At 64.8% G+C, this 53,305-nt stretch carries 53 protein-coding genes and 3 pseudogenes; 23 read left to right on the forward strand and 33 right to left on the reverse strand.

Annotation, left to right across the window (positions count from 1 at the left end):
- From G6R20_RS16665 to G6R20_RS16675, 3 genes are all read left to right on the forward strand, one after another.
- On the forward strand, window positions 1-847 hold an 847-nt coding region (locus tag G6R20_RS16665; protein WP_163377073.1), incomplete at its 5' end, for an IS256 family transposase.
- 184 nt (window positions 848-1,031) lie between these two features.
- Window positions 1,032-1,199 (forward strand): hypothetical protein, encoded by a 168-nt coding sequence (locus G6R20_RS16670; RefSeq protein ID WP_159981201.1) that lies wholly within the window; start codon window positions 1,032-1,034, stop codon window positions 1,197-1,199.
- Entirely contained in the window at window positions 1,196-1,990 is a 795-nt protein-coding gene (locus G6R20_RS16675; protein WP_240341540.1) for an SURF1 family protein, read from the forward strand. The genes G6R20_RS16670 and G6R20_RS16675 overlap by 4 nt, the downstream gene beginning before the upstream one ends.
- A 181-nt stretch (window positions 1,991-2,171) precedes the next feature.
- Here G6R20_RS16675 and G6R20_RS16680 read toward each other — a convergent pair whose 3' ends face one another.
- The 6 genes from G6R20_RS16680 to merA form a co-directional block, all read right to left on the reverse strand.
- Window positions 2,172-2,819, reverse strand: coding sequence for a vitamin K epoxide reductase family protein (locus G6R20_RS16680; RefSeq protein ID WP_017838588.1), 648 nt, complete (start codon window positions 2,817-2,819; stop codon window positions 2,172-2,174).
- On the reverse strand, window positions 2,803-3,447 hold the full coding sequence (locus tag G6R20_RS16685; protein WP_017838589.1) for a thioredoxin domain-containing protein: 645 nt from the start codon (window positions 3,445-3,447) through the stop codon (window positions 2,803-2,805). Before G6R20_RS16685 ends, G6R20_RS16680 begins: the two co-directional genes overlap by 17 nt.
- 176 nt (window positions 3,448-3,623) lie before the next feature.
- Window positions 3,624-4,880 carry a Dyp-type peroxidase gene (locus tag G6R20_RS16690; protein WP_017838590.1) on the reverse strand — a complete coding sequence of 419 codons (1,257 nt, stop codon included), beginning with the start codon at window positions 4,878-4,880 and terminating at the stop codon, window positions 3,624-3,626.
- A gap of 6 nt (window positions 4,881-4,886) precedes the next feature.
- Window positions 4,887-5,453, reverse strand: a complete 567-nt coding sequence (locus tag G6R20_RS16695) for a copper chaperone PCu(A)C (RefSeq protein WP_227022070.1) — start codon at window positions 5,451-5,453, stop codon at window positions 4,887-4,889.
- Window positions 5,454-6,066: 613 nt separating this feature from the next.
- Window positions 6,067-6,630: a signal peptidase II gene (gene lspA, locus G6R20_RS16700; RefSeq protein ID WP_240341532.1), complete on the reverse strand. Its 564-nt coding sequence runs from the start codon at window positions 6,628-6,630 to the stop codon at window positions 6,067-6,069.
- An 81-nt stretch (window positions 6,631-6,711) separates the two neighbouring features.
- On the reverse strand, window positions 6,712-8,106 hold the full coding sequence (gene merA / locus G6R20_RS16705) for a mercury(II) reductase (protein ID WP_163377075.1): 1,395 nt from the start codon (window positions 8,104-8,106) through the stop codon (window positions 6,712-6,714).
- A 92-nt stretch (window positions 8,107-8,198) separates the two neighbouring features.
- On the opposite strand from merA, the gene G6R20_RS16710 reads away from it, so the two are divergent.
- Window positions 8,199-8,588, forward strand: coding sequence for a heavy metal-responsive transcriptional regulator (locus G6R20_RS16710; protein WP_069388920.1), 390 nt, complete (start codon window positions 8,199-8,201; stop codon window positions 8,586-8,588).
- 96 nt (window positions 8,589-8,684) lie between these two features.
- Here the strand turns inward: G6R20_RS16710 and G6R20_RS16715 are convergent, their stop codons facing one another.
- The 8 genes from G6R20_RS16715 to G6R20_RS16750 form a co-directional block, all read right to left on the reverse strand.
- Window positions 8,685-9,074, reverse strand: a complete 390-nt coding sequence (locus G6R20_RS16715; RefSeq protein ID WP_240341541.1) for a CueP family metal-binding protein — start codon at window positions 9,072-9,074, stop codon at window positions 8,685-8,687.
- Entirely contained in the window at window positions 9,056-9,322 is a 267-nt protein-coding gene (locus tag G6R20_RS16720) for a hypothetical protein (RefSeq protein WP_069388921.1), read from the reverse strand. The genes G6R20_RS16715 and G6R20_RS16720 overlap by 19 nt, the downstream gene beginning before the upstream one ends.
- A 145-nt stretch (window positions 9,323-9,467) precedes the next feature.
- Entirely contained in the window at window positions 9,468-9,725 is a 258-nt protein-coding gene (locus G6R20_RS16725; RefSeq protein WP_163377076.1) for a type II toxin-antitoxin system RelE/ParE family toxin, read from the reverse strand.
- A gap of 21 nt (window positions 9,726-9,746) precedes the next feature.
- A complete protein-coding gene (locus tag G6R20_RS16730) occupies window positions 9,747-9,992 on the reverse strand; it encodes a type II toxin-antitoxin system prevent-host-death family antitoxin (protein ID WP_032375739.1) in 246 nt (81 codons plus the stop codon).
- A 102-nt stretch (window positions 9,993-10,094) separates the two neighbouring features.
- Complete coding sequence (locus G6R20_RS16735) at window positions 10,095-10,577, reverse strand: hypothetical protein (protein ID WP_240341533.1); 483 nt, start codon at window positions 10,575-10,577, stop codon at window positions 10,095-10,097.
- A 182-nt stretch (window positions 10,578-10,759) separates the two neighbouring features.
- On the reverse strand, window positions 10,760-11,245 hold the full coding sequence (locus G6R20_RS16740; RefSeq protein ID WP_163377078.1) for a hypothetical protein: 486 nt from the start codon (window positions 11,243-11,245) through the stop codon (window positions 10,760-10,762).
- 289 nt (window positions 11,246-11,534) lie between these two features.
- Window positions 11,535-12,131: a cadmium resistance transporter gene (locus G6R20_RS16745; protein WP_061917937.1), complete on the reverse strand. Its 597-nt coding sequence runs from the start codon at window positions 12,129-12,131 to the stop codon at window positions 11,535-11,537.
- Complete coding sequence (locus tag G6R20_RS16750) at window positions 12,128-12,487, reverse strand: metalloregulator ArsR/SmtB family transcription factor (protein WP_163377079.1); 360 nt, start codon at window positions 12,485-12,487, stop codon at window positions 12,128-12,130. The genes G6R20_RS16745 and G6R20_RS16750 overlap by 4 nt, the downstream gene beginning before the upstream one ends.
- A gap of 197 nt (window positions 12,488-12,684) precedes the next feature.
- Between G6R20_RS16750 and G6R20_RS16755 the strand changes: the two genes are divergently transcribed.
- Entirely contained in the window at window positions 12,685-13,299 is a 615-nt protein-coding gene (locus G6R20_RS16755; protein WP_163377080.1) for a recombinase family protein, read from the forward strand.
- Window positions 13,300-13,742: 443 nt separating this feature from the next.
- Here G6R20_RS16755 and G6R20_RS16760 read toward each other — a convergent pair whose 3' ends face one another.
- The 4 genes from G6R20_RS16760 to G6R20_RS16775 all read right to left on the reverse strand — a co-directional run bounded on the left by G6R20_RS16760 (window position 13,743) and on the right by G6R20_RS16775 (window position 18,244).
- Complete coding sequence (locus tag G6R20_RS16760; RefSeq protein ID WP_163377081.1) at window positions 13,743-14,597, reverse strand: cytochrome c biogenesis CcdA family protein; 855 nt, start codon at window positions 14,595-14,597, stop codon at window positions 13,743-13,745.
- Entirely contained in the window at window positions 14,597-15,169 is a 573-nt protein-coding gene (locus tag G6R20_RS16765; RefSeq protein WP_163377082.1) for a TlpA disulfide reductase family protein, read from the reverse strand. The genes G6R20_RS16760 and G6R20_RS16765 overlap by 1 nt, the downstream gene beginning before the upstream one ends.
- A gap of 415 nt (window positions 15,170-15,584) precedes the next feature.
- Window positions 15,585-16,592 (reverse strand): c-type cytochrome biogenesis protein CcsB, encoded by a 1,008-nt coding sequence (gene ccsB, locus G6R20_RS16770; protein ID WP_163377083.1) that lies wholly within the window; start codon window positions 16,590-16,592, stop codon window positions 15,585-15,587.
- Window positions 16,589-18,244, reverse strand: coding sequence for a cytochrome c biogenesis protein ResB (locus tag G6R20_RS16775; protein ID WP_163377084.1), 1,656 nt, complete (start codon window positions 18,242-18,244; stop codon window positions 16,589-16,591). The genes ccsB (G6R20_RS16770) and G6R20_RS16775 overlap by 4 nt, the downstream gene beginning before the upstream one ends.
- 318 nt (window positions 18,245-18,562) lie before the next feature.
- On the opposite strand from G6R20_RS16775, the gene G6R20_RS16780 reads away from it, so the two are divergent.
- The gene (locus G6R20_RS16780; RefSeq protein WP_069389154.1) at window positions 18,563-19,261 is read left to right on the forward strand and encodes a response regulator transcription factor; all 699 of its coding nucleotides are present in this window, start codon (window positions 18,563-18,565) and stop codon (window positions 19,259-19,261) included.
- The gene (locus G6R20_RS16785; protein ID WP_069389155.1) at window positions 19,258-20,415 is read left to right on the forward strand and encodes an ATP-binding protein; all 1,158 of its coding nucleotides are present in this window, start codon (window positions 19,258-19,260) and stop codon (window positions 20,413-20,415) included. Before G6R20_RS16780 ends, G6R20_RS16785 begins: the two co-directional genes overlap by 4 nt.
- A gap of 1 nt (window position 20,416) precedes the next feature.
- Here G6R20_RS16785 and G6R20_RS16790 read toward each other — a convergent pair whose 3' ends face one another.
- The gene (locus tag G6R20_RS16790; RefSeq protein WP_163377085.1) at window positions 20,417-21,043 is read right to left on the reverse strand and encodes a M23 family metallopeptidase; all 627 of its coding nucleotides are present in this window, start codon (window positions 21,041-21,043) and stop codon (window positions 20,417-20,419) included.
- 586 nt (window positions 21,044-21,629) lie between these two features.
- On the opposite strand from G6R20_RS16790, the gene G6R20_RS16795 reads away from it, so the two are divergent.
- The 3 genes from G6R20_RS16795 (at window position 21,630) to lnt (ending at window position 24,278) form a co-directional block, all read left to right on the forward strand.
- Window positions 21,630-22,124 (forward strand): hypothetical protein, encoded by a 495-nt coding sequence (locus G6R20_RS16795; RefSeq protein ID WP_223210127.1) that lies wholly within the window; start codon window positions 21,630-21,632, stop codon window positions 22,122-22,124.
- Window positions 22,121-22,486, forward strand: a complete 366-nt coding sequence (locus tag G6R20_RS16800; protein WP_017836387.1) for a cytochrome b5 domain-containing protein — start codon at window positions 22,121-22,123, stop codon at window positions 22,484-22,486. The genes G6R20_RS16795 and G6R20_RS16800 overlap by 4 nt, the downstream gene beginning before the upstream one ends.
- Before the next feature lie 313 nt (window positions 22,487-22,799).
- Entirely contained in the window at window positions 22,800-24,278 is a 1,479-nt protein-coding gene (gene lnt, locus G6R20_RS16805; RefSeq protein ID WP_240341535.1) for an apolipoprotein N-acyltransferase, read from the forward strand.
- A 158-nt stretch (window positions 24,279-24,436) separates the two neighbouring features.
- Here the strand turns inward: lnt and G6R20_RS16810 are convergent, their stop codons facing one another.
- From G6R20_RS16810 to G6R20_RS16820, 3 genes are all read right to left on the reverse strand, one after another.
- Entirely contained in the window at window positions 24,437-25,396 is a 960-nt protein-coding gene (locus tag G6R20_RS16810) for an SURF1 family cytochrome oxidase biogenesis protein (RefSeq protein ID WP_081615260.1), read from the reverse strand.
- A 204-nt stretch (window positions 25,397-25,600) separates the two neighbouring features.
- Window positions 25,601-26,344, reverse strand: a complete 744-nt coding sequence (locus G6R20_RS16815; RefSeq protein ID WP_081615259.1) for a M23 family metallopeptidase — start codon at window positions 26,342-26,344, stop codon at window positions 25,601-25,603.
- A gap of 452 nt (window positions 26,345-26,796) precedes the next feature.
- A protein-coding gene (locus G6R20_RS16820; RefSeq protein WP_163377086.1) for an IS3 family transposase occupies window positions 26,797-27,962 on the reverse strand; the annotation gives its coding sequence in 2 pieces (ribosomal slippage) (window positions 26,797-27,675 and window positions 27,678-27,962; 1,164 coding nt in all).
- Window positions 27,963-28,042: 80 nt separating this feature from the next.
- Here G6R20_RS16820 and G6R20_RS16825 point away from each other — a divergent pair.
- From G6R20_RS16825 to G6R20_RS16835, 3 genes and pseudogenes are all read left to right on the forward strand, one after another.
- Window positions 28,043-30,205 (forward strand): annotated as a pseudogene (locus tag G6R20_RS16825) (phosphoketolase family protein); the annotation flags it as partial.
- Between the two features lie 76 nt (window positions 30,206-30,281).
- Window positions 30,282-33,428, forward strand: coding sequence for a beta-phosphoglucomutase family hydrolase (locus G6R20_RS16830; protein WP_240341536.1), 3,147 nt, complete (start codon window positions 30,282-30,284; stop codon window positions 33,426-33,428).
- A gap of 251 nt (window positions 33,429-33,679) precedes the next feature.
- Window positions 33,680-34,564, forward strand: a complete 885-nt coding sequence (locus tag G6R20_RS16835; RefSeq protein ID WP_018296925.1) for a fructose bisphosphate aldolase — start codon at window positions 33,680-33,682, stop codon at window positions 34,562-34,564.
- A gap of 111 nt (window positions 34,565-34,675) precedes the next feature.
- Here G6R20_RS16835 and G6R20_RS16840 read toward each other — a convergent pair whose 3' ends face one another.
- The 3 genes and pseudogenes from G6R20_RS16840 to G6R20_RS16850 form a co-directional block, all read right to left on the reverse strand.
- Entirely contained in the window at window positions 34,676-35,728 is a 1,053-nt protein-coding gene (locus G6R20_RS16840; RefSeq protein ID WP_163377088.1) for a type II glyceraldehyde-3-phosphate dehydrogenase, read from the reverse strand.
- Between the two features lie 87 nt (window positions 35,729-35,815).
- Window positions 35,816-36,478, reverse strand: a complete 663-nt coding sequence (locus tag G6R20_RS16845) for a DUF305 domain-containing protein (RefSeq protein WP_006840777.1) — start codon at window positions 36,476-36,478, stop codon at window positions 35,816-35,818.
- A gap of 52 nt (window positions 36,479-36,530) precedes the next feature.
- Window positions 36,531-37,400, reverse strand: a pseudogene (locus G6R20_RS16850) (HAD-IC family P-type ATPase); the annotation flags it as partial.
- Window positions 37,401-37,800: 400 nt separating this feature from the next.
- Here G6R20_RS16850 and G6R20_RS16855 point away from each other — a divergent pair.
- On the forward strand, window positions 37,801-38,145 hold the full coding sequence (locus G6R20_RS16855) for an NADH-quinone oxidoreductase subunit A (RefSeq protein ID WP_007626392.1): 345 nt from the start codon (window positions 37,801-37,803) through the stop codon (window positions 38,143-38,145).
- A gap of 95 nt (window positions 38,146-38,240) precedes the next feature.
- Here the strand turns inward: G6R20_RS16855 and G6R20_RS16860 are convergent, their stop codons facing one another.
- On the reverse strand, window positions 38,241-38,690 hold the full coding sequence (locus G6R20_RS16860) for a hypothetical protein (protein ID WP_240341542.1): 450 nt from the start codon (window positions 38,688-38,690) through the stop codon (window positions 38,241-38,243).
- 21 nt (window positions 38,691-38,711) lie between these two features.
- On the opposite strand from G6R20_RS16860, the gene G6R20_RS16865 reads away from it, so the two are divergent.
- Genes G6R20_RS16865 through G6R20_RS16895 form a run of 7 tightly spaced genes read left to right on the forward strand, consistent with a single transcriptional unit; the run spans window position 38,712 to window position 46,086 of the window.
- Window positions 38,712-39,419: a hypothetical protein gene (locus G6R20_RS16865; RefSeq protein WP_223210110.1), complete on the forward strand. Its 708-nt coding sequence runs from the start codon at window positions 38,712-38,714 to the stop codon at window positions 39,417-39,419.
- Window positions 39,412-40,347 (forward strand): complex I subunit 1 family protein, encoded by a 936-nt coding sequence (locus G6R20_RS16870; protein ID WP_017836399.1) that lies wholly within the window; start codon window positions 39,412-39,414, stop codon window positions 40,345-40,347. The genes G6R20_RS16865 and G6R20_RS16870 overlap by 8 nt, the downstream gene beginning before the upstream one ends.
- Window positions 40,348-40,350: 3 nt before the next feature.
- On the forward strand, window positions 40,351-40,914 hold the full coding sequence (locus G6R20_RS16875) for an NADH-quinone oxidoreductase subunit J (protein WP_064257203.1): 564 nt from the start codon (window positions 40,351-40,353) through the stop codon (window positions 40,912-40,914).
- Window positions 40,911-41,213, forward strand: a complete 303-nt coding sequence (locus tag G6R20_RS16880; protein WP_017836397.1) for an NADH-quinone oxidoreductase subunit K — start codon at window positions 40,911-40,913, stop codon at window positions 41,211-41,213. The genes G6R20_RS16875 and G6R20_RS16880 overlap by 4 nt, the downstream gene beginning before the upstream one ends.
- Window positions 41,210-43,156, forward strand: a complete 1,947-nt coding sequence (locus G6R20_RS16885) for a proton-conducting transporter membrane subunit (protein WP_163377090.1) — start codon at window positions 41,210-41,212, stop codon at window positions 43,154-43,156. Before G6R20_RS16880 ends, G6R20_RS16885 begins: the two co-directional genes overlap by 4 nt.
- A gap of 2 nt (window positions 43,157-43,158) precedes the next feature.
- The gene (locus G6R20_RS16890; RefSeq protein WP_163377094.1) at window positions 43,159-44,649 is read left to right on the forward strand and encodes an NADH-quinone oxidoreductase subunit M; all 1,491 of its coding nucleotides are present in this window, start codon (window positions 43,159-43,161) and stop codon (window positions 44,647-44,649) included.
- Window positions 44,650-44,670: 21 nt separating this feature from the next.
- Entirely contained in the window at window positions 44,671-46,086 is a 1,416-nt protein-coding gene (locus G6R20_RS16895; protein ID WP_043565818.1) for an NADH-quinone oxidoreductase subunit N, read from the forward strand.
- A gap of 174 nt (window positions 46,087-46,260) precedes the next feature.
- On the opposite strand, the gene G6R20_RS16900 is transcribed toward G6R20_RS16895, so the two are convergent.
- Window positions 46,261-46,665, reverse strand: coding sequence for a four-helix bundle copper-binding protein (locus G6R20_RS16900; RefSeq protein WP_069389151.1), 405 nt, complete (start codon window positions 46,663-46,665; stop codon window positions 46,261-46,263).
- 170 nt (window positions 46,666-46,835) lie between these two features.
- Between G6R20_RS16900 and G6R20_RS16905 the strand changes: the two genes are divergently transcribed.
- Both G6R20_RS16905 and G6R20_RS16910 read left to right on the forward strand, forming a co-directional pair.
- On the forward strand, window positions 46,836-47,270 hold the full coding sequence (locus G6R20_RS16905) for a metalloregulator ArsR/SmtB family transcription factor (RefSeq protein WP_163377091.1): 435 nt from the start codon (window positions 46,836-46,838) through the stop codon (window positions 47,268-47,270).
- Window positions 47,267-48,472 (forward strand): MFS transporter, encoded by a 1,206-nt coding sequence (locus G6R20_RS16910; protein ID WP_163377092.1) that lies wholly within the window; start codon window positions 47,267-47,269, stop codon window positions 48,470-48,472. The genes G6R20_RS16905 and G6R20_RS16910 overlap by 4 nt, the downstream gene beginning before the upstream one ends.
- Window positions 48,473-48,606: 134 nt before the next feature.
- On the opposite strand, the gene G6R20_RS16915 is transcribed toward G6R20_RS16910, so the two are convergent.
- The 6 genes and pseudogenes from G6R20_RS16915 to G6R20_RS16940 all read right to left on the reverse strand — a co-directional run.
- Window positions 48,607-49,623 (reverse strand): hypothetical protein, encoded by a 1,017-nt coding sequence (locus G6R20_RS16915; RefSeq protein ID WP_240341538.1) that lies wholly within the window; start codon window positions 49,621-49,623, stop codon window positions 48,607-48,609.
- Window positions 49,620-50,327: a GNAT family N-acetyltransferase gene (locus G6R20_RS16920; protein ID WP_240341539.1), complete on the reverse strand. Its 708-nt coding sequence runs from the start codon at window positions 50,325-50,327 to the stop codon at window positions 49,620-49,622. Before G6R20_RS16920 ends, G6R20_RS16915 begins: the two co-directional genes overlap by 4 nt.
- 110 nt (window positions 50,328-50,437) lie before the next feature.
- Window positions 50,438-50,638 (reverse strand): annotated as a pseudogene (locus tag G6R20_RS16925) (ATP-binding protein); the annotation flags it as partial.
- Complete coding sequence (locus G6R20_RS16930; RefSeq protein ID WP_007626376.1) at window positions 50,637-51,146, reverse strand: DUF2771 family protein; 510 nt, start codon at window positions 51,144-51,146, stop codon at window positions 50,637-50,639. The gene G6R20_RS16930 and the pseudogene G6R20_RS16925, both read right to left, overlap by 2 nt.
- 239 nt (window positions 51,147-51,385) lie before the next feature.
- Window positions 51,386-52,390, reverse strand: coding sequence for a c-type cytochrome biogenesis protein CcsB (gene ccsB, locus G6R20_RS16935; RefSeq protein WP_017836393.1), 1,005 nt, complete (start codon window positions 52,388-52,390; stop codon window positions 51,386-51,388).
- A partial coding sequence (locus G6R20_RS16940; RefSeq protein ID WP_205475929.1) for a cytochrome c biogenesis protein ResB occupies window positions 52,387-53,305 on the reverse strand: 919 nt, incomplete at its 5' end. The genes G6R20_RS16940 and ccsB (G6R20_RS16935), both read right to left, overlap by 4 nt.

The raw sequence follows: 53,305 nt of genomic DNA on the forward strand, positions 1-53,305 counted from the left end.
ACGCATGGCCCAGGACCTGGACGAGCAGGTCGCGGCGTTCCGGCACCGCCGCCTGGACGAGGCCGGGCCGTTCACCTTCGTCACCGCCGAYGCGTTGACGATCAAGGTCCGCGAGAACAAGCAGGTCGTCAAGGCTTCCGTGCTGCTGGCCACCGGCGTCAACGGCGACGGCCACCGCGAGGTGCTGGGCATACAGGTCGCCACCAGTGAGACCACGGCCTCGTGGAACACCTTCTTCGCCGACCTGGTTGCCCGCGGCCTGGGCGGGGTGCGGCTGGTGACCTCCGATGCCCACGCCGGGCTCATCGAGGCGATCGCGGCGAACCTGCCCGGCGCCGCGTGGCAACGCTGCCGCACCCACTACTCGGCGAACCTCATGGCCGTGTGCCCCAAGTCCATGTGGCCGGCCGTGAAGGCGATGCTGCACAGCGTCTACGACCAGCCCACCGCGGAGGCGGTCAACGCGCAATTCGACCGGCTGCTGGAGTACGCCGAGCACCGGCTGCCCGAGGTCGCCGACCACCTCGGCGACGCCCGCGAAGACCTGCTCGCCTTCACCGCATTTCCCGACGACGTGTGGCGACAGATCTGGTCCAACAACCCCACCGAGCGGCTCAACCGCGAGATCCGCCGCCGCACCGACGTCGTGGGCATCTTCCCCAACCGGGATGCCATCGTCCGCCTCATCGGCGCCGTCCTGGCCGAGCAGACCGACGAATGGGCCGAAGGCCGCCGATACCTCGGCCTAGAAGTGCTCAGCCGCTGCCGGCTCACCCTGACCACCAACACCGACACCAGCCAGGCGACGGAGGTGAGCACCGATGAACTGATGCAACTACCCGCCTGACCACCAACGAAGGATCAAAAACGAGTTACACCACTACCAGGGGCTTGACCAATGAGGTGCGCGCCCCCCGGTCAGCCCAGTTTTCCGACAGGCCCGTGCAGCCGGCTCCCGTCGCCGTGGTGATGCGCAGGGTGATCGGACAGCCGGCACGATTACTGTTTGGCAGGTGAAACGGTTCTCTCGCATGCTCAAGCCGGGATGGTTGATCACCCTTCTGTTCATCAGCCTCTTCGCCTACCTGTGCTTCACGATGCTTGCCCCCTGGCAGTTGAACAAGTACGAGGATCTCAAGGCACGCAATGCCAGCTCGTTGAGAGCAGCGTGGCAGGGCCGGTTCCGTTGGACGAAGTGATCCGGCGGGAGGGATCTCTCGGTGATTCCGAATGGCATCTGGTTACTGCGCGCGGAAGTTACCTGCCCATGGAGGATGTCCTGTTGCGGATGCAGTCCGTCGACGGTGAACTCGTGTACCAGGCACTTCGTGCATTCCGCACCGACAGTGGTGACTCCCTGCTCGTCAACCGCGGATGGGTCCGCGTCGGCGACGACAACGCGGTCCCAGACTTCCCGTCCGCGCCGACGGGCCAGCTGACCATCATCGCCCGCCTCAGGATCCCGATGGATGCTCCCGCCCAACCCATCGTTCTGCACGATTGGAACATGGTGCGCAACATCGACCCCCCCGTCATCGGGGACCTCCTCGGCACCGACCTGTCGCCCTATTATCTCCAGCTCGCCGGTGGGCAGCCCGGGTCTTTGGAACCGATGCCACTGCCGTCCACCGAGTCAGGTCCGTACTTGTCGTACGGCCTGCAGTGGATGGCCTTCGGGGTCCTCGCTCCCATCGGCCTGGGCTACTTCGTGTGGAGCGAGATACGTCAGCGCCGTCGTCTGGACGACGAGGACAACGATGCCGCCGCGGCGCGGCCACGCAAGGGCGGGAACCGGGCAGCAGGTCCCGGGCAGGACACCACAGCGTCGCAGGCCCCGTCGGGCCCTCCCGCGGCCACGGTTGGAGACGATGGTCCATCGGACGAGGCCGCGGACTCAGACCGGCTCGTAGCGGCGGCCATGCGTGATCGCTACGGTGACCGGTTCGCATCCGAGTATCGACGCAGCTCGCGTGGAGGCAACCGCGCCTGATCGTCTGCGACAGCAGTCGATAGCTGTACGAGGAGTTGGACAGCGGGCGGGGGACCGGGTCCGAGAGCCATCCGGCGTGCGCTGCTTTGATCTGGGAGCGCCTGCGCAGACTGCGGTGTGCCGCCCCCGAGTGAGCCGAGGACTGACTCGCGGAACGCGATCTGCTGTTCGGCGAGCGTTTCTAGACGAGGGTGGTCCAGTAGTCCCAGAAACGGTGCGTGATGAGCAGCAGGACAAGTAGGTACCAGGCGGTAAGTATCGCGCCCCGGTATTCGGTAACTACGGCGATGAGGCGCGCAAGACCCGCCGAATCGCTGCGGCGTAGTGGCTGAAGATTGCACAGGGTGCAGTACCAGAAGATCGGTATGGTCACCGCCCAGACGATCATGCAGTACGGGCACAGGGCACCGATGCTGTACAAGCTTTGGTAGATGAGCCAGTGGATGAACACCACCGCGAAGGTGACGCCTACTTGGATGCTGGCCCACAGCCAGCGCTGAAATGCTCCCCCCGCCAGGAGCGCAGCACCCAGGGCCGTGGTGGCGGCGAATCCGGCGATGCCGATGATCGGATTGGGGATGCCAAAGGCCTCGGCCTGCGCGGTGGTCATCACCGACCCGCAGGACAGGACAGGGTTGATGCTGCAGGACGGGACGTAGCCCGGGTTCTCGATCAGCGCGATCTTCTCCACCAGCAGCACTACCGCCGCGACCAGGCCGATGAGCCCACCAACGATCAGCACCACCGCGAGCCTGCGGTGGGGGTACTGATCCGGGCCGGCGTTGGTGGAGTGTGCGACCGGGGTGGCTGAGCTATTCGAGGGCAGCATTGATGCTGTTCTCGAGATCGGTGACGCTGGTCGGCTCGAGGCGCTCCCCGTCCAGGAAGAAGGTCGGCGTGCCACTGACCCCGAGGCTCTGACCGTCCTGCTTGCTCTGCTCGATGCGCTCGAGGGTGGCCGGGTCGTTGTATGCGCTCTCGAAGCGCTCCATATCTAACCCCAGTTCCTCGGCATAGCCGAAAAATGTGTCCATTTGCGGGGTTTGTTGGTGGCCCCACTGCTCGGGAGTGTCAAACAACTTGCGGTACATGGCCTCGAACCGGCCTTGCTCGGCGGCGGCCTCGGCGGCCAGGGCCGCCGCCATAGAGTTGTCGTGCAGGGGCATGTGGCGCACCACGAACGTCACCCGGTCTCCGTACTGCTCGCGGAGGTCCTCAATTGTCGGATAGAGCGCGATGCAGGCTTCGCATTCGAAATCGAGGAACTCAACGAAGACGGCGTCACCGCCCTCAGACAGTCGGGGACTGTCCTCACGCACCAACACTCCGGTGCCCGGACTGTCATCAGGACGTGCCTGCTCGGAGCCGGAATCGTTCCCGGCAGCCAGTAAGGCCACCACCAGGACGACCAGCGCAGCCGTGATCAGCGCTAGCGAGAGCTTCAGATTCTTACTCAACAGATTGTCCGCTTTCTAACTCATGCGTGCCCCGACGTGATCACTGGATGATAATCGGGCAGCCGTTGCTTCGGCGGTGAGGCGGGCAACCGGAGCGCGATCGACCCACGAGACGAAGGCGGCCCAGACCCGAATCGAGCGGGACGGCGACCGTAACTCCCGGTGGTTGCGTGCGGCTATCCCTCCAATGCGCTCTCGCCGACGTAGCCGCCCTCGTGGCACCCCGGTGGGATCGCGAAAACGGCGGAGCCGATCGGGACCGTCCAGGTGTTGAGCATGTCCTGCTCTGCCAGTCGCTGCTGGATCGGCACGAACTGACGTACCGGGTCGGCCTGGTAGGACGCGAACAACAGACCAGAATTGCTGATCTGGCCGGAATCCGGGACATCGTCATAGTTGTACGGTCGTCGCAGAATCGTCTCGGCCCGGACCCGCGGCCGAGCCCGGGCCATGTGTGACTCGGTGGGGATGACGGTCAACCCGGTCTGGTCAATCGCCTCGAAGTCAGCGGGATCGTGTTCAGTGGCACCGGTCAATGGCGCGCCCGAGTCGAGTTTCCGTCCGATCGTGAGCTCACGGGAGCTCCGTTCGATCTCCTCCCAGGTGTCCATCGTCATCCGGATACGACGCAGCACCAGGGAGGTACCGCCCCGCATCCATCGCCGGTCGGCGCCATCGGAGTACAACAACTGGTCGTAGTCGGCATCGGCCGGCGCGGGATTGGCGGTGCCGTCAATCTGCCCGAAGAGGTTGCGTTGTGTCTGCCCGGACGGGTCGGTGCCCACGGCACGACGGAACCCTCGCTGCGCCCACCGCTGAAGAACCGCGTCGCGAACACCCGAGGACAGAATCCGGGCCGAGTGGGCGACGGTGAGCGGATCGTCGGCACAGACCTGCAGCAGCAGATCGCCGCCGGACCACCGGTCCTCGAGCCGGTCGATCTGCGGGAAGTCCGGTAGCGGCTGCAACCACTCCGGGGTGCGGTCTCCAAGACCGATCTTGCCGAGCAGCTCCGGGCCGAAGCCGATGGTCACCGTTAACCGGGACGGTCCTTCAGCCAACTCGTGCTGCAGGTCGGCCAGACCGCCGCGCCCCTGCGTGAGCCGGGCCGCGTCCTGCGTCCAAGCTCGCAGTACGCCGATGAGGTCGGTGCGGCGAACACCGTCTCGCAGATCGAATGCCATATACGCCGCATGCGCCTGCGGCGCCGTGGTGATGCCGGACTGACGGTCACCATGGAAAGGCTCGGTGGCCGCGCCGACGGCCCGGGAGTTGGCTATCGCGTCGCGATCAGGGGTCCGCGCGGTCGCGGTGCGCCCACCAACTCCCCACCCCGCAGCTCCTCCGGCGACAGCGGCACCACCGGTGAGAGCCGCACCGCCGACCAGGAAGGATCTGCGATTCAACGCCGAGCGGCCGTTACTGTCACCCATTGCCGGTCACTCTCCGCCCTGGTACTGCTCATTGCCCCCCTCGAACGACCGCGCGGAGGCGACGATCTCGCTCGTATCGCCGTTCTCCAATGTGAGGGTCACGGCGACATCCTGACCCGTGCGGATCGATTCGTGCACGCCCATCAGCATGATGTGGTTCCCGCCAGGCTCGAACACAAGCTCTCCACCTGCCGGGATGACAAAGCCGCCCTCTCGCTCCTGCATCATCGAGCCACCCGCCGCCCCCGAGACGGTCTCATGCAACTCGGCCTCACCGGAGACCACGGAGGCCACCTCGACCAAGCGGACATCCTCATCGGATTGATTCCGCACGATCCCAAACACCGGTGCCATCGCGCCACCGTCGCCGTGCGCATTCGGGTCAGCAGAACCGGGGTCACCAGTGGCGGCCTCGCCGTGTTCAGTGCCCCCATTGACATCAGTGGCCTTGACCCACGCATCCTCCACCACAAGGGGCGCCGCGCCGACGGTCGAGGCTGCGGTCGTCTCCGTCCCGGTCTCGGTGTTCTCCGAGGTGCACCCGGCCAGGCCCAGGGCGACCGCGGCGATCACCGCGACGAAGGGAGTCCTACGCATAGCTCACTCACATCCATGTAACTCCACGCACCTGAACCGCGACCGCCCCTGTTGTCCAAACGGAGCGTCGCACCGGCGTGGATTATTTACGGCGCGTTTCGGGCTGCAACGGCTAGCCAGGACTCTATAATGCCGCGCTTTGGTCCAACCCACCGGCCGTGGGTGGGTTGTAGAAACGACAGAGCCGGCCACCGCACCGGCCGGGTGCGGCCACGTCGGCACCTGAGCAGTCAGGTACGGCCGAACTAGAGGCGAGCGCAACTGCATCGACTGGCTGCCGACCAAGCGGGCTCGGGATCGGCGGAAATGCAGCGGGGATAGCGCTGCCGCCCTGAGCGTGGGTCAGCCACTGTGAGCATCTGTCGCAGAATCTCGGTGTAACTCGGACTCGTCTCGCGGTCGGCACGCAAGACCTGACGTCACCAGCTCCCACCTCAACCACTCGACTGATCCGGGCGCGCCGCGCAGGCCGCGCAGGCCGCGCAGGTCGCGCAGGTCGGCGAAAGCGGTGCTCTGATGGAGGCGCTAGGAGCGCACCCCGAACGCGGCCACGAGACCGAACCACAAGGCCGATGCTGCCGCGGCCACCTCAGTTGTCATGAGGTCCCCTGACTTGCCGGGCCGCAACTTCTGGCGTCTCCCACACCTCGATCCTGTCGCGGCCGGTAAGGGTGGCCACGATCAGCACCACAGCGCCACCGGTGATGAAGACATCGGCGAGGTTGAAAGTAGGGAACCATCCGGTGTGCAGGTAGTCAGTCACCACCCCGTCGGGGGCGCGATCGATGAAGTTGGCCACAGCTCCGCCCAAGACCAGGGCCAACGCCAGTCGTACTGTGCGCGTTGCTGTGCCGGTGGCCCGCCAGGTGAAGAGCGCCAGCGCACCGATGATGAGTCCAGTGATGCCGAGAACGACGCCGGCGGGAAGGCCAGCGCCGAGGCTGAACGCCACCCCGGAGTTGAAACCCAGGCGCAGCTGCATTGGTCCCAGATTCACCGTGTGGCCGTCGGCCAGTGCTCCGCCCGCCCAAGCCTTAGCTCCGAGGTCCGCCGCGGCCAGCAGCATGACGGAGACGACCAGAACAGTTCGCGCCAGGGCACCTTGTTCGCTTTGTCGGGGTGGTTCAGTAACGGGATTGACGTCCTTCGACATGGCATCATCCTCCTCGACTCGAAACCGAGACGGCAGGAAACCTCGAACGCGACCGACCAAGCCCCCACGTGGAGGCGGTGTTCAGGCGCAGCAGGAGGTGGGTAGTTCGGTGTGGAAGGTGCCTGCGACCAGGCGCAGGGCTTCGGAAGTGGTCAAATAGGGAGCCCAGGTGTCGGCGATCTGGCGGGTAGTCATCCCGGCTGTGATGGCGTAGGTGGCCGCGAGCATGATTTCTCCGGCGCGGTCTCCGATGGCGCTGAGTCCGAGGATCCTCCCGGTTTCTACTTCGGCGACCATCTTGATCGCCCCGCGGGTGTCCTGGTCGATCAAGGCGCGCGGCAGGTCCTCGAAGCTCATCACCCGGGATTGGCATCGGTGCCCGGCGGCCCGGGCTGCGGCTTCGGTGAGCCCGGCGGTGGCCAGTTGGGGGCGGGAGAAGATCACCGTCGGCAGTCCGGTGTAGTCGACGACCTCGGCTGAGCCCTGCGGATCGGTCCGAAGAGCGTTGACGGCGGCGGCCTTCCCAGTGGCAGCAGCGACGTAGACGAACTGGGGTGCCGAGGTGACGTCACCGGCGGCGAAGACCCGCCGGTTGGTCGTGCGTTGATGCTCGTCGACAAGGATGAATCCGTCCGGGTCGGCGGTGATGCCTGCGGCTGGCAGGTTGAGGCGGTCTGTGGAAGGGAGACGCCCGGTGGCCACCAGTAGACGCTCTGCGCAGAGGTTGCGGCCCGAAGCGGTGCGGACTCTGACCTGTGCGTTCTGCCGGTCGACAGAGGTGGCGTGCTCCTCGACCACCGTGATCCCGTCCTGGGCCAGGGCCTGGCGAAGGATGGCGACCATTTCCGGCTCGGCAGCAGGGGTGATCCTGCCGATGATGGTCACCCGGGTGCCCAGATGGGCGAAGAGTTGGGCCTGTTCGATACCGACGTAGCCACCGCCGATGACGATCATGGAGTCGGGAAGTTCAGTTAATTCCATGGCGGCGGTCGAGGTCAGATACCCCACCTCGTCCAGCCCGGTTACCTCCTTCGGTAGTGCCGGTTCTGCTCCGGTGGCCAGTACCACCGAACCGGCCGCCACCGGATCCCCATCCATCACCAGAGTGTCGGGATCGAGGAAGGAAGCCTCCCCACGACGGATTTCGAAGCCATGGGCGTTCGCGACGTCGGCGTATTTGGTCTCTCGCAGTCGAGTGACCAGCTGGTCCTTCTGCATGACCAGCGCTCCCAGATCAACGTCCCGGGCGAGGGTGGGGACCCCTGGGAAGGGATTGGTCAGTGCGGCCTGGCGGGTGCCGGCAGCGGCCAGCAGCGCCTTGGACGGGACGCACCCGATGTTTACGCAGGTGCCGCCGATGGTGCCGCGCTCGATCATCAGCACCGTCCTGCCGGCCTGCCGCGCGGTGATAGCGGCCGCCATGGCTGCCCCGCCGGAGCCCACTACCGCCAAATCGAATTCGAAACCCGGTTCCATCAGATGGCCCCTCTCTTTCTTCGCTCATTAGGATGGACCTTCCAGCGCACTGGAAGGTCAAACCAGGCGGTTTCGAAGGAACGGTAATTTCAATGAGGATCGGCGAACTGGCTGCCACGGCGGGCACCACTCCGAAAACCCTTCGCTACTACGAATCCGTGGGCCTGCTCCCGCCCCCACAACGAACCCTCAACGGCTACCGTGACTATCCCGAGCACGCGATCTCCCGGATCGATTTCATCCGGCGAGGCCAGAGCGCGGGACTATCGCTTGCCCGCATCGGTGAGATCCTCCGGATTCGCGATGACGGACAGGCACCTTGCGCTCACGTCGACACGCTCCTGGTGACTCGACTGGACGAGATCGACCAGCAGATAGCCGACCTCTTGCAGCTGCGTCAGACAGTCACCCAGCTCCAGACCGCCAGCCGCACAGTGGACCCTGCGACCTGCCAAGCCGAAACGATCTGCCGCTACCTCTGACTGGCGGAGCTGTGGCCCATTCGGGACGCACCTGGCTTCCCTGCCGGCCGGTGGCCACGACCCGGCAGGGGGTGTTGATGCGGGCAGTGGGGGTTGTCAGGTGAGTCTCATGGTGGTCAGGCAGGTGAGGTCCAGGTCCCCGGTGGCGATCGGAACAGTGGCCGATTTGTCGTCGCAATCAATGGTGAGCGTGGCAGTGATGTCTCGCGGTAGCCAGAATCCGAGGAAGCCGTTGTCATAGGTGGTGCGTGGTTCGTCGATGAGGGTGTCTCCGGTGGCGGTATCGGTGACGGTGACCTGCACCTGGTGCGGATGGGCGGGGCCGGGCAGGTGCGGCAGTATCTCTGGGGCCGCCCACCAGGCATATAGCCCGGATGCCGCGGGTAGCGTGGTCAGGTCTCCGAGCGGGTGGGTGGTGGAACTCAGAGCCGCGATCGTGGCCGCCGGGCCGAGGGGGTCAGGGGCGGTCATGCCAGTAAGCCTGATAATCCGTCGGTGGCGTCGAGGTAGCCGACATCGCGCAAGGCCGCCTCGAGAATCCGGACATATGGAAGGCGCAGTTCAGCAGCCATGCCGTTGAGGGTCGTTCGGGCCGGCAGGCCGCGCAGGCCGTGGGTGCGCCACAGGTGCAGATTCTGGCGGGTGATCCCGATTCGGCGGGCCAGCTCGGCCTCACTGACGCCGTAGGCGCGCTTGTGGGCGTCGATGAGCTCGACCAGGTGAGGAGTCTCCATAGCTCCGAGTGTCCAGGTGCGCCACAGGTATCGTCAAGGGATAGTTAACGCTTGCGACAAGTTCCACTTTACATAACGACAATTATCGGCGCCGGCGGCGTAGTACGCCCCCACGTAGTCGGCATCGGTTCGGCAGGGGATGAGGTCACTTGTAGACGTCACCGCGGTGGCCGATGCGCAGCACGAGCACGACGAGGGCGTCGTCTTCGACGTCGTAGATGATGCGGTAGTCGCCGACGCGGATCCGGAGCTCGCCGTCGCCTCCGGCGAGCTGTACCGCGCCGGGCGGTCGTGGTGTCACAGCCAGGGCTTCAATGGCGCGGACGATTCGCTTTTGCTCAGTGGGGTGAACTTTGCGGAGGGCTTTGGCAGCCGAGGGCTTATAGGTGATCGAATAGGGCATCAGCGGGTGGTAGGCGCAGGTCTACAGGCCCAGTTCCGCCATGAGGTCCTCGTGGGAGATGCTGCCGTCCTCGCGGCGGGCGTCGGCCGCGCCGCGAACGTCGGCCTGATCCTCCAGGGCCTGCAGTGCACGGTCGAAGAACTCCGGCGAGACGACCACGGCGCGTCGACGGCTTCCCCGGCTGAGGATTTCCACCGGCGCCCGCTGTGCGGCGTCGAGTACCTCACTCTGATGGGCGCGGAAGTTGCTGAGCGTCGTGGTGACCATGACACCAAGAGTACATCTTGTACAATTCGCGGTCGAGTGGTCCCCGGGTGCTGCGGGCGGTGCGGCCGCCGGCGTCCGGTGCGGGCAGATTATCGCCAGGCCTTACTCTCCCTCCATCACCGGCTCGGGCTGCTGACCGTGTCTCCGCCGCCAGACGTCGCCTGCTTCGTCGGCGAACTGGAGATCCGCCCGCACTTCACTGGCTTCGGGGGCGCTGTGCATTACCTCCGCGGTTCCGTCTCGTGGGATCACTTGTGGATACCTATCGACCATTTGCTGCTGAGCGCCCTGCATCAGCGCCGAGAATCCTGGAGCAGAGCTCAGATGGCTACTGAATTGACCCGCATATGCGCCGAGGTTCGATGGAATGCCCATGGCACCTTGTCCATACATGGACTGGGCGCGGGAGCCGATAGCGTCGAGCGTGCCTCCGAGAGCTTGTGACATTCCGTCTCTGAAGATCTGCTCCAGCGAGATCGTTTCCTTCGCTGGGCGGCAAGCGCCCTCCAGACGGTTGCCCTGACTGTCGACTCCGTAGACATCGACTACGAGATCGGTAATCGGGCCTGAACTCGCATTGTTCACGGCAACCGTCCACAGGCCTCGCCCGATCGGCACGGGTTTTACTGACACGGTGACCGCTCGGATTCGACCACCGCTATTACCGGTCTCCGTGGCGCCGGCCGAGTAGTAAGTGTTGTTGTCTCGGCCGACGATGACGTTCTTCTGGGTCGAGGTGAAAGTGTGCGCGGAAGCAGACGGGCCGCCTACCGCCTCCGCGCCTGAGGAGGGTGGGGCGGCCCCTGAGGGCTGCGGGCCGCGACTCCCTGGACTCGGAGATCCCCTCCGGCCGCCACGTCTTCGGTGATGACACCACTTCCGCCGTCGACCGCCACATCGACTACCTCGATGTCTCCACTGACCGATGCTCGCCGAATCGCCACGCCGACGGTGCCGGGTAGATCGGGAGCCTCCTCCTCAACGGCCGTCAGGAGCGACTCCGCAAGCGCGAGCAGTTCCTCGTCGCTGTCGGCACCGACTTGAGTGAGTTTCTTTGCCAGCAGCTGGCGGCGAAGTTCCTCCTCAGGTTCCTGCTCCAATCCTTCGACCTCAGCGCCAACCGAACGGTATTTGCTCATGATCCGGCTCTTTAGCGCCGAGTAGGCGTCGCCAATCGCCCTCTTCGTGACTTCACGCGCCCCCTCAGTTGCGCCTACTGCAATCGCCGCAGCGATCAACGTCACGGGTTCCATCTGCCACCTCCGACTAAGGGGGACCGCGCCATGCTGGACCGCCTCAAACGAATCTAACGTCCACCTCCGACAGCCGACTCACCTTCGTCGGCGAAAGTACTCGTCCCTCTGGGGTACACCCGTGCGGGACGCTTTAGGGCAAGTCGTTTCTGCTGTGGACTTGATCGCTCTGTGGCGGTCTTCTGTGGCTACTTCTTGGCGGCGGCGTACTAAATCGGGCGTTCTGCCCGGAGGGATTAAGGCGAGTCGGGCGGCTCTCGGGTGTGCGGTGGGGTTTGCGTCGGTTCTGTCAGAGTCCGAATGCTCCGCCGCTGATCAGGATGAACGCGCCCAGGCCGATCAGGACTGTCGGGAACAGGATGTGTTCCCAGCGCTCTAGGACTTCGGCGATCGGTCGGCGGGTGGCGACGAACTTGGCCAGGCCCACCAGTCCTGCCACCAGCACTAGGAACACGATGCAGTAGGCGACTACGGCTCCCGGGCCCACGTTGAGAAAGACGGGGACGTAGACGCCGATGTTGTCGCCGCCGTTGGCGAAGGTTACGCCGGCCACGGTCCACACGGCGACGTTCTTGCCCTCGATCTTTGCGTCGTCGTCATCATCRTCCCCGCGCCAGGCCTGCCACGCGGCCCACAGTCCCAAGCCGAGTGGGATCAGCCCGAAGTAAGGGATGGCCTGCGGGGGCAGGAAGGCTCCCGCGCCCAGGGAGACGAGCACTGCGGCGCCGAGGATGCCGATGAAGCCGAGGTACTGGCCGACCAGGATGCGTGCGGTGGTGCCGCGTTGGCCGGCGCCGCGGGCGAAGAACAGCGACAGRACGATRATGTCGTCGATATTGGTGGCAATGAACAGGCCGATCGCCTGCAGGGCCGARGACAGGATCACGCCTGCACCTCCGTGGCGYGACAACCCGGCACTGAGCAGYCGGGCTCCAAGCAKGGGGCGTTTTCGTTGACCGCGAGGGTGACCTCSACCAAGGAGGACAGCGACCGCGCCAAGTGCGGRTCTGCGATCTCGTACCGGGTCTGGCGACCTTCGGGCACGGCGACAACGATYCCGCAGTCGCGCAGGCATGCCAGATGGTTCGACACGTTCGACCGTGTCAGCTCCAAGTCCCGGGCCAGCTCCGCCGGGTAGGTCGGCTGCTGTAGCAAGGTCAGCAGTATCCGGGACCGCGTCGGGTCGGCCATCGCCCGCCCTAACCGGTTCATCACATCCATACGGGAAACAATAGTCAGCACTTGCTGAACTATACAGCGTCTGCTGAACTGTTGGGACAACGCATTAAAAACCTAAAGGTTAATGAGACATCAGGTGGGCCCTGAAAACACGAGAGCGTTCATGGGCCGATGGGCACCTTTTTCGTCTCGTGAAGTCGTCTCACTGCAAAGTGTCGCAGAGTAGTGCTCGGTAGGGGTTTGTGAGTCATAATCAGGTCATGAGGCTCTTGGGGTACACCCGTGTGAGTACCGCGAGTCAGGACGCGCAGTTGCAGTTGGACGCACTCGTGGATTCCGGTGTGCAGAAGCGGGACGTGTTTGCGGATGTGACGTCGGGGAGCCGGACCGCGATTGAACGGCCGGGGATGAAGCGGCTGTTGGACTACGTCGAGTCCGGTGACACCGTCGTGGTGTGGCGCATTGATCGGCTCGGCCGATCACTGATCGACGTCCTCAACACTGTGAATTTTCTGCGTGATCGAGAGGTGAAGATCCAGTCACTGTCAGACGGAATCGATCCGGAGACAACCTCGGGCCGATTGATGCTGGGCATGCTTGCCACGCTGGCCGAGTACGAGCGGGAGCTGATTACCGAGAGAGTCAACGCTGGCATCGCCGCCGCGAAGCAGAACGGCACGAGGTTTGGTCGCCCCCCAGTCGATCCGACAGTGATCGCGGAAAAACTAGCCATTGCCCAGGATGCCCGCGTGAAGGGCCGCACCGCCGAAGAAGCCGCTCGGCTAGTCGGATGGTCTCGCGCCACGCTCTACCGCCATCAACACACTGCCCGCGCCCACGACGCGCTCGCTTCGACAGCCAGCACTACATCTTGAACGAGGGTGGACGATCGAGCTCATGCAGCCCGTGCTGCATCAGGAGAACTGACGATAGGCGTGATGCCCGCGAGGCCAGCTTGGAACCTCACCCCCCAGCGTGCTTTAGGCTGCCAAATAGCAGTAACCCCGGGGGTGTGTACCGATATTTCGCGGCATTGACCTACCCGGGGCTTTCACCACGAAGATAGCAGCAACCAGGTTCGTAAACAAGCGTGCCGCCCCCGCCGACTGAGAGTGAAACATCGATGCAGGACCCTAAGGACCTCGCGCGATGGTTCTCCGCGCCCAGGATCTCCACTTACCGGCATCACCCTGACCCTGCGGCGCTCTACGCGTGGAACGCCCAACTCTCGGCGTCGTACTTCGAGGTGACGTCACTAGAGGAACCTGCGTCACCCTCGTCGCCGGATTTCCCGGGCCACTACACGCACGCCTCTGGTTCAGATCGGCAGCGTGGTGTCCGAGACTGCGAAGTCGCGGAGCCAGTACACGAACTGAGTCCAGATGCCACTGAGCAGTAGCAAGCCCACGATGATGAGCATGACGCCGCCAACGATCTGAATCTTCCGGGTGTGCCGTTGCAGCCACCCCACCGTACGAATGGCCCTCGTCGACCCGAACGCCACCACAATGAAAGGCAGTCCCAGGCCCAGGCAGTACGCCACAATAAGGAGCACTCCGCGTGCCGCATCGATTCCGGTCCCAGCAGCTACCGACAACGCTGCCGCCAGTGTAGGGCCGAGGCACGGGGTCCACCCCAAGGCGAACACTGCGCCGAGCAACGGTGCACCCGCCCAGGTGGACAGTGCTTTCGGCTGCATGCGGGTGTCCCGCTGAAGCACGGGCACGACCCCGATGAACACCAGCCCCATCAGGATCGTGACCACCCCGCCGAGCCGCTGCAATAGTTCCTGTTGGGGGGCGAGATACTGCACAGCGCCCAGCACCATCGCCGAGAGCAACACGAACACCACCGTGAAGCCTGCGACGAACAGTATCGCGGCAAGGACAACTCGCCGCCGCGATGAAACTTGTTGCCGCCTTTGCTCGAGAGTGAGCGTGCCCGATTCGGCGCGACGTTGTTCTGCCGCCTGCACTGTGGCCGCCGGGCGCTCTGCGCCGACCACGCTGGCGAGATACGCCAAGTAGCCGGGCACGAGCGGAACCACGCAGGGCGAGGCGAACGACACAAGCCCCGCAAGAAGACAGGCACCTAGCGCGAGCAGAAGTGGGCCGGAGGCCGCTGTTTGCTGAAAGGTCTCGCCTATGGATTGTGCGAGTAACACCGTGGTCATCAAGCTTCGCTCCCGGCCGGCTCCGCGAGGAGCCTTTCAATGAGCGGTTCCAACTGGTAGTCGGTGATCTCTGCTAGGAACACCGCAGCGACCCGATGCTGTTTATCGAGGATCAGTGTCGCCGGTACCACCGACGTGGGAAAACCATCCAGTGCCGCCACAGCGGCCTGGGACGGGTCCCAGATCGAGGGGTATGTGACGCCGTTGTCCTTGATGAAGTCAACAGGTTTGTCCCGATTCGGGTCACGCAGATTGACGCCGATATTGGTGAACCCTCGGGATTCGTATTTTTCCTGCAGTCGCTGTAGATCGTCGATCTCCGCCCGGCATGGCCCACACCATTGACCCCACAGATTGATCAGCACCACCTCGCCCGGGTAGTCGGCGACCGCCACGGTGACCTCGGGGTCGAGCACATTGGGCCCAGACATCGGAGCGATTTTTTCACGATCCTCGGGAGGGTCATAAAAAATCTGCAGCTTTCCGCCTGGGCTTACGAAGCTGAACGTCCCACCGGTAGCGACGGCATCAGTCCCGGTCGCGCAGCCTGCCAGCGCCAGCATGCCGACCATGACTGCCGCTACTGTGCCGATGGATCTGCGAGCAGTGCGGTTTCGACGACCTCGCACTGCTCTACGCCTTATGGAAACTCTCGCCATGCCAACATCTCTCCGCTTCGAAGACCCCCACCTCGGCTGACCATACTGACCCGATCGATGCTCACCGAACTCGGGCAGGCCGGGGTGCTCAACGCCGCCCAGATCGATGTGATGGTCACTGTCCCCCCTGGCGGACGAATCCGGTGACCGCCGGGTACAAGGCGGGTCATTCCCATAACAACAAGGGGCCCGAGCTCCCGAACTGATGCTAAACGCGCGCACCGCTCAGGAACTCGCTACCGAACTCCGCATGGCAACGTGAGCGCCTGCTGCGAGTTCTCGCGTGTGGAGTGAGGACGCAGTTGAGTCTGGGGACGGACAGCGCACGTCAGTTCAGGCCCGCGTACGAGTGCAGGCCTGAGATCACAATGTTGATGAAGAAGAGGTTGAAAAGCAGGACCAAAAACCCCGCGATGTTGATCCACGAGGCACGCTTGGGACCCCAGCCCGACGTGGCTCGCGCATGCAAGTACACGGCGTAGAGGACCCAGGACACGAACGAGGCGGTCTCCTTGGGATCCCAGCCCCAGAAGCGACCCCATGTGCTCTCGGCCCAAACCGCGCCCAGGATGACGCCCACGCTAAAGATCGGGAACGCGATAACAGCCGTCCGATATGCGAGTCGGTCGAGGGTGTCAGCGTGGGGCAGCGGGCGGGCCAGTCCGGCGCTAATGCCCTTCTCTTTGCCCTGCGGCTGCCAGACCCGGATCAGGTGGAGAACCGAGGCGACACCCGACACCAAGAAGATCGCCGAGCCCAGCGAAATAATAGAGACGTGAATAGGGAACCAGAACGACTGCAACGCTGGCACCACCGGAGCGGCCACCGAATACAGGTACGTGCCACCAAAGAACAGCAGGAGGAGTACCGGCACCAGCACGAACGGCCACGCCACCCGGAATGCCGGCTTGCGCAGGAAGAACAGCGCCGCGGCAATTCCCAGCGCACACGTCACCGAGATGAACTCGTACATGTTGCCCCACGGAAATCGCCCAATCGCGACTGCTCGCAGCACCAGCGAAGCGACGTGGAAGACGAACGCCAGCCCGACAAAGATCAGCGTGACTCGCGCCCACCCAGTGCCCCGTGCCGAGAAGGCCTCCTCGTCTCCGGTATCGGTGATCGATGTCGACTCGACCAGTCCGGGACCGCCGGCGCCGGCGAGTTGCCGCGGGGCCGTCTTGGCCACCCGAAAGCCCGCGTAGTAGATCACCGCCGCCAGCAGCGCCAGAGCGTACAAACCAAAGCCCGTCCGATAGGCCAGGTCGCTGTAGTTCGAGAGAGCTTCGTCGACAGACAGTCCCATCGCCCCCTGAGCCAGGGTTGCAGTGATCACCGGATAACGTCCTTTCTGGATGCGTCGTCGGCCGAGCCGCGACTGGAGTAAGTGCCGCCCGCATCGACGGGTCCGGGTAAGACGGACGCGACCATGGTCTCGTTGCCGAGCCCGTCGCGCAGTTTGTCGAACTCCGAGCCCCAGCCCGATCGATCGGTCTTGGCCAGGCCTCCCAGGTCGACGCGGGTGACGTTGTCGTCGTCGATACTCACGCGCGCCCAGATGCGTCGGCGCCGCACCATCAGGCTGAGCACTAGTCCGGCCACCATGACGGCGGCGGACACGCCCACCCAGATCTGCGTGGGATCCTCCGAGATCTGGATGTTGATGAACTCCTCAGCGCCGTCGAAACGGATAGTCGTGCCGTCGGCCAAGGTGGTGCTCTCGCCGGGGAATAGGTTGACGCGGGCCTCGCGGTTGAGCACCCCGGATTCGATGAGATCGGATTCGAGCGAGAAGATCGACTGCGGGCGGCCGGTGTCGAGGCCGGCGTCGCCGCGGTAGACGTCGATCGCCACCGCCGGGTCGTCCATCCGCGGGAATCGCGAGCTCAGGATGGTGCCGTCGAACTGCGCGGTCGGCGCGAACAGGCCCTGGATGGCGATCTGCTGCTCAAGGCGGTCGTCGATGTCCGGGTACATGCCGGCTGGCGGATCAAAGCGCATGATGCCGGAGGAGAGAAAAGTCAACAGGTCCGTCGGTTGCCACTGCACTGTGTCTGTACGGGTCTCGCCGTTGGGGAACGTGACCGTGAACGTGGGCGCGAAGCCGTGACCTTGGAGGTAGACACGGGTGCCGCCGATGCGCAGCGGGTGGTTGACCTGCAATGTGTAGGGCTCCCATGTGTCTGGATCGGTGGTGGTGACCTCCTCGCTGAAGCGAATGTTGGAGGTGAACATCTCCGCCTGGCCATTGGGTAGATAGTCGGTACGGAAGTCTTCGACCTTGATACAGAACGGCGCCAAGTCAGTGCCGTCTACCAGCAGACCTGCCCGGAACGAGTCGTACGCACTAGGCGTGGTGTTGCAGAAGGCCGGCGATTCCTCGTTGGCGATGATCACCCGCATGCCCTCCGCGTACACGAACTTGCCGGCCGCGAACGCGATCAGCAGGAACAGCAAGCCGAAGTGGAATACGATGTTGCCCACCTCGCGCGCATACCCGCGCTCCGCGGACAACTCGATGCTGCCCGACACGCGACCGTCCCCGTTGTTGCGACGGACCCGCCAGCCCTTGAGGCTCTTTTGGACCTGGTCCGCGGCCTGCTCCGGCGTGGCCGTGGTCCGGTACGCCGCATGATGCGGCAGGCGTGCAAGGTTACGCGGGGCAAGCGGCGGCGGGGCCTTGAGTTGTTTGACCAGATCAATCGACCGCGGTGTCAGGCAGCCCACCAGCGATATAAACAGCAACACGTACACGGCTGTGAACCACCAGCTGGAGAACACGTCGAACAGCTGGAGCTTGTCGAAGAACTCCCCCAGCCAGCCGTTGTCCGCGATGTACTGATTGACGTTTCCTTGGTTGAGGCTGCGCTGCGGCAGGAGTGCCCCCGGTATCGCCGCCACTGCCAGCAGAAATAGCAGAATCAATGCCGTGCGCATCGCGGTGAGAGTGCGCCATGAGTTGCGCAGGAACGCGGTGACCGGAGCCATCCTAGGCACTGATATGAGTCCCCTCTGCCGTTCCCGGTGCGACGAACCGGAACGAGGGGCAGCTTCGGTGGGGCGTCACCGGCTTCATAGCATCATCAGCACCGCTGTAGCACGCATAGTCACATCTGGAGATTGTCCTTCGCCGACCCCATTGATTCGGTGGGGGTTTGATGAAGGTCTGATCAAGATCAAGCATGCGATAGGCGCCAGTGGCAGACCTACGACGATGATTGAGGCCTTATGTTCACATCCGATTCTCGAGACGCCGGACCTGAAGGTGAGTCACCGACCACGCGCGCGACCACAGGGCTGCGGGCGATGGTCATCGAAGATGAGCGTGAGCTCGCCGATCTCATCGGTACCTATCTGACCCGCGAGGGCTTCGACATCACGATCGTTCACGACGGGCAGGATGCAGTCGACCTGATCCGGCAGATTGATCCCGACGTCGTCGTGCTAGACCTCGGCCTTCCGCGACTGGACGGCGTCGAAGTGTGCCGCCAGTTGCGCACCTTTTCCGATGCGTATGTCGTCATGCTCACCGCCCGCACCGAGGAGGTCGACACCCTCATCGGACTGTCCGTGGGAGCCGACGACTACATGACCAAACCGTTCAGCCCACGAGAGCTCATGGCCCGCATCCAGGTCATGCTGCGCCGTCCTCGATCGTCTACAGCCTTACGCTCCCCGTCCGCGGCCTCCGAACACAGAGAGCTGCGAAGGATTGGGGCACTGGCGATCGACGTCGAAGGCCGCGAGGTCACCGTCGACACCACCCCGGTTCAGTTGACCAGGACCGAGTTCGACCTCTTGGCGGCACTGACGCGAGACCCCGGCTTGGTGCTGTCCCGGACGCAGTTGATCAGTGCCATCTGGGGGCCTGACTGGGTCGGCGACACGCACCTGGTTGATGTCCACATCGGGCACCTGAGACGCAAGCTCGGAGACACTGCGTCCCGGGGCGCGTACATCCGCACCGTCCGCGGTGTCGGCTACCGCACCGGAGATGGTCAGTGAGCCGGATCGACCTGGGTGACAACGTGACGCGCCTCAAGCGGTGGTTCACCACTGCCACCTTCGGTACCCGGCTACTGGCGGCGCTCGCTTTTGTGATGATCGGTTTCGCAGTCAGTGCCTGGGTCGTCGCCGCAATACTTGCCCCCGGGATCTTCCACGAGCATCTGGAGCTGGCCGGACTGTCACAGAACTCCTCCGAAGCAGCCCATATGGAGGAGGCATTCAACTCGTCAATGATGCTGTCTTGGTCGATCGCACTGGCGGTATCGGTGATCTTGTCGCTGGCTGTCAGCGGCTACATCGCCCGCCGCGTTCAACGATCGATCACCCCGGTCACCCGATCAGTCCAGCAGATCTCCGGTGGACAATACGACTCACGAGTGCACGAGCCGAGAATAGGTCGTGAATTCGACGATCTTGTCGTCAGCTTCAACGAACTGGCACGACGACTAGATGCCACCGAAACCACACGCCGACGGATGCTTTCAGATCTCGCACACGAGTTGCGGACTCCCCTGGCCACGCTCGAATCCCACCTTGAGGCGATCGAAGACGGTGTCCGTGCACTCGACGACGACACGCTGCGCATTCTGCGAACCGCGACTGGTCGGCTAGGCCGGCTCGCTCACGACGTCAGCGCGGTGTCCCGAGCCGAAGAACACCTCACGCGTCTCATCCCCATCGGTACCGACACTCGCAGCATCATCGCGGCCGCGATCGACGCCCTGCGCCCCGAGTACTCGCACAAGAATGTGATGCTCCAAGCGCGTATTGATCAGGCAGTACCGATCACTGTCGACAGTGATCGAATCAACCAGGTCCTGACCAACCTTTTGCACAACGCGCTCCGCCACACCGATTCAGGTGGGATGGTCACCGTCACCAGTCGCCTACACAACGGGAACGTGGAGATCACTATCGCCGACACTGGTGAAGGCATCGCAGCGCAGCACCTCGACCACATTTTTGACCGCTTCTACCGCGTCGACACCGCACGCGACCGGGCACACGGAGGAAGCGGCATCGGACTCACCATCACCCGTGCACTCGTCGAAGCCCACGAAGGCCATATCCGCGTTCACAGTGACGGGCTCGGCCGCGGCGCCCGATTCACGATCTCCTTACCGCAGACCCCGGCTCATTCCAAGGGCTGACTCAGTTGGTCGCGATACCGTTTTGCCGGAGCCACTCGATGGGGTCGGCGCGCTCCCGTCCCTCGTTCAACCACACCTCGAAGTGCAAGTGTGAACCGGTGGAAAAGCCACGACTTCCCATGAGGGCAATCGTCTGTCCAGCCTGTATACGCTGGCCCGTGGACACGAGAACCTCTTCCATGTGTCCATAAACGGTCATCGTGCCCTCATCCGACAGCAGTCGGACCCAATTGCCGAACCCTTGCGCCGGGCCGGCATCGATGACGGTCCCGTCAGTGGCCGCCACGATCGGGGTTCCGATCGCGTTTGCGATATCGATGCCGCCGTGGAGCGAGCCCCAGTGTTGGCCGAACTCAGACGTGAGGGTCCCGACTGTCGGCATCGCTGCTGTTGGACGGCGCGCGGTCTCCTCGGCAACTTGCCGGCGAGCGTCGATTTCGGTGCCTGCCGCCAATGACGACACCATGGCGGCAGCGCTCTCCAGCGGGAGGTCGCCTTGCACCGCAACGGGCCCAGGCAGTTCAGCCGGGGGAAGGGCTATGTCTCCAGACTGGCCAGCAGGACTGATCGACTCCTCGTGCGCGATGAGGTGAATGTGCTCACCACCAGCCTCTGTGTGCTGGTCCACTAGAAAACTTATCGAGGACACGATGGCCCCGGCGGCGACCGTGACGACGACGACCTGATCGCGTAACTCGGGCCGGGCGGAGGGTTGGCGATGCGTACCGCCACCTCGAGGGCGACCAGAACTCGCCCAGATGTCGACAGTTGAAGGGTGTTCCTTGCGGTGTGCACGTCTTCGCTCCACTGCCGCCGTGTCTCCCCTGCCGCTATATCGTGATGGTTTCGTGATGTGACTTCTGCTCGAACTTAGACGAGCAGAGTCCGCCGTCGCAAGAAGTGGGGGCCTCGTCACCCGTGTCGAAGAACGACCGGGAGCGGCCCCCACCAGCGTGCATCGTGCCTAGAGTCTCCCTCTGACCACAGCCTCTGGCAGCGTTCATCAAGCTGCCTGTTGCGAGTGTCAGGGACTACGTGGGCGACATGGGAAGGCCTTCGGAAGCTGGACGTCCTGACAGGCTTCACCCAGGTTCACCCCAACTGGCCGCGCACCAAATCAGCACCGCGTCAGCGACCGTCACGTCCGGGATCTTGATCAGACCTTCATCAAACCCCGACCGAATCAAGAGGTCAGCACAGCACAATCTCCAGATGTGACAGTGCGTGCGGCATTGGGGGACAAGTGGGGCGGGTCGCCGGCCGCCTCCCACCACGAAGAAGTGGACGAGCAGCTCGAGAAAGGGAAAGTGTCGCGATCACAAGATTTACAGATTTCCGGACGATTGTTGTTGCTCGCACGAGCGGTGGCGTTAGTGACAGTCAGCGCCCTCGGACTCCTCTTCACTTCGGCAGGGGTGCTGGTCCAGGACGGCACCAGTCTGGACGTCCACAGCTCGGCCGCCATCGCCCTTCATGTCCTCACCGGCGTGCTGGCTCTGGTTCTAGGGTGGCGCGCGTGGGCTACACGGCGAGGTCGCTGGGCTGCAGTCGTCGCCCTCGTCCTGTTCGGGGCCACGTTCGCCCAAGCGAGCTTAGGGGGCAGTTCGACCTTGGCATTTCACATCGGCGTAGCACTGGTGCTCACGGTCCTGTGTACGTGGCTGGCCGCCTGGACTTTCGGTAGATCACTATACGAGGAGATCGAATGAGACTGCGCAGGACACTCACCGCCTCCGGCTCCACCGCCGCCCTGCTCCTAGCTGTGGGCTGCGCCGGGAACGACACGGGCGCGCCAGAGCAGGCAGAGCAGCTCCAGACGGGCGAGAGAGCCGAGAAACAGGTCACGATGGCCGAGGTCCAGCAGAACGATTCGACCGACTCGTGTTGGACCGTGATCGAGAACATCGTCTACGACCTCACCGCGTGGGTCGACCAACACCCGGGCGGGCCGGACCGGATCGAGCAGCTGTGCGGTACGGACGGGACGGAGAGTTTCACCGACCAGCACAGTGGAGCGTCCCAGCCACAATCGCGGCTCGCCGAGTTCCAGATCGGCCAGCTCGCCGGGTGACCCGGCAGATATGCTTCCGATCCGCTCTGTGCGTCCCGGTCGGAGGCATGTGCCGGGCCCCGCTCCGGGGCCGCGCGCGTGGACTCAGCGAGGCCGTGAACGGGTTCGATTCGCTCCCCCCGCGACCTCTGCGGAAGACGAGAGCGCACCTCGCGAGCGTGACATGACAACACGACAGAAGAACCGTGGGCCGCAATCGGTGGTACTGCCAGCAGTCGGCCTCAGGATGGGCGGGGTTACCCGAAATCAACCGCGGTCAACGCCTTCTCGGCGGTGGCTAAATAGTCACCCCGTCGGCCGTGCGCTTGGTCGAATGGTGTCGTCATTGGGCGCAGGAATACTGCTGTACACCAGTTTCCCGCCTCTATCCTTGTGGTTTCTCGCCCCGGCCGGTCTTGCCATTTTGGTTCTGTCGGTCCGAGGGATCGGCGTGCGCGGCGCGTTCGGATTGGGATACCTGGCTGGTCTCGGGTTCTTCGTACCTTTACTGCCCTGGGTGGGGGTTTATGTCGGCGCTGTCCCCTGGCTAGCATTAGCGGCGCTACAGGCCGTGGCAGTCGCTGTCTTCGCTGGGGCCACCGCACTGGTGGCGCGGCTGCCCGGGGCTGCACTGTGGATCGCGTGCTGCTGGGTGGCCACCGAAGCGGTTCGAGCGCGCCTGCCCTTCGGTGGGTTTCCCTGGGGCCGGCTGGCGTTCGGTCAGACTGATGGACCATTGCTGGCGATCGCTCAGATCGCTGGGGCGCCAGGGGTGAGCCTGTCCGTTGCACTGGTGGGCAGCGCGACGGCTGCAGTGGTCGTCGGACTTGCTCGGCGCTCCGCCTGGCGCTCGGTGTCGCTGCTCGGGTCGGTGCTTGTGACCGCCTCTGCACTCGGCTCGATGCCCGTCCCTACCGCAGCGGTCACCACCCCCTCTAAAACGGTTGCCCTAGTCCAGGGCAACGTGCCCCGACTCGGTCTGGATTTCAACGCGCAACGGCGCGCTGTACTGGACAATCATGTGGCTCGTACCGACGCTCTCGCCGCCGAGGTCGCAGCGGGGGTGAAGCCCGCACCGGATCTGGTGATCTGGCCGGAGAACGCATCAGACATCGACCCGTTTCGCAATGCCGACGCTGCAGAGCGGATCGATGCGGCCACAGAGGCGATCGGCGCTCCGATCCTTGTGGGGGCGGTGGTGTCCACTGGCTCCGGTACCACCCGAAATACAGCGCTGGTGTGGGAGCAAGGAACAGGACCTGGCGATGCGCACGACAAAAGACGCCTGGTTCCATTTGGTGAATATCTGCCAATGCGATCGATCGTGAGCAAGCTTTCGCCTTATGCCGCGCAGGCGGGCAACTTCGTGCCCGGTAACGGCGATGGTGTGGTGACCATCGATGAGACACCGCTCGCTGTGGCCACCTGTTATGAGGTCGCGTTCGATGATCTGGTGGCCGAGTCGGTTCGGTCGGGGGCGCAGTTGATCGCGATACCAACGAACAATGCAACCTTCGGCGATACCGACATGACCTATCAGCAGCTGGCGATGTCGCGGCTGCGCGCTGTCGAACACAACCGCACGGTGGTGGTAGCGGCCACCAGCGGTGTCAGCGCGATTATCGCGGCGAATGGCGATGTCCTCGAGCAGACCGAAATGTTCACTGCCGATGCCCTCGTCGCACAGGTCCCGCTCAATACCGAGTTCACACTTGCCACCCGATTACGTTCAATTCCTGAACTCATCATCACGGTCACCGCAGTATTCGCGATGCTGGTGGGGTGGATTGCTAGCCGCCGTCGGCGGGGCTGAGATCCCCGGCCATGAGTGCGCGCCGATATCGGGAGCGGACCCGTCGTCGGCCGGGCCGGCTGCAGGCGCTCAACGTGAGCATGTCGGGCAGGGCGCCGAGGGCGAGAAATTGATGAGCTCCCGCGAGGTAAGGGCGAGAGCCAGCTCGAGGATTGGACTCAGTAATCGAGCCTATTTCTCGGACGTAGACGCCGTCGGCGTTCAGCCTCAAATCTGGTGCCGTAGCGATCACGAACGGTCATCGTTACGAGGCGGTCATGGGCCACTGCCTCCGTGGCCGCATCCACCTCAGCAATATGACCGGATACGACATCAGGATCGATATCCCTGTCACCAGGTCCCACAGCACCGTCGCCTAGGCTGCCTTGCTCGTCGTTGCCCTGGCTACGTTGGCGGCGCCGCTCCCGGATTTCACTCCACAGAAAGTAGCCAAGCCCAATTGGCGCTAGAACTCCGAATGCAAGCCATTGAAGCCCATAGGACAGGTACGAACCCGCCTCGACTTCCGGTATCGGAGTTGGCTCGAGTGATCCTGGTTGACCTCCGGGGAGCTGGAGATGATAGCCAGCAAGATCGAGATCCAGAACCCGACCGATCGTCGAGGTTTCAATGGAGCGCACCATGTGACGATCGTGCAGAACTATCGGTTCGGCCGGGGTGTCGGTGGGCATTCTGAGCCTGGCGGTGATGGTCACTGGATCGGCTACCGCGGCCGGGTAGGTCGGCACCGTGTTGTTCTCGCCAACGCGAACCCATCCACGATTAATAAGCAGATCATCGCCGCCCTCGGTCCGAAATGCGGTGAGAACTTGGTAAACCTGTTCCCCGTCGACAGCTTGCTGCCGCAAGAGCACTTCGTCTTCGGGCAGATAGCGACCGGTTACTGTGACCCGATGCCACTCGGATTCGTCCAACGGCGCGTCCCGCGCCGTCAATTCCGTCAACGGCACTGGATCGGCTTCGACGCTGTGAAGAAGTTGGGAATTGCGCGTCTTCAAATCCTCGTTCTTGCCTAACTGCCATGGCGCCAACAGTGTGAAGCACGTATAGACGAACAGTGCGACGGCGATGAAGGAAATCAACCACCCCGGCGTCATCACGCGAAAGACCCTCTGCACGCCGTTCACGGTAGGCGTGATGGCAAGACGGTCGGCATCGGGGCCCTCCTGTCGGCACCAGCTCCGGCGATCATTAATCGTGCCCGCCTCCCGCCACTGTCGGCAGGGATGGTTCCGATCCGGCGAGATCAGCGTGTTGCGTGCCGAATTGTGGCATCCGGGCCTGGATCGGAAGTGTCGAGCAGCAGGTCGTTGTCTACGTCCTCAGATGACGACGCCGTTCGCGGCCAACCATGACACCGAGTCGATCCACTGGCCGGCGGGATTCTGTACGCCGAAGTGCACATGCGGACCAGTCGAGTAGCCACGGTTACCGACTTCACCGATCACCTGGCCGGCGGTGACCTGCTGGCCTTCGGTGACGTAGTTGGCATTGTTGTGGCCATACTCCAAGAGATAGCCGTCATCGGTCTTGATGCGAATCCATAACCCATAACCGGAAGCGGGGCCGGAGGCCACGACCGTGCCGGACTTGGCTGCATACAAGGGTGTGCCGATCGGCGCAGCGATGTCGGTGCCATTGTGGTTAGCGCCCCACCGCGAGCCGAAGCCAGAGGTGATCGTTCCATCAGTCGGCCTGTGAGCTTGGCTGGCGACCGAAAACGCCGAAGACGACGACTGAGCAGTATCGAATCCGAGCGCCTGGCTCAGCCCGGGGGCCTGACTTGCATACTGGCGGACCGCGTCAGCTCCGATGCCATAGCGGGCGGCAGCCTCTTCGACCATCTGTCCGACGTGCTCGGGATCAGACGATTGGGCAGCGGCCACAGGGGCGACACTAAGCGCCGCGCCACCGGCGATTGCGGCGCCAGCCAGCGTGGTGGCGGCGATCCGGCCCACTCCCCTGGATCGGTTGGCGCGATGACGCCCACCAGCAGAGATGCGGTGGCCCACACCAAGCGAGTCCATGAGATCGGCGAACGGAACGCTCTTGGAGGAGCTCGACATGATTGATTCCTTCAACTTAAGCGATGGTCGCAGCTTCATACCGACGACCACTGGAGACTCCCSAAAAGGTAACAGTTGCATATCGTCCTGTCACGGAGAGTTTCCTGAGAATCCAGAAATCAGCAGTTCATACGCCATTTGTTATTCATCTACGGCATCGCCCGACCGTTACCCCGACGTGATTTTTGGTTCGAACGCGGGCCGGCCGGAGCCACCCCGCAATCGTCCCGGGTGACTAAACCGCGATCAACGCAAGCAGGATCAAGGTCCTTACTCCTGCCCCCTCCTCGTACCCGCCGCACGTGTGATGTCGATCGCTGCTGCCGCAGACTCATCGGGACAGTCGGTCTCCACCTGCACAGTAGAAAAGAAGAAGCCGTACCGATCCTGAAGCAAGTTGGAGGCGGATTGGAGAACGATGGGCCTGATGCACGGTTAGGTGACAGGGTTAGTCACGCGGCCTGAGGGGCCTCGTGGGTCATGATGGTCTCGAATTCGATGGGGGTCAATCTGCCGAGGCGGTCCTGTCGTCTGCGGCGGTGGTAGGTCCGTTCGATCCAGTGCACGATGGCGGCGCGGAGCTCGTCTCTGCTGGCCCAGGATCGTCGGTCGAGGACGCCTGTCTGCAGCAGCGAGAAGAAGCTCTCCATGGCCGCGTTGTCCCCAACAGCACCGACCCTTCCCATCGACCCGAACATGCCATGCCGGGTGATGGCCTTCTGCATTTTCTTCGAGCGAAATTGAGATCCTCTATCGCTGTGCAGGATGCAGCCGGTCACGTCCCCTCGCCGGGCGACGGCACTGTTCAGCGCGGCCACGGCCAGGCGGGACTTCATCCTGGAGTCGATCGAATACCCAACGATCCGGCCCGCGTAGACGTCCTTGATCGCGCACAGGTACAGCTTTCCCTCGGTCGTCCAGTGCTCGGTGATGTCGGTCAGCCACAGCTCATTGGGGCCGACCGCGGTGAAGTCTCGCTCGACGAGATCGTCGTGCACGGGCGGGCCTGCCTTGCGATGCTTGCCGCGGCCTTTCTTGCTGATGGCGCTGGTCCAGCCGCCGACAGAGCAGATCCGCCAGGCGGTCCGCCGGCACATCTTCTCGCCTGCGGTCTCGGCTTCGTCGGCGAGGTAGCGGTATCCGAACTCTGGGTCTTCGCGGTGGGCGTCGAACAGGGCGTTGGCGCGGTATGCCTCGGCGAGCTCGGCATCGGTGACCGGGTTCTTGAGCCATCGGTAGTAGGGCTGACGAGCTATTCCAAGTACCCGGCAGGCCACCGTGACGGGGATGCCGTCAGCGGCGAGCTCGTTCACGAGCGGGTACCACCTTTTCCCGGCAGATTCGCCTGGGACAGGTAGGCAGCAGCGCGGCGCAGAACCTCGTTCTCCTGCTCCAGCAGGCGCACACGCCGCTTGGCCTCGCGCAGTTCCTGGGATGCCGCCGCGGTCGTGCCGGACTTAATCCCGGCCTCGACGTCGGTCTTGCGAATCCACTTCTGCAACGTCATGGGATGGATACCGAAGTCGGCGGCGATCTGCTCGAGCGTCACACCGTCTTCACGGGCCTGGGCGACGCGGACAACGTCGTCGCGGAACTCTTGGGGGTAGGGCTTGGGCACAGCAACATCCTTCCAGGCCGCCCCGGCAGGGCAAGCCAGATCAGATGTCACCTACTCGTGCACCAGCCCCGTACACCCCAGGCCCCGGCCATGGCGGTCCAGGCCCGGTGGCGGCGGGATGGCTGGAAGGGACCTACAGCGAGACCTACCCAGACGTGGGCCAGGACCTGGAGGGGATGAAACAGCTGTTTAAGCAGTCTTCCTTCCCCGGGGGTATTCCCAGCCATGTGGCTCCGGAAACCCCTGGCTCCATTCACGAAGGGGGGGAACTGGGATACGCTCTCTCACACGCCTACGGGGCAGCCTTCGACAACCCCGACCTTATTGTTGCGGCCGTGGTGGGCGACGGGGAGGCGGAAACCGGCCCGCTGGCAGCCAGCTGGCACTCCAATAAGTTCATGAATCCCGCACGCGACGGAGCCGTTTTGCCGATCCTGCACCTCAATGGCTACAAGATCGCTAGTCCCACCGTCCTGGCACGGATTGACCATGACGAGTTGGACGACTTGCTGCGCGGCTACGGGCATACTCCCTACTACGTTGAGGGTCACGATCCGGAACAGATGCACCAGGATTTCGCCCGAGCACTGGACACCTGTCTTGATGACATTCGGGAGATCCAGCACCGTGCCCGCGAAAGCGGAGAGACGGAAAGGCCCCGCTGGCCGATGATTGTGCTGCGTTCCCCCAAAGGATGGACCGGCCCGGCCGAAGTGGACGGGCAGGACGTGGAAGGGTCCTGGCGCTCCCACCAGGTTCCCTTCAGTGCGGCACGGGAAAACGATAGCCACCGGAAGATCCTGGAGGACTGGTTGCGCAGCTACCGCCCGGAGGAGCTCTTCGACGACTCCGGGGAACCGGTCGAAGAGGTCCGCATTCTGCACCCTCCCGGGGACAGACGGATGAGTGCCAACCCCCATGCCAATGGCGGCACTTTATTGCGGGACCTGCGGATACCCGATTTCCGCGACTATGCTGTCCCGGTAGAACAACCCGGGACCGGTCAGGTTGAGGCAACCCGAGTGCTCGGGCAGATGCTTCGGGACATTCTGGCTACAAATCTGCACAATTTTCGTGTCTTCGCCCCGGATGAAAACAACTCCAACCGCCTGACAGCGGTTTTGGAGGCCACGGACCGGGCCTGGAACGTCGGAACAGTCCCCGGGGATGATCATCTGGCCCGTGATGGGCGAGTCATGGAAATCCTGTCCGAGCACACCTGCCAGGGTTGGCTGGAAGGCTACCTGCTCACCGGTCGGCACGGGTTCTTCTCCTGCTATGAGGCCTTCATCCATATTGTGGACTCGATGTTTAACCAGCATGCCAAGTGGCTGGACACGACCAATGGCATCCCGTGGCGCAGGCCGATCGCCTCCTTGAACTATCTGGTGACCTCCCACGTCTGGCGGCAGGACCACAATGGTTTTTCCCATCAGGATCCCGGCTTCATCGACCATGTGCTCAACAAGAAACCCGAGGTCATCCGGGTATACCTACCACCGGACGCGAACACGCTGCTGTCGGTGGCCGACCACTGTCTGCGCAGCCGTCAGTATGTCAATGTCATCGTCGCCGGCAAACAGCCACAGCTGCAATACCTAGACATGGACGACGCCATCGTTCACTGCACCAAGGGCATCGGCATCTGGGACTGGGCCAGCACACACCCGGACACGGAACCGGATGTGGTGCTTGGTTGTGCCGGGGACGTTCCCACCATGGAGACCCTCGCCGCCGTGGACCTTTTGCTCTCCCACTTCCCGGATCTGTCCATCCGGGTGGTCAACGTCGTAGACCTCCTTCGGCTGCAACACGAGTCCGAAGGCCCGCACGGGCTGTCGGACACCGACTTCGACGCGCTGTTCACCACGGACAAGCCAGTGATCTTCGCCTACCACGGTTATCCGTGGTTGATCCACCGGCTCACCTACCGGCGGACCAACCACGGGAACTTCCATGTTCACGGCTTTAGAGAGGAAGGCACCACGACGACACCGTTCGATATGTGCGTACTCAACCGGATCGACCGGTTCCACCTGGCCATGGCGGTGATTGACAGAGTGCCGCGGCTCAAGGACGTCTCGGCCACCGTGCGCGAAAAATTCAAGAACGCCCTGATCGAACACCACCAGTACATCCGCACCCACGGCGAAGACATGCCGGAAATCAACAACTGGCAATGGACAGCTGTCCCCGGCCCCGGCCTTCGATGCGAGCAGGAAGCACGAGAGGAACCGCTCTAACATGGCACCGTCACATCCTCGGAAGACATCACCGCCCTTGTCGTCGAATCATCTCGCCACTTTGCCCTATGATGCGGTGCTGTTCGACATGGACGGGGTCGTTACCCGGACTACCAGCGTGCATGCGGCGGCCTGGAAGGAGCTCTTCGACTCCGTCCTGGCCGACTCCAGATCCGGAGTGGGAGCGGATACGCCACCGTTCGACGCAGACCGGGACTACCGGCTTTACGTGGACGGACGCAGCCGCGAAGACGGCATCCGCGCCTTCCTGACCTCCCGCGGCATCCAGCTTCCCACAGGCAGCCCGGAGGACGGACCGGATGCCTGGTCTGTCGCCGGACTGGGGGCCCGAAAAAATGACCTGTTCCTGACCGCATTAGCCCGTGACGGTGTCGATGTCTATCCCGGAACCGTAGCGCTGCTGGAACGCCTGCGCGGCGGCGGCATCCCCGTGGGCCTCGTCACAGCCAGCCGTAACGCGCAGGCTCTGTTGGAGGCCGCGGGCCTGGAGCCGGCATTTGATGTGATCGTTGACGGCCTGGTGGCCGCAGATCAAGGTTTGCCCGGCAAACCGGATCCGGCGATGTTCCTCGAGGCGGCACGTCGACTCGGCGTATCCCCGGAGCGTTCCGTGGTCATCGAGGATGCCGTGTCCGGGGTCAAGGCAGGACACGCCGGCGGTTTCGGACTGGTGGTAGGAATCGACCACGCCGGGTACCGGGAGCAACTGGACGCGGCGGGCGCCGACGTCGTCCTGGGTAGTGTCGGCCAGTTGGATCTGGGTGCATCGCGCACCGATCCCTGGCTGCTGGTCTACGAGGGATTCGACCCAGCCCACGAGGGGCATCGGGAGGCTCTGACCGCCCTGGGCAATGGTTACATGGCCACGCGCGGTGCGCGTCCGGAGCGCCGCGATGACGGGATCCACTATCCGGGGACCTACCTCTCGGGTGTCTACAACCGAACTACCGGCATCATCCACGGCCGCGAACTGGAAGAAGAGCACCTGGTCAACATCCCCAACTGGCTGCCGGTCGACGTCCGCATCGGCGACGGTCCCTGGTGGTCCACCGGAGAGATGGAGGTCTCCGAGGATCGCAGCGAACTTGACCTGCGCCGCGGTACGCTCACCCGCCGGGCCACCCTCACCGGCCCCGGGAACGCCCAGCTTATCGTGGTGCAGCGGCGGCTAGTCTCGATGGACAATCCCCACCTGGCGGCGCTTCAAACCACTGTGACGGCAAAAGGGTTCAGCGGTACGGTCGGCATCCGGGCCGGAATTGATGCGCAGGTCACCAACACCAACGTCCGTGACTACATCGGCAGCGGGCAGGCTCACCTGACGAACGCCGTCGTCACCGACATAGACGACCACACCGTCCTGTGTGAGGTGGAGACCAACCAGAGCCAGATTCGGATCGCCCTCGCGGTGCGCACAGAGTTCCCTGGCCAGGGAGTAACGGCCAGTGACGTTAACAATGGTGGCGGGAGATACCTACGGAACTGTGATGTTCAGCTGGTCGACGGAGAAACGGCCACGATGACCAAAACCGTGGCGGTAGTAACCTCCAGGGATGTAGCGATCGCCTCGCCGGGAAGAGCAGCACTCACCGAGCTCTCCCGAAATGAGGGCGACTTCGACATCCTGATCCAGAGCCATGAAGCAGCCTGGCGTCGCCTGTGGGATCGCTTCGGAGTCACCTTTGACGGAGACCGCCAGTCCCAGCTGATCCTCAACCTGCACGTGTTCCACCTGCTGCAGGCAATATCAGAACACACCGCCGAGCTGGATGCCGGGGTGCCAGCCCGGGGCCTGCACGGGGAAGGATACCGCGGGCACATCTTTTGGGATGAACTTTTCGTCCTGCCCGTTATCGGGCTGCGGCTCCCGCAGGTAAGTCAAACACTTCTGGAGTACCGGTGGCAACGGTTGGGCGCTGCCCGGGCCGCCGCCCGGGCGCAGGGTCTTAAGGGGGCACTGTTCCCGTGGCAGAGCGGCAGCGACGGGCGGGAGGAGACACCCCAGTGGCTTTACAATCCACGATCCGCCCGGTGGATGCCGGATAACTCCAGTCAACAGCGCCACGTCGGTCTCGCCATCGCCTACAACGCCTGGCAATACTTTCAGGCCACCGGTGACCGGGACTGGCTGGCCACCCGCGGAGCGGAACTGATCATCGAAATAACCAGGATGTTCGCCTCACTGGCCACCTACGACGACGCCACCGGAAGATATCACCTTACCGGGGTGATGGGGCCAGACGAATACCACGATGGCTATCCGGATCATCCCGGAGCGGGCCTGACCGATAATGCCTACACCAACATTCTTCTCTCCTGGGTCTGTGAGCGGGCGGCTGATGCTCTCCGGGAACTGGCCGGCCACCAAGAGCATGACCTCACCGACCGATTGCAGATCACCCCCGACGAGATCCAGCACTGGTCCCAGCTGGGCAGCGCACTGACCGTCGCCTTCCACGCCGACGGGGTCATCAGTCAGTTCGACGGGTATGAGGACCTGCTTGAATTGGACTGGCCGCGATACCGGGCGAAGTACGGCAATATCGGTCGGCTCGACCTGATCCTGGAAGCCGAAAACGACACCACCAATCGGTATAAACTGGCCAAACAGGCCGACGTACTGATGCTCATCTATCTGTTGGGACCAACCGGTGTCATCAACCAACTCGGCAGGCTCGGTTATTCTTTCTCCGAAACTGACCTGAAACGCACCGTAGAGTACTACGTGTCCCGCAGCTCAGAAGGATCCACACTCAGCCGGGTGGTCCATTCCTCGGTGCTCTCCCGCTTCAACGAGGACCGGGCCTGGGCCCTTTTCCGCGAAGCCCTGGTCGCGGACCTGGATGACACCCAGGAGGGAACCACCCGCGCAGGAATTCATCTGGGTGCGATGGCGGGCACGGTGGATATCCTAACCCGCTCTTTTGCCGGTCTTCAGACCGAAGCCAACGCCCTCACCTTCGATCCCCGACTGCCTACCCACCTGGAAAAAGTGGAATTTCAGATCCAGTACCGCGGGCACCTGATCGATGTTGCCCTGAGCATCGATAGTCTCCTGATCCGACTACACCCCAGTACTGCGCCACCCATCTACGTGGGGAGCGCGGGAGCGTATGTGGAACTCGCCGGTGGGGAGTCAACGGACCTATTCGAGGCACGACGCGGCCTGCAGAACAAATCTACCCCGGACCTAACCAGGTGAGAAAACCCATGATGTCTACCAAGCAGGCCGAAGCCAGGAGCATGACCGGTTCCCTTCGGCGGAGAGCACAGCTGCCGAAGACCCACGCTGGCCGGGCACCACCGGGGAAGAACCGTCATGACGCAGATCCTCGGTATTTACCTAACTGGACTGGAACCGTACCGGGATACGACAACGAGCACAGTTGCCTGGGACCGAGGCACAGTGGGCTCCACGACATGGTCACAACTCGCTAGGCGGAAGGACGTTTCATGGACGTAGGAAAATACGACAAGGTCAGGGCCGGTACCGGCTTCATCGCGGCGTTGGATCAAAGCGGGGGCAGTACCCCGAAAGCGCTGAAACTTTATGGGATCAACGAGGACGCCTACTCCAGTGGGGAGGAGATGTTTGGTCTGGTGCATAAGATGCGCACGCGCATCATTACCAGCCCCAGTTTCGACGGTGACCGGATCCTCGGGGCGATTTTGTTCGAGGACACAATGGACCGCGACATCGGGGGAATGCCTACAGGGGATTATCTGTGGAAAGTCAAAGACATTGTGCCGTTCCTCAAGATTGACAAGGGCCTGGCGGAAGAAACCCACGGGGCTCAGGTCATGAAGCCCCTCCCTGATCTGGACAACCTGCTCGAGCGTGCGGTAAGCAAGCACATGTTCGGCACCAAAATGCGCTCGTTCATCAGGCTTCCCGGGGAGGGGGTGGACGCTGTCGTTGCGCAGCAGTTCGCGATCGCTCAGCAGATCCTCCGGTTCGGGCTGGTACCCATTGTCGAGCCTGAGGTCGACATCCACAGCCCCCGGAAGATCGAGGTAGAAGACCAGCTCCGGGTGACCCTGCGCAAAGAGCTCGACCAGCTGAAGGAGGACCAGGCGGTCATCCTCAAACTGACGCTTCCCGAAACTGATGACTTCTACCGCGAGCTCGTGGAACATCGGCGGGTGATCCGGGTGCTGGCACTATCAGGCGGCTACTCCCGCGCGGAAGCTAACGCTCGCCTGGCACGCAACCCCGGAATAATCGCCAGTTTCTCCCGCGCCCTGACCGAAGGGCTCACCGTCACCCAGGACGACCGCGAATTCGACGCTGTCCTGGATGAAACAATCGGCACTATCGCGGAAGCCTCACGCACCTGACTACGCCTTCCGAGAAGGCGCGGTGCGCCTGATCAACTGCTTATACAGCGGTGCCCGACCCGGACATGAGCGATCTGGGTCGGGCACCGCCGTGGGTGTCTCCTGCTGGAATCAGCCGTTGGGCAGAGGTGAGAAAAAGTCCGCGCGCACCCCCAGGGCACGGTCGGTGCGCTGGATGGACTCTTCACCGTCTTCCACGGTGCCAGCCAGGGCACGGATTGCGTCGATGTTCTCGGGGACGACGATGGCCTGGTTGTCGACCGTGTACGTCCAGAACAACTCATTGCCCTGCACGGTCAGGATATCTTCCCAGATGGCGACCTCATACATATCGCCCCGTGGCCGGCCTAGATCTCGCATCAATTCGACGGTGCTGTTGACCGCCACGATTCCATCGGAGCGCCGCACGAAAGCGATCCGCGGCATCGCCTTCAACGCTTCGAGAACCTCTTCTGTGTCTGCCGGGCGGGTTAGCTCGATGGTCCAGAAATGCAGGTGGTTGTGGGTGTGCGCTCCCTTGGCCGCCATGGTCACCACATCCAGGTCGGGGACCACCGACTGGGCGTCTGGGCCTTGATGGCTGGGAATACGACCTTCGGGAACTATGGTGTTCATGATCCCCGAGTGGTCGGATTCCCACGGATCGGTGGCCCGGCGGACAAGCACTCCCCGCGCTTTGGACAGCAATCCAGCGTCCTGGAGTGCGATAAGGGTGCGGACAGTGCCGGTGGTGTTGCAGGAAACCACGCGGGTGGCGTCGCGTCCAAGCGTGGAACTGTAGTTGGCGTGGGCAACGAAGGAGTGGCCGGTGAGACTGTGCTTCTCCCCGCCCTGGAACACGGACTTGACTCCATGGGTGCGATAGAGGTCGAGGTTGCCGGCCCCGATGGTGGACGGGGTGCAGTCCACCACGACATCCGCGTTGTCGAGCAGGTCCGGTAGTTTCCCGGCGATGGGATATCCGGCAGCGCTCATCTCTTGGTGGGCTTCTTCGGTGGAGGCATAGACCGGGATGCCCTGCGTGATGGCGGTGGCGACCCGGTAATCGGTGGTGACGTCGCTGACCCCGAGGAGTTCCATGTCCTCCTGGGCTCTCACCGCGTCGGCTACACGTTTACCGATGACACCGTACCCGTTTACTGCAACCTTGATTTTATTCGGCATGCTGATTGTCCTTCCCGGAAATCCTGGTTTGGCCCGATGGTCGTATGGTCGTGTTTCTCATCTGGGGTGGTCGGGGAATGTCCTTGTTCAGAGCTCGTTGAGCATCTGCTCCATCTCGGCGATCTCGGCCTCCTGGTCTTCAATGACCTGCTCAGCCAGAGCGATGGCCTGCGGGTTCTGGCCATCAGTGACCTCATCGCGGGCCATATCGACCGCGCCCTCATGGTGGGCGGTCATCTGCTCAAGGTAGAGCCGGGCAGCCTCGGTGCCCTGGGCGTCCTCGAGGGCTGTCATGTCCTCCTCGCTCATCATTCCACTCATCCCGCCATGGTCCATCTCACCCATATCACCGGTGACCGGATCTTCTTCCCAGGTCTCGAGCATGGTATTCATCCGGTCGATCTCCGGGCCCTGGGCATCGATAACACCCTGGGCGAACTCGATGACCTCGGCCGGGATATCGTCCTTGGCCAGGAGGATTTCACTCATCTCCACGGCCTGTTGGTGATGCGGGATCATCATCTGCGCGAACATGATGTCCGCGTCATTGTGCTCGGCGGAGACCTCTCCGGCCGCCCCCGTCTCTGTCTCAGGATCCGTGGTGGCCCCGGTCGTTTCGGTGGTGTCGGGGGCGGACGTAGTGGCGATGGTCGTGGTGTCGGTGTTTTCTCCCTCAGTGTTATCTGCGCAGGCGGACAAAACCAGGGTGGAGGTCAAGGCGAGAGCGGCGATGGTGATGGTGCGCTTCATGGGGGTTCCCTTTCGGAGGTTGTGTATGGGGGAGTCGATGAAGGATTGAAAGTCAGCGGACGGGGGCTGCAGAGCTCACAGCAGCCTTCTCCTCCTTCCCGTCGGTCGGAGCCAGGTGAGCCGGGTCCAGGTCGATCCGGCGTAGCAGCTGGGCGTTGAGGGCGACGATGATCGTGGACAGGGACATCAAGATGGCGGCGGCCGCCGGGGGAAGCAGCACACCGATGGGGGCGAGCACACCGGCGGCCAGGGGAACGGCCACGATGTTGTACCCGGTCGCCCAGACCAGGTTCTGGACCATCTTGCGGTAGCTGGCATGGGAGAGCTCGATCATCGACAGCACGGCCCGGGGATCATCACTCGCCAGGACCACCCCGGCGGACTCCATCGCCACATCTGTACCCGCGCCAATCGCAATACCGACCTCGGCCCGGGCCAGGGCCGGGGCGTCATTGACACCGTCGCCGACCATGGCCACGCTCAGACCGCGCTCCTGCAGCTGGGTGACCTTGGTGTCCTTGTCCTGCGGCAGAACCTCGGCGAAGACCTCATCGATCCCCAGATCCTTGCCCACTGCCTGGGCGACCTGGGTGGCGTCACCGGTGATCATCGCCACCTTCACCCCGCGGGCCTGCAGGGCGCGCACCGCCGCGCGGGATTCGGGGCGGATCTTGTCCTCGACGGCCACGGCACCGATGATCTCACCGTCGCGGACGACGTGGAGCACTCCGGCGCCTCGCTGCGCCTAGGAACCGGTGATGTCGGTGAGCTCACCCGGGATGGTCAGACTGAATTCGCGCAACATGTTCGGCCCACCCACGAGGATTTGGGTGCCATCGACAGTGGCCCGGATCCCGCGGCCGGAGGCGGCGGTGAAACCGGTTGCGCGCAGTGGGCGGCGTGAGGCCTCCGGGTGTGCGGCTCGTCCGACTCTTCCTTTGACGTATGCAACACCGCACTCCTTACTTCATCTACTGGACTGGAATCAACCCTCACCGGGCGATCAACTACGACCGGCCATTTCTCGAACGTTACTGGTCTAGTCAAGGAATGTGGACAGTTCTTCGATGAGTAGCCAGCGACGCGCGGAGGTGTGCGCTTTCTTTCGACGACAACCCCGCCCCCAGTCGAGCCCAACCGGTTCCAGAGATTTCGCATCAGTCGGACCCACACGCGGGTGTTCCTGCTCTGCGGAGCCGGCCCCGGTCACGGCTGACCGCCGAGCTGGAACGAGATTATCGATCGCGGTAATCCGTTAAGGTGACTCCCAACGCTCAGCGACCGGCCTCGATGTTCGACCGCGAGAAAGGGGAGAGACCGTCATGTCCTCAGGGATCGTGTCCGTGGCTCTGGTGGCGCTGTCTGTCGTTGCTCTCTTCTATGCACTCCACCGCGTGGCCAGCATTACCTCCGACCCGTTGACAGTCCTGCCGGCCCAATCCGGGTGGGCACCGCAGGAGCACGCCCTGTCGCGGTTCCACGCACGCTGGTACCTCGCCTCGATCGTGTTTCTGGCCTTCGACGTCGAGATGCTCTTTATGTACCCGTGGGCCGTGGTGGTGATCGAGAAGGGGCTCTCTGCGGTGGTGGAGATGTTCCTGTTCCTTGGTGCCCTGCTAGTCGCCGTGGCCTGGGCACGGCGAGAAGGCGCATTCCGATGGGCTTGAGCCCGTTTCTCGCCCGCCTCGCCGTCCAGGCCACCCGGGTGCTCGTCGTCGAGGCCCCGGGCCAGTGGGCGACTCGGATGGAGCTTGAGCAACAGCTACTCCGTCGCGGGTGGCGGATAGCCAGTAGTCCGGCTCAGGGGGACGTGCTCGTCGTGTGTGGTGCGCCGGGCCCTGAGCTGTCGGATCTGGCGAACCGCCTCTGGGAGCAGATGCCCGGCCCTCGGGTGCGCATCGGCATCGCCTCGCCCGGAGCGGTGGTTCCCGCCCTCGACAATGCCACTGCGCTCCTGCTCGACACTTCCCATCACCGGACCGACGCCCGCGAACGGGCGCAGGAGCCCTCGATGTCCGATCACGCGAACAATGCTGATGGCGAAGGGCACGAAGGGCACGTGGGTCACGAAGGACACGAGGAACACCAGGGCCACGGTGGACACTCGGACCACGAAGAGCACGCGGATCGCCAGGCGCACGAGGGCCACGCAGACCACGGCGGGCACGAGGGCCATGAAGGCCATGGCGGGCATGGTGGCCACGAGGGCCATGAAGGCCACGGGGATATGGACATGGCTCCCGCCGGGATTCCCTTGGCCGAAGGCGGGGAGGACCGCGACGGCCTGGAGATGGATGTTCTCCATCTGCCGCTCGGTCCGGTATTGCCGTTCTGGCCGGCCGGGCTCGTGCTGCACTGCTCGCTACAGGGGGACGTTGTCGTCGACGCCACCGCCTCGGTGATCGACGCGACGGAGCACAGGGCCGGAGCACCCGGTCGGCCCACGGACCACGCGTCTGCCACGGTGACCCAATGTGATCAGGTCATGGCACTGCTGGCACTGGCCGGTGCCGAAGACCTGGCGGACTGCGCCCGCCGTGCCCGGGACGGGATTCTGACGGGCGATCCCGGTGCCGCCCGTGACGCCGTCGAGCGTCTGCACCGGAAGGTTCGCAGGTCGCGGCTGCTGCGCTGGTCATTGCGGGGCGTGCTGCCGCTCGGCCCGGCCGATCTGGAGCGCCACGGCTTGCCGGGGCACTGCCTCGGGGATGCCCACGACCGGTTGCTGGCCCAACTGGAACGGATCCGCGTCGAGGTCGGCGGCGCAACGCCGGACCGGGCGGATGGCGGCTCAGCGCAGGAATCTGCGGACAAACTAACTGTACCGTGGGCGGTGGTGCCGGACCTGGTGACCGGTTTGGAGCTGGGCACTGTGCGCTTGGCGGTGGCGAGCCTTGATCTGGGCTCGCATCCTGCCGTCCGGGAGGTGGGGCATGTCTGAGACCGTGGTGACGACCGTGTCCGGTGGGTGGGCCGTGCTGGCCGGGGTGATCCTGTGTGGGCTGGCGTTGTTCGCGGTGGCGCTGGACGGGGTGCTCTCGTCGCCGGCGCGGGGCGGCGGTCGTGGCGGGCCCACTCCCCTGGCCCGTGCGGCCCGTCTGTTGCGGCAGCGTCGCCGCACGACGGTCGCCGCGGACACCCTGCTGTGGCGGATCGGCGGCGCGGGCATGCTGGTCGGGGCGTTCCTGATGATCGCCGTGATCCCGCTGGGCCGCTGGACACTGGCGGACCTCGACGTGGGAGTCGTGTGGTTCAACGCCGTCGACGTCATGGTGTGGGCCCTGGTCTGGCTGGCGGGGTGGGGCGCCAACTCCATCCACGGTCTGGTGGGCGGTTACCGCTTCCTCGCGCACGGGCTGGCCTATGAGCTGCCGCTGATGTTCGCATTGGTGGCCCCGGCGATCGCCGCCGGCAGTCTGGCGGTGGGCGACGTCGCGGCCGCGCAGGACGGCGTGTGGTTTGTGGTGTGGATGCCGGTGGCGTTCCTGGTCTTCCTGATCGGCGTGACCGGCTTCTCTGTATGGGGTCCATTCGCCCCGGCCCTGTCCGCGGACATCGTCGGCGGGGTGACGGCCGAACTCTCGGGGGTCGATCGGCTGGTCCTGCAGGCCGGGCGCTACCTGTTCCTCACCGCCGGGGCGGCGTTCTCGGTGCCGCTCTTCCTCGGCGGTGGTGCCGGGCCCGTCCTGCCCGACTGGGCGTGGGTGCTGGTCAAGACAGCGCTGGTGCTGACGGTTCTGGTGTGGGCGCGGCGCAAACTTCCGCTGCTGCGACCGGATCGGTTCATGGAGATCGGCTGGACTGTCTTGCTCCCGGCCGTCGTGGCCCAGGATCTGCTTGTGTCCCTCGTCGTGGTCTGGAAGGGCTGAGCCGTGCTGGTCGGGATCGTGTTCTGGGTACTCGCTGTGGTGGCGGTGACCGCGGGGACGGCCGTGTTCGTGGTGGACTCGATGGCCCGGGCCACCTACGCGCTGGCGGCATCGTTCATCGCCGTGGGGGTGATGATTTTGCTGCTGGGTCAGAGCTACCTGGGCATCATCACGATTCTGATGATGGTCATGGAGATGGCGGTGATGGCGGTCTACATGGTGATGTTCATGGGCATGAACCCGGCGCTGATGCCGATGGACATGACCCACGGGAAGAAGACCGCGATCGGCACCTCGGTCGGGGTCTTTGTGCTGCTGGCCGCCGGGGCGCTGCTGATCCCGTGGCCCGAGCGACGTGGCGCCCCACCCGAGGACCTCACCAACGCGCTGGGCCTGGAGATCATGGGCGAAAAGATGTTGGTGATGGCCGTGGTGGGCGCGGTCATGGTGGCCACCATCGTGGCCGGGATCGTCCTGGCCGCCGGGCGCACCCGCTACGACCGGCTCGGCGACGATCTGCGGCGCCGCCCGGCCGACGACCCCCAGCCGGGAGGTGTGGGTCGATGACCCTGGAGGCCGTTCTGGTGGTGGCCGCCGCCCTGTTCGCCGTCGGGCTCTACGGGGCCCTGTCCCAGCAGGTGGTGGTGATGGTGATGATGGGCCTGGAGTTGATGATCAACGGGGTGCTCCTGGCCGCCGCGGGGTTCTGGTGGTTCCTGGCCCCGGGCCCCTCCGGGCAGGTGCTGCTGCTGGTGGTGCTGGCGGCCATGACCGTGGAGATGGCCATGGGCTTTGCCGTGGCGACGCTGTTGCACCGCAAGCGGCAGACCGACATGACCGACATGGCCGAGGATCTCTCCGGATGACCGCCGACCAGACCTTGCTGCTGACCCTGGTGGTGCTCCCGGCTGCCGTGGGTGCGGTGCTCGCGCTGACCCGGGCGGAGCGGGTTGCGGCCCCGATCGCGGTATCGACCGCTGCCGTGACCGCGCTGCTGGCGGCTGTCGTCGCCGTTGCGCGGCCTGCGGTGGCGTTCCCGTTCATCGCCGGCGTCGACGTGGCATTGGAGGTCGACGCCCTGGCGGCGCTGACCCTGCCGATGGTCGCAGTGGTGACCCTTTTGGTGCTGGTTTTTGCGGCCGGCAACATCCGGGCGGCCCGGCCCCGCTTCCACGGGCTGATGCTGCTCTTCGCCGCCGCGGCCCTGATCACGGCCTCGGCCGCCAGCCTGCCAGCGCTGCTGTTTGCCTGGGAGTTGATGGGCGCGACCTCGTACGCGTTGATCGGGTTCTGGTGGCGGGACACCGACCGCGTCTCGGCCGGGCTCACGGCCTTCCTCACCACCCGTACCGCCGACCTGGGTCTCTACCTGGCCGCCGGCGCTGCCTTGGCCGGCGGCGCCGGTATGGGCCTGTCCGAGTTGCCGGCGGCGGAGAGCCCGTGGCGGCACGTGGTGGCGGCCGGGATCCTGGTGGCGGCACTGGGCAAGGCCGCGCAGCTGCCGTTCTCGTTCTGGCTCTCCGGCGCGATGAAGGGCCCCAGTCCGGTCAGCGCACTGCTGCACTCGGCGGCGATGGTGGCAATGGGCGGTTACCTGCTGCTGCGCGTGGAGCCGCTGCTCGCCTCCACCGGGTGGGCGGGCCCGGCCGCCGCGTGGATCGGGCTACTGACCGCGGTGGCGATGGGGATCGTGGCGTTGGCCCAACGGGATCTCAAACAGTTGCTGGCGGCGTCCACTGTGGCGCAGATGGGATTTGTGGTGCTGGCCGCCGGAGTGGGCGCGGTGAGCGGAGGTGCCGCCCAACTGGTGGCTCATGCCTCCACCAAGGCACTGCTGTTCCTCGCTGCCGGGGCGTGGCTCACCGCGTTGGGCACCGAGAAGCTCACGGAACTGCGCGGGGCGGGCCACCGATGGCCGGTGGTGGGCGTGACCGCGACCGTGGGAGCCCTGGCCCTGGCCGGGATCGCGCCGCTGTCCCTGTGGGCGACCAAAGACGCGGTGCTGGCTGGAGCCCTGGAGACCTCGGCCTGGCTCTACGCCACAGGACTGGTGGCGGCGGCCCTGTCGGCGGCCTACTCCGGCAAGGTCCTATGGACGATCTGGCACCGCGGGGCCCAGGCCCGGGTCGAGGAGCCCACCGCCGGGCGGGAGGTCGGCGCAACGCAAGAGCTCGGCACCGGGCAGGTGGGGGCGCTCGAGCAGGCCCCGCTGGTCGTGCTGGCCGCGGGGGCGGCCGCGGTGTCGGTGTTGGCGCTGCCCCCGCTCAGCGGCGCCCTCGCCCAGGCGATGGGCGGGCACGGCGAGGTGACGGCGCTCGAGCTCGTGGTCTCGGCCGCCATCGCCCTGGCCGTGGTGCTGCTGATGCGACGTCTACGCGCCCCGGAACTCGGGTGGGCCGAGCGGTGGCTGGGGCTGGAGGCTGCTGCGCACGTTGTCGTCGTCGTTCCCGTCATGCGGTTGGCGCACCTCCTGGCCCGGTTCGACGACGCGGTCCTGGACCGCGCCGTGACCTCCGTGGCCGGGGCCGTCCCGATGCTGGCACGGTCCGTGGCGCGGTTCGACGACGAGGTCCTCGACGCCGGAGTCGGAGCAGCCGCACGGGCCGCCCATACGGCCGGGCAGGGCGCGGCCCGCCTCGATGACGCCGTGGTCGACGGCGCCGTCGAGGGCCTGGCCGGTTGGGTTCGCCGACTCGGGCACCTGGCCCGCACCCCGCAGACCGGGGCCGTCCACCAGTACCTCCTGCAGGCCGTCGCGGTGCTCACCGTGGCCGTGGTGGCCTGGACCGTCTACGCAGTGATGGGATGAGCATGCTCAGTCTGATCGTCTTTCTCCCCTTGGCCGCCGCCGCCGTCCTGGCCGCGGTGCCGGCGATCGGGCCGGCGGCCGCGCGATGGGCGTGGATCGCGGTGAGCGTGCTGGAAGTGCTGCTGGTTGCCGTGGTGTGGGCCGGCTACAAGGACCCGGGACCGAACGGGCTGGCGTTCGAGGAGCAGGTGCCGTGGATCCCGGGGGTGGGCAGCAGTTACCACGTGGGCATCGACGGGCTGTCCCTGCCGCTGGTGGCGATGACGGTCGTGGTGTTCTTGGCGTGCGCTGTGTACTGCCTGCGGGATTCGGACCGGCCGCGCGTGCAGGCGGCGCTATTTTTGTTCCTGCAGAGCATGAGCCTCGGCGTGTTCGTTTCGGCCGACCTGATCCTGTTCTTCGTCTTTTTTGACCTGTCGATCGTGGGAATGTACTTCATCATCGCCGGGTGGGGCCACGGCAATGCGGCCCGGTCGGCGCTGAAGTTCTTCCTCTACACGTTCCTGGGGTCGCTGGCCCTGCTGCTGGGTTTCATCGGGCTGTATGTGTTCTCGGCGCCCCACACCTTTGACATCCCCGAGCTGGTCGCCGCACCCCCGCTGGCCGGTGAGCCGCTCGCCGGGGGGCTGGTGCTGGCGGCGATCCTGGTGGGCTTGGCCGTCAAGACCCCCACCGTGCCGTTCCACACCTGGCTTCCCCCGGCCCACACCGACGCCCCGGCCGCCGGCTCGGCCGTCCTGGCGGGGGTGTTGCTGAAGATGGGCGCGTACGGCTTCGTGCGGATCGCCATGCCGATGCTGCCCGAGGTCTGGCGGGCGTGGGCCTGGGTGATCGTGGCCGTGGGAATCGTCTCCGTGCTCTACGGCGCACTGGTGGCGCTTGCCCAGACCGACCTCAAGCGGATGATCGCCTACACCTCCGTCAACCACATGGGCTACATCGTCCTGGCCCTGGGTGCGGCCGGGCTGCTGGTGGAGGGTGCCGAGCAGGCCCGGTCCGTGGCGGTCACCGGCGCGATGGTGCAAATGGTCAGCCACGGACTGATCACCGCCGCCCTGTTCTTGCTGGCCGGGGTCATGCAGAGCCGGGCCGGGACCTACGACCTGGGTTTCTATGGCGGGCTGGCCGACCCCGCCCCGCGGTACGCGGCGCTGTTCGCGATCGGCGCCTTTGCCTCCCTGGGCCTGCCCGGGTTCTCCGGGTTCATAGCCGAGTTCCAGATCTTCGCCGGCAGCGTGGCCGTGGCCCCGGTGACCGCAGTGGCGCTAGTGGGCATCGTGATCACCGCCGCCCTGTTCCTGCGGGCCCTGCAGCGGGTCTTCACCGGGCCCGCCGCCGGGCGCTCCCCCGGGTTCGCGGACCTGCGGGCGCACGAGCTGTGGTCGGCCGGCCCTCTGCTGGCGCTGTCCGTGCTGATCGGAGTGCTGCCGCTGGTGCTGCTCGGGGTGATCGAGCCGAGCTCGGCCGCCCTCGTGGAACTGGTGGGACGGTAACCCGTGGACGCCTCCATGCAGATGAGCCCCGGGCTGCTGCTGCCCGAGATCATCGTCTTTACCGGCGGATTGGCGGTGCTACTGGGCGGATCGTTCCTCCCCCGGCAGCGCCAGTGGATCGCCCGCGCCGCGGCCGCCCTGGCGCTACTGGGCGCCGCGACCGCCGCCGCGGTGGCTATGGCCGGGCCTGCGCAAAGCGCCTTTGCGGGTACCTTTGCCGTGGACACCGCCACCGGCGCCGCACGGGTGATAGCCACCCTGGCCACCCTGCTGATCCTGGGGGTGGCCTCCGGGGAGCTCAAGGACTCCCCCCGCGAATCCGACACCTACGCCCTGCTGCTCTTCGCCACCGCCGGGGTGATGGTCCTGGCCGGGATCACCGACCTGTTGGTGCTGATCGTGGGATTCCTGCTGGCCAGCATCCCGCTGTACGGGATCATCGGACTCACCGGCGGCCGCTTGGGCGCCGAGGCGGCGGTCAAGACCTACCTCATGGGGGCGCTGTCCGGGATCCTGCTGATGCTGGGCGTCACCGTGCTCTATGCCCTGGCCGGAGGCACCGACTACGCCCTGCTCCGGGAGGCGTTGCCCACCGCACCGGACGCCGCCGTGGGGACAGGCATCCTGGGGGTGCTGGCCGGGCTGCTGTTCAAGGCCGGCGGGGTGCCGATGCACTTCTGGGTGCCCGACGCCGCCCAGGGCTCCGGGGTCACCGCCGCCACGTTCCTGACCACCGTGCCCAAGGTGGGCGCGCTGGTGGCCGTGTACCGGTTGGTGGCCACGGTCTCCGCCGAAGAGCACTCCTGGTTGCTCGTCGCCGCCCTACTGGCCACCGCCTCGATGTTCCTGGGCAACCTGGCCGCCTACTGGCAGACCGATCCCCGCCGGCTACTGGGCTGGTCGACCGTGGCGCAGGTGGGGTTCCTGCTGGTGCCCGTGGCCGCAGCCGGGCGCAGCGACCTGGCCCTGCCCTCGCTGTTGTTCTACCTGGCCGCCTACGCCGTGACCAACGTCGCCGCCTTTGCCGTGACCGCTGCCCTGCCCGAGCACCGGACGCTCGCCGAATACCGCGGGCTGGCCCGCTCCCGCCCAAGGTTGGGACTGACCGTGCTGGTGGCGCTGCTGGGGCTGGTGGGCACCCCGCCCCTGGCGATCTTCGTGGGCAAACTGACCACCGCCACCGCCGCCTGGGACGGCGGTCACGGGTGGCTGGCTCTGGTGGTGGTGGTCAACAGCGTGATCAGCCTCTTCTACTACCTGCGCTGGTTCGCCCCCGTCTTCGCCCGACCCGACTCCCAAGCCGCCGAGTTCCCCGGACGCGGCGGGATGGCCGCCTGGCCGGCCGTCACGGCCGCGGTCGCCGCGACCGCGAGCCTGGCGCTGGGCGTCCTGGCCGGTGTCCTGTGGGCTGCCCTCGACGGCCCCGGGATCCTGTAGGGCTGGGAGCGGCAGCCTTCCCCAGCCGGAAGGGGCGTCGAGTAGGTGCGGGAGGGAGCCGGGGGCCGTACAGGAGAGCCCGCTTATAGGAGAGAACCCCCTAGATCGTCGGTTGTCGCCGTAGGACCTAAGTCGCACACCCAGTCGAGCAACGACTACAGCGGCGCCGCGGGTTCAGCCAATGGCGCTGAGGAGGTCGCTGCAAGCCTTTTCGCAACGACGGCAGGCGTCAGCACACAGCTTGCAGTGCTCGTGCATGTCGGCGTGAGCCTCGCAGTCTTCGGCGCAAGTAGCGCACGCGGCACGGCAGGCCTTGAGCAACTCGGTGACCACGGTCAGGTTGCTGCCCGTTCGGCGACTCAGGACGGAAGCGGTGGCGACGCAGACATCGGCGCAGTCGAGATTGGTACGGATGCAGTTCCGCAGGTCGGCAACCGCCTCTTCTGCCAAGCAGGCGTCCGCGCACGCAGTGCAGGACTGCGCGCAGGCCAGCGCCGCGTCGATCGCCTCGGCGAGGCGGTCCACGTCCAGACCACTGGTGGGATTGGGGTGGGAGTTGATCATGGCGGTGGTGCTCATTGTTCCTCCGTAGTCGATGTCGTCTAGAACGCCTCCGACGGGCGGCGCAGTGGGTCTCCCTGCCGCAGGCCGTACCCGTCACCGTAGCCATCGCCGCCGCCCAGTTGGGAGATCGTCTCCGAAGAAACCAAATCGTTAGGCGCCCTGTCCTTGCCAGGCTGTCCAGCCGAATGCCGCAGCGTCGAGACCTTGATCCCTGGGAGTCGGCATGCCATTATCTGCGTATAAATGCAGATGCTAAGTGTGGCTTGACGGCGCAGAGTTCGTACGTTGAGCTAGCTGTCGAGGTGTTCGCCATGCTGGCGGATGCGACGCGAGTGCGGATCATTCTGGCCCTTCGCGACGGGGAGCTGTCGGTAAACCAGCTGGCCGAGATCGTCGACAAGTCCCCGGCGTCGGTATCTCAGCACTTGGCCAAACTCCGCCTGGCGCGAATGGCCTCAGCACGCCAAGACGGGCAACGAGTGTTCTACCGCCTGACTGACGAGCACGCCCGCCAGCTTGTCGCCGACGCGATTTTCCAGGCGCAGCACGCGGTGGACAGTCACCCCGCGCATCATGACCGCGACCGTCTGGGCCACGGGAAGATCACCGGCCTATCGTGATCGGTGTCCTTCGGAACAGCACCTATGCCAGGCTCTTCAGCGCTCAGATAGTCGCCCTTCTCGGCACCGGTCTGCTCACCGTGGCGCTCGGGTTATTGGCCTTCGACATCGCCGGGCAAGACGCTGGTGTAGTGCTAGGAACGGCGCTGACGATCAAGATGGTCGCGTACGTCGCCGTGTCACCGGTGATGGCGGCTATGGCCACCCGGTGGCGACGAAAGGCCGTTCTTGTCAGCGCGGACGCAGTCCGCGCTGCAGTGGCGTTGTCCCTGCCCTGGGTCAGTGAGGCCTGGCAGATTTATGTCCTGATCTTTGCGCTGCAAGCGGCGTCGGCGACCTTCACTCCGGTGTTCCAGGCAGTGATTCCCGATGTCCTTCCCGACGAAGCGCAGTACACCCGCGCATTGTCACTATCCCGCCTGGCGTACGACACCGAATCGCTACTGAGCCCCGTACTGGCTGCGGCGCTGCTGGCGATCATGTCCTACAACAATCTATTTCTGGGCACGGTGCTGGGATTTCTCGCCTCCGGCGCGCTCGTCCTGGTCACCGAAATTCCCGATGGCGCACGGTCCGAAGCCGCATCGTTTCGAGAACGACTGACCCGGGGCGTCCGGGTCATGCTGCGCACCACGGAGCTGCGCAGTCTGCTGGTGATGAACCTCATCGTGGCCACCTCCACCGCCATGGTGATCGTCAACACCGTCGTCGTGGTCAGAGGATCTTTGGATCGCTCCGAGAGCGACGTCGCGCTTCTGCTGGCCGCCTTCGGCGCCGGTTCCATGCTCGTCGCCCTCGTTGTTCCCCGAGTCCTCGACAAGATCGCCGATCGGCCCGTCATGCTCACCGGCTCAGCGATTATCCCGCCCGCCCTGGCCGCATCAGCAGCAGTGATCGCTCTACCGGCCGGCAGTGGGCAGTGGGCCTTGCTGATCACACTGTGGGCGATCCTTGGAGCCGCGACGTCGCTGATTCTGACCCCGTCAGCCCGCCTGCTGCGACGCGCCTCCGACCAAGTATCTCGACCTGCGGTCTTCGCCGCGCAGTTCTCCCTGTCCCACGCCTGCTTCATGCTCACCTACCCGATCGCCGGCGTTCTTGGCGCGATGCTCGGTCTACCTCAGACCGCGCTGATCCTCTCGGCTCTCGGAGTTCTCGGGGCCTTCGGTGCCTTCGCTCTCTGGACACGACCCGTCGCGTGAGCCGGGCGCACTGCCAGTCTGCGCCGCACGGTGCTCGTCAAGGGTGCGACTTGGTCCGAAACGGTTGCACCGCTGCGGAGCTGACTGGCTCACGCCGCCGGTGACCTCGTGCCCCACCCGCACGCACGTGCGCCCTACCGCAGGTGCGCCGGCGCGTCGCCGGGAGTGATACCGAGATGGATGTGATCTTGGTGGACGTCGTCGGAGAAGAACCCCTTGCGCGGTCCGTTAAGGTCGGCAGGTCCACCGACCTCGGTCGCCCCCAACTCGGCAGCTCGCCGCATCAACCGAAGCACACGATCGTCGCCGGGTCGGACGTCCACCACCGGCCGACCGTCGATCTCGCGGATGTCTACTGCTCGTCCCACGGCGTGATTGGACATTCGCGCGGTGGGATAGACCGTCTGGATGTGGCCTGTGTGCATTACCTGGATCGCCAGGGTGAACTCCCGGGACAGTGCGTGCAGTATCGCCAGCAGTCGGTTGTCCATCCTGCCGGTGCTGACATCGCTGCGGGCTGGGCCGGGCAGGATGATCTTCGGCTCGGCGAGCACCGCTGCCGCCGTGTCGGTCAACGGCAGCGACGGGCCCAGTGAGGTCGGCGCGACGAGCCGCTCGACGGCCCAACTCCCACCGGGGGGTCGAGCCAATCGCACGTCCACGACCAGTTCGCGGTTCCACGGTCCCGAGACGGTGTGCAGGTTCTGCTCCACCAGGGCGATGACGGCAGCGGTATCCGAGGCGAGCCCGCCGTACTGCGGATAGACGACGGTCAGTTCCCCGGCGCGGGCGTCCGGCAGTTGAAGTATCGACGCTGTCGACGCCACCGGCGGCGACGCGCCGGCGCGGATGAGGGTGCCCACGGCCGTTTCGCCGTCGCTCCAGTTTCCGGCGTTTTCCAGAAACGCCGCTGCGGTGCGCTTGATCTCCGGGCGTACTTCACCCGGCGCCGGCTGCCATCGGCTTGCCGCGGCGGACAACGGGGAACGAGGGGAACCGAGTTCGGCTCCACCCAGGTGAGGTGGCTGCGGTGTCGGCGTAATCACCGAGGGCGCAGGCCGTGGCGGGGCGGGGCCGAGGGTGCAGGACGCCACGGTGGCGGCTGACCCCGCAGTCAGCACCGTCAGCAATTGGCGCCGGGTCAGCTTCATCGGGGATCTGCCCCACCCTTGTCGCAGAACGTGCCGTGGCGGGCCGGAGGCACCACGGGGTGACGATAGCTGCGCACCATGTCGCCGTCGCGCGTGCGGTACTCGCTCCCCGGGCTCCATCCCAAGCGTTCATAGAACGCGCCGGCCCCGTCCGAGCCGGCGCTGGTGAACAACTCGGCGGTAGCACAGCCGCCCTCGTGCGCGTGGCTGAGAAACAGCTCGACCAGGCGGGCACCGACGCCGCTGCCCCGCAGCGACGGGCGAACGGTGACCGCGGCCAGCACGGCTACCGGCGCAGAATCGGTCCCTGCCGGGGGTGCGGCAGTCTGGTAGGTGAGTGTGCCAAGCAGGCGACGCGTCCACGGCCTGGCTCGGGTGCGCACGAACCGCACCGCCAGTGACGGGTGGCGCAGCAGTGACACGGCGGCGACCGCTGCCAGGACCAGCAGACAGCGGCGGTCGGCCAGCACCGCCCGCATATGTGCCGCTTCGTCGATCGAACCGAACAAGAAACCGCACACGTGCCCGCGGGCGTCGCACCGACAGACTGCGACCAGCGCCACGCCGTGCGGGGAATCAAGGTAGGTCCGGTGCCAGCGACGCATGAATCGTGGCCCCAGGCCGGGGAAGAAACCGGCCGGTAGCTGTTCAACGTGCAACTGCGCGGTCGCGCCGAGATCAGCGATCGTGGCGTACCGCAGCACGAGATCGTCCTCCGTCGCCGGTCCCGGCCGTGGGCAAGGCGCCGTCCGCGCACGGTAGAGCAGGCGGTAGCGCCACGTCGGTCGACACATAAGCTGACTCCCTTCTTCGGTCAAATCAGACCGGGCCCGGCCACTTGCGCGCCGGAAATGCCGGCTCGGTTAGTGGGAGAGCGGCCAGAGCTCGGAAACTCGACAGTGAAACTTGCATCTCGGCCGGGCCCGTCACTGTGCGCTCGAATGTTCCCGCCGTGGGCTTCGACGAGTGCGCGAGTGATGGTCAGGCCGATACCGCTGCCGCCACTGGGGCGCTCAGTCCTCGTAGACGAAGGACACGGACCATTCGCCGTTGAGGATCGACGGCTCACCGGCTTTATCATAGAAGATCGGGACCGACCGGATGGCTAGGCCCTCGATGGGGCCATGCTCCGGGGTGCTCACCGGAATGAGTAGCTCGCCGGCACCGCCAGCCTCGACGATGTACTCGTTGGTACCGCCCTGACGCACCTCGTAGACGTTCATCGTCGACTCGCGCAGCTCGGTGGACAATCGGACGGTCAGTGTGTGCTCGCTGCGCACCACGAATTCGGGCACCGGGTTGGTGAAGGAGTTGCCGTCCAGGTCGGTCGCGGTGAAGGGCAGAGCCTTGACGGTGCTGCGGTCGGTGGCCACGGTGATCTCCGACAGCACACCGAACCGGGCTTCCGACCCCTTCCACGCCCCCAGGATGGCGGCGATCATGATGATCATCCACGCCAGGATCGCCCAGGTGGCCGGGCGGACACGGCGGCCGGTCAGTTCGGATTCATTGCGGGAGCTCACAGTTTCGTTCTGCCGATCTCTTCGTAGTCGGACTCAGGGAGCCACCGGCTTCCCCGAGGTGCCGCGAACGGTTCCACCTAGCCCAGTGTGGTTACCCGGCTCGCCTCGCACGGTGCCAAAAAGCGTCTCCTGCCCGAGTCGAACCGGGGCGATAGCCGGCCCCGTTTCTTTCATTTCGCGGAGTTGGATGCTGCGCTTTCTAAAGCAGATATCGAGGCTGCGAAGTGCTCCTCAACCGTTCAGTTCAGGCCAGCATAGGAGTGCAGACCGGAGACCACGATGTTGATAAAGAACAGATTGAAGATGAGCACCGCGAACCCGGCGAGGTTGATCCAAGCGGCCTTCTTGGGGCCCCAGCCACTGGTGGCACGGGCGTGCAGATAGCCGGCGTAAAGGACCCAAGAGACGAAGGAGGCAGTCTCTTTGGGGTCCCAGCCCCAGAAGCGACCCCACGCGCCCTCGGCCCAGACAGCGCCCAGCAGGATGCCCACGCTGTAGATCGGGAATGCGATCACAGCGGTGCGATAGGCCAGTCGGTCGAGAGTGTCGGCATGCGGTAGTGGGCGGGAAAGCCCAGAGCTCCAGCCCGTTTCCTGACCCTGCGGTTGCCACACCCGGATCAGGTACATGATCGAGGCGACGCCGGATATCAGCAGTATGGCCGATCCCAGCGAGATGATCGAGACGTGGATGGGCAGCCAGTACGACTGCAGTGCCGGCACGACGGGAGAGGCTTCGGAATACAGGTTGGTGCCGCCGAAAAACAGCAGGATCAGAACCGGTACCAGTACGAATGGCCAGGCCACCTGTAGGGCCGGCTTGCGCAGGAAAATCAGCCCGGCGCCCACTCCCAGCAGCGTGGTGGCCAGAATGAACTCGTACATGTTGCCCCACGGGAAGCGACCTGTGGCCACCCCGCGCAGGATCAGCGCAGCCGCTTGGAAGAGGAAGGCGATGATGATGAATAGCTGTGCGATCCGTGCCCAGCGGACACTGCCTGCGGACTCACGGTCCTCGTCTCCGGTGTCGGTGAGAGAGGTTGATTCTGTGAGCCCGGGCCCACCGGCACCCACTAGGTTCCGGCTTGATTTAGTCACCTTGGCTACCCGGAATCCGGCGTAGTAGATCAACGATGCGACAAGCGCCAGCACGTATAGACCGAACGCGGACCTATACGCCAGGTCGCTGTAGGTGGAGAGCGTCTCGTTGACAGGCAGTCCCTGCGCGAGAATTACAGTGTTCACCGGATGGTGTCCTTCCACGAAGCGTCGGGGTCGTCGCCTCGACTAGATGCAGTGTCGCTAGGTTCGGGCAAGACGGGTGTAGCAGTAGCAATGGTGGCCAGCCGGTCCCGGAGGTCGTCGAATTCCCGGCCCCAGCCCGATCTGTCCGTCTTGGCGAGGCCGCCCAGGTCGACGCGGGTCGCCTGGGCCTCGTCGACAATGATCCGTGCCCAGATCCTTCGGCGACGGACCATCAATGACAGGACGAGTCCACCCACCATGACGGCAGCGAACACGCCAACCCAGATCTGAGTAGGGTCCTCCGAGACCTGGATGTTGATGAACTCGTCGGCTCCGTCGAAGCGGACCTCGGTGCCATCGGGCAGGGTCGTGGATTCGCCGGGCATGAGGTTGACGCGGGCCCTACGCTCCAACGCGCCCGACTCCATTAGGTCGGGGTCCAGCGAGAAGATCGACTGTGCGCCGCCATTGTCCAGGCCGGCGTTGCCCTGGTAGACGTCGATCGCCACCGCCGGGTCGTCCATCCGCGGGAAACGGGAGCTGAGTATGTTGCCGTCGAACGAGGCGGTCGGGGCGAACAGCCCCTGGATGGCGATCTGCTGCTCAAGGCGGTCGTCGATGTCCGGGTACATGCCGGCTGGCGGATCAAAGCGCATGATGCCGGAGGAGAGAAAAGTCAACAGGTCCGTCGGTTGCCACTGCACTGTGTCTGTACGGGTCTCGCCGTTGGGGAACGTGACCGTGAACGTGGGCGCGAAGCCGTGACCTTGGAGGTAGACACGGGTGCCGCCGATGCGCAGCGGGTGGTTGACCTGCAATGTGTAGGGCTCCCATGTGTCTGGATCGGTGGTGGTGACCTCCTCGCTGAAGCGAATGTTGGAGGTGAACATCTCCGCCTGGCCATTGGGTAGATAG

It is taken from the genome of Dietzia sp. Alg238-R159 (genome assembly GCF_900537145.1).
GTDB lineage: Bacteria > Actinomycetota > Actinomycetes > Mycobacteriales > Mycobacteriaceae > Dietzia > Dietzia kunjamensis.

Bases quoted from the DNA above. Each gene is read 5' to 3' on its own strand.
- G6R20_RS16670 (WP_159981201.1), top strand. From the start codon at position 1,032: ATGCTCAAGCCGGGATGGTTGATCACCCTTCTGTTCATCAGCCTCTTC.
- G6R20_RS16680 (WP_017838588.1), bottom strand. From the start codon at position 2,819: ATGCTGCCCTCGAATAGCTCAGCCACCCCGGTCGCACACTCCACCAAC.
- G6R20_RS16690 (WP_017838590.1), bottom strand. From the start codon at position 4,880: ATGGGTGACAGTAACGGCCGCTCGGCGTTGAATCGCAGATCCTTCCTG.
- lspA (WP_240341532.1), bottom strand. From the start codon at position 6,630: ATGTCGAAGGACGTCAATCCCGTTACTGAACCACCCCGACAAAGCGAA.
- merA (WP_163377075.1), bottom strand. From the start codon at position 8,106: ATGGAACCGGGTTTCGAATTCGATTTGGCGGTAGTGGGCTCCGGCGGG.
- G6R20_RS16710 (WP_069388920.1), top strand. From the start codon at position 8,199: ATGAGGATCGGCGAACTGGCTGCCACGGCGGGCACCACTCCGAAAACC.
- G6R20_RS16720 (WP_069388921.1), bottom strand. From the start codon at position 9,322: ATGGAGACTCCTCACCTGGTCGAGCTCATCGACGCCCACAAGCGCGCC.
- G6R20_RS16725 (WP_163377076.1), bottom strand. From the start codon at position 9,725: ATGCCCTATTCGATCACCTATAAGCCCTCGGCTGCCAAAGCCCTCCGC.
- G6R20_RS16730 (WP_032375739.1), bottom strand. From the start codon at position 9,992: ATGGTCACCACGACGCTCAGCAACTTCCGCGCCCATCAGAGTGAGGTA.
- G6R20_RS16740 (WP_163377078.1), bottom strand. From the start codon at position 11,245: ATGGAACCCGTGACGTTGATCGCTGCGGCGATTGCAGTAGGCGCAACT.
- G6R20_RS16755 (WP_163377080.1), top strand. From the start codon at position 12,685: ATGAGGCTCTTGGGGTACACCCGTGTGAGTACCGCGAGTCAGGACGCG.
- G6R20_RS16760 (WP_163377081.1), bottom strand. From the start codon at position 14,597: ATGACCACGGTGTTACTCGCACAATCCATAGGCGAGACCTTTCAGCAA.
- G6R20_RS16765 (WP_163377082.1), bottom strand. From the start codon at position 15,169: ATGGTCGGCATGCTGGCGCTGGCAGGCTGCGCGACCGGGACTGATGCC.
- G6R20_RS16775 (WP_163377084.1), bottom strand. From the start codon at position 18,244: ATGGCTCCGGTCACCGCGTTCCTGCGCAACTCATGGCGCACTCTCACC.
- G6R20_RS16780 (WP_069389154.1), top strand. From the start codon at position 18,563: ATGGTCATCGAAGATGAGCGTGAGCTCGCCGATCTCATCGGTACCTAT.
- G6R20_RS16800 (WP_017836387.1), top strand. From the start codon at position 22,121: ATGAGACTGCGCAGGACACTCACCGCCTCCGGCTCCACCGCCGCCCTG.
- lnt (WP_240341535.1), top strand. From the start codon at position 22,800: ATGGTGTCGTCATTGGGCGCAGGAATACTGCTGTACACCAGTTTCCCG.
- G6R20_RS16815 (WP_081615259.1), bottom strand. From the start codon at position 26,344: ATGTCGAGCTCCTCCAAGAGCGTTCCGTTCGCCGATCTCATGGACTCG.
- G6R20_RS16835 (WP_018296925.1), top strand. From the start codon at position 33,680: ATGGACGTAGGAAAATACGACAAGGTCAGGGCCGGTACCGGCTTCATC.
- G6R20_RS16840 (WP_163377088.1), bottom strand. From the start codon at position 35,728: ATGCCGAATAAAATCAAGGTTGCAGTAAACGGGTACGGTGTCATCGGT.
- G6R20_RS16845 (WP_006840777.1), bottom strand. From the start codon at position 36,478: ATGAAGCGCACCATCACCATCGCCGCTCTCGCCTTGACCTCCACCCTG.
- G6R20_RS16855 (WP_007626392.1), top strand. From the start codon at position 37,801: ATGTCCTCAGGGATCGTGTCCGTGGCTCTGGTGGCGCTGTCTGTCGTT.
- G6R20_RS16860 (WP_240341542.1), bottom strand. From the start codon at position 38,690: ATGGCCCTCGTGGCCACCATGCCCGCCATGGCCTTCATGGCCCTCGTG.
- G6R20_RS16865 (WP_223210110.1), top strand. From the start codon at position 38,712: ATGGCTCCCGCCGGGATTCCCTTGGCCGAAGGCGGGGAGGACCGCGAC.
- G6R20_RS16870 (WP_017836399.1), top strand. From the start codon at position 39,412: ATGTCTGAGACCGTGGTGACGACCGTGTCCGGTGGGTGGGCCGTGCTG.
- G6R20_RS16880 (WP_017836397.1), top strand. From the start codon at position 40,911: ATGACCCTGGAGGCCGTTCTGGTGGTGGCCGCCGCCCTGTTCGCCGTC.
- G6R20_RS16885 (WP_163377090.1), top strand. From the start codon at position 41,210: ATGACCGCCGACCAGACCTTGCTGCTGACCCTGGTGGTGCTCCCGGCT.
- G6R20_RS16890 (WP_163377094.1), top strand. From the start codon at position 43,159: ATGCTCAGTCTGATCGTCTTTCTCCCCTTGGCCGCCGCCGCCGTCCTG.
- G6R20_RS16895 (WP_043565818.1), top strand. From the start codon at position 44,671: ATGAGCCCCGGGCTGCTGCTGCCCGAGATCATCGTCTTTACCGGCGGA.
- G6R20_RS16900 (WP_069389151.1), bottom strand. From the start codon at position 46,665: ATGAGCACCACCGCCATGATCAACTCCCACCCCAATCCCACCAGTGGT.
- G6R20_RS16905 (WP_163377091.1), top strand. From the start codon at position 46,836: ATGCCGCAGCGTCGAGACCTTGATCCCTGGGAGTCGGCATGCCATTAT.
- G6R20_RS16915 (WP_240341538.1), bottom strand. From the start codon at position 49,623: ATGAAGCTGACCCGGCGCCAATTGCTGACGGTGCTGACTGCGGGGTCA.